Source organism: Streptococcus sp. 20925_1_77, assembly GCF_041432125.1.
Taxonomy (GTDB): domain Bacteria; phylum Bacillota; class Bacilli; order Lactobacillales; family Streptococcaceae; genus Streptococcus.
Map to the genome: position 1 here is coordinate 1 of NZ_JAPVZB010000004.1, position 55,954 is coordinate 55,954.

The following is a 55,954-nucleotide window of genomic DNA, read 5'->3' on the forward strand; positions in this document are numbered from 1 at the left end:
GAGAATAATAATGAGCCGGCTTAGCTCAGTTGGTAGAGCATCTGATTTGTAATCAGAGGGTCGCGTGTTCAAGTCATGTAGCCGGCATTTTTTTATATAAAGAAAGCAATGCGAACGTAGTTCAGTGGTAGAACACCACCTTGCCAAGGTGGGGGTCGCGGGTTCGAATCCCGTCGTTCGCTTGAGGAGGCCGGGGTGGCGGAACTGGCAGACGCACAGGACTTAAAATCCTGCGATTGGTAACGATCGTACCGGTTCGATTCCGGTCCTCGGCATAGACAAAGGTTGAAAGAAGCACCCTTAGCTCAACTGGATAGAGTACCTGACTACGAATCAGGCGGTTAGAGGTTCGACTCCTCTAGGGTGCATGGTCGCAAGGCTATGTAATAATTGAATAGGAACGAGCACCCTTAGCTCAACTGGATAGAGTACCTGACTACGAATCAGGCGGTTAGAGGTTCGACTCCTCTAGGGTGCATAAAGCGGTAGCTTTAGATCGGGAAGTAGCTCAGCTTGGTAGAGTACTTGGTTTGGGACCAAGGTGTCGCAGGTTCGAATCCTGTCTTCCCGATAGTGTTTCGAAAAAGTCTAATGATTGTCATTAGGCTTTTTTGTAGGTAATTTTTCATTAAGTTAAAAGAAAAAAGAGCTTGCGCTCTTTCCAACTTTATTTATTTCGCAGTTCAACATAACGGTTATACCAAATTTTGATATATTCCTCAGAAAAAGGACCTTTGTTTTGGTTTATCCAATCTACTAGAACCTTAACATTTTCCTTTAAAATAAAGTCGATGTCATCTGAATAGTGCATTTTTTCTTTATGCTGCTCGTATTCTTCAACATCTAACAATTTTTTTTCACCATTGGTAAAGACTTTGACATCGAGATCATAGTCGATATATTTTAAGGCTTCTTGGTCAATGTGAAAAGGACTTGCTAGGTTACAGTAGTAAGACACACCATTGTCACGGATCATGGCGATGATGTTAAACCAATATTTTTTATGGAAATATACGATCGCTGGTTCACGTGTAATCCAACGTCTACCATCACTTTCAGTAACAAGTGTATGATCATTTACTCCAATAATTGCATTTTCGGTTATCTTTAATACCATGGTGTCACGCCATGTACGGTGTAAACTGCCATCATGTTTATAACTTTGAATTGTAATAAAGTCGCCTTCTTTAGGTAGTTTCATAACTTACCAACTTTCTACAATCTAAGTATATCCTCTATATTGTATCATATTTTTTCAAATTTTTTCTTATTTTTCTATTTAATTTTCAATTTGGTTTATGAATCTAAGTATTCTCTAATGGTTGACGTTATATCACTATAATCGTAGCCTTTTCTGGCTAGTGCCTGAGTCAAGCGTTGTTTGAGGTCATAGCCTTCATATTTTTTACTGTATTTACGGTATTGTTTTTCTAACTCTTTTAGAATGAGCTCATTGGTTGTTTCTTCATCTGTTTCGAGATCGAGATTTTGGAATGCTATCTTTGCTTGGTTGTAAGCAAAGCCTTTTGAAATGAGTGCGTGGATGATTTTCGTTTCAATGGCTTTTAACGGGTATTTTCCTTGGTATTTTTTTAGGAGTTTTATTGCGGTACGGTCGATCACTTCTGAAAAATCATAGTCTGCAAGAATTTCTTGAAGGATAGATTTTGGGATCCCTTTTTGTTGAATTTTTTGTTGTAATAAGATAGGACCCTTATCGCCACTGAGAAGGTTGGCTTCTATCAGGTTTCTTGCATATTGACGATCATCTAACCACTTGTCTTCTTTTAGGTGTTGGACCACTTTATCAATAATGCCACTTTCAATCTCATACTTTGTCAGGTAGTCTCTGACTTCTTTTGTTGTCCGAGCTTTAAAAGAAAGATGGTAAAGGGCCAGGTTTTTACCATAGGAGTATTGAGCAAACTCTTGGATTTCTTTTAGTTCCTCTTCACTGATTTCTTTCTCTTTGGAAAGGAAATATTTGACGATGGTGTCTTCTGTAATATAAAGTTTTTGATCACTGTCTAATTCTAGGAGGTAGAGTCTTTTTTTCTTTTCTAGTTTTGTAATTTTCATGTTTTTATTATACCGAAAAATGTGTTAAGATAGGGATATGAACGTTAAAGTAAAACAAAAAATTCCTTTGAAAATTAAACGAATGGGAATTAATGGAGAAGGGATTGGCTTTTATAAAAAAACACTTGTCTTTGTACCAGGTGCTTTGAAGGGAGAAGATATCTTCTGCCAAATTACAAGTGTCAAGAAAAATTTTGCGGAAGCCAAACTCCTATCTGTGAATAAGGCGTCTAAGTTTCGTGTGACGCCCATGTGTGATATCTATGAGACCTGTGGGGGCTGTCAAATCATGCATTTGAAGTATGACAAGCAGCTGGAGTTTAAGACAGATTTATTGCAACAGGCCTTGAAGAAGTTCTCACCTGAAGGCTTTGAACAGTATGATATTCGGCCGACAATTGGAATGCAGGAGCCGCTTTACTATCGGGCAAAATTGCAATTTCAAACAAGGAAATTCAAAGGCCAGGTGAAGGCAGGACTCTATGCTCAAAATTCACATTATTTGGTGGAATTAAAAGATTGTTTGGTTCAAGATCCGGTTATTCAAGCTATCGCCAACGATCTAGCGGATTTATTGACCTATTATCAGATTCCAATTGCTGATGAGCGTAAAGAACTGGGTGTCAGAACCATGATGGTTCGACGGGCTCGGAAGTCTGGGCAGGTTCAGATCATTGTGGTCACCAGTCGTCAGATTAACGTAAATAATTTGGTGGAAGACTTGGTCACAAAACACCCTGAGATTGTCACAGTTGCTGTTAATAAAAATACGTCTCGTTCCAGTGAGATCTATGGGGAACAAACGCAGATTATTTGGGGAGAAGAGGCCATTTTGGAAGGTGTTTTGGATTATGAATTCTCCCTATCTCCTCGAGCCTTTTACCAGTTGAATCCGGAACAAACTGAAGTATTGTATAGTGAGGCTGTCAAGGCTCTAGATGTTTCTCCAGAGGATCACCTGATTGATGCCTATTGTGGGGTTGGAACGATTGGGTTTGCTTTTGCGAATAGAGTAAAAAGTGTGCGGGGGATGGATATCATTCCTGAAGCGATTGAAGATGCTAAATACAATGCCAAACGGATGGGATTTGAGAATACCCACTATGAGGCTGGGACAGCAGAAGAGATCATTCCTCGCTGGTACCAGGAAGGCTATCGGGCTAATGCTGTGATCGTGGATCCACCTCGTACGGGCTTGGGGACAAAATTAATCGAGACCTTGTTGCACTATGCACCTGAAAAGATGGTCTATGTCTCTTGTAATGTCTCTACTTTGGCACGGGATCTAGTAGCTTTGACGAAGGTTTATCAGGTTGAATATATTCAATCAGTGGACATGTTTCCCCATACTGCAAGGACGGAAGCAGTTGTGAAGTTAGTGAAGAAGTGAAAGTAGAAGAATGGATATTTGGGAAAAACTTTATCTTGAGGCGAAAGCTCTCTATGCGCCTCAAGAGGTTTCAGATTTTGTCTATGCTCGACATGTGGTTGCTGCTGTTGAGGCTGCAGATGGTCAGATTTTTACGGGCTTTTGTATGGAAGGAACCTGCGGTGTCTTTCATTTATGTGCCGAACGAGCGGCCCTTTTCAACATGTATCAACAATCAGGACAGACCAAGGTCAAGCGCATTATTGCTTTTCGAGACAAGCCTCCTTATGGAGAAGGTTCTGGGATGCCTTGTGGGGCCTGTCGTGAATTTCTCCTTGAGCTAAATGCAGAGAATCGTCATCTAGAATTTATGGTGGATTATGAGAGTCGCAAGACCATTACTTTAGGTGAATTGATGCCTCTTTGGTGGGGCGAAGAACGGGCTCGTCAGAGAGAGAATAAAGGGAAGAAGTAGAGGAAATAAATGGACAATGTTATTGATGTATCGATTCCAGTTGCTCAAGTTATTGATCAACATCCGGAGGTATTGGATTTGTTGGTGGAGTTGGGCTTTAAACCCTTAGCCAATCCGATCATGCGCAATACAGTTGGGCGCAAGGTTTCCTTAAAACAAGGATCAAAATTAGAAGGTACTCCTATGGAGAAGATTGTGAGAACACTAGAGGCTAATGGCTATGAAGTAGTGGGGCTAGACTAATGAGTGATGAACGAATTCACGTCTTAAGAGATATCTTATTAGAGCTTCATCATGGAGCTTCCCCTGAGTCGGTTCAGGAACGGTTTGATGCGACCTTTGCAGGGGTTTCTGCGATTGAGATCTCTCTTATGGAGCATGAACTGATGAACTCCGATGCAGGTGTTACTTTTGAAGATGTGATGGAGCTTTGTGATGTCCATGCCAATCTCTTTAAAAATGCGGTTCAAGGGGTCGAAGTTGCAGATACCGACCATCCAGGTCATCCGGTTCAAATCTTTAAACAGGAGAACTTAGCCCTTCGTGCGGCTATGATGCGGGTACGTCGCTTGCTAGACAATTATGAGACGACTGAGGATCCTGAGATGATTCAGGAGATTCAGAAGGGCTTGTTACGTCAGCTGGGCTTGGTGGGTCAATTTGATCGGCATTACCGTCGTAAGGAAGAGTTGATGTTTCCGATTATGGAAAAATATGGGCATGATTCCCCACCAAAAGTGATGTGGGGAGTGGATGACCAGATTCGAGAACTCTTTGCGAAAGCTTTGGATGCGGCCAAGATATTACCGGATTCTAGTATTTCTGAAGTCAAGGAACGCTTTGAAGCCTTTGCGCAAGAGTTTGAGGGCATGATCTTCAAGGAAGAATCGATCCTCTTGATGATTTTGTTGGAGGCCTTTACCCAGGATGACTGGCTCTCCATTGCAGAAGAAAGTGATGCTTATGGTTATGCCATTATTCTCCCAAGTGAGAAATGGGTGCCGAAACGCGTGGACTTCAAGGAGGAAGCGTCGAAAGAGTCAGAAGGTTCAACTGAACCACTTCCTTCTTCAAAAGGCGATGAGCAACGCCAGGTCATTGAGACTCCTGAGGGGCAATTGACCATTACCTTCACGCCTAAGAAAAAAGAAGAGAGCTTCGACCGTCAGCAACCACAAGCTTTTGGCCATGGCTTTCTATCGGTGGAGCAAGCGAATTTAATCTTGAATCATTTGCCGATGGAGATCACCTTTGTCAATAAGGATGATATTTTCCAATATTACAATGATGCTGCGCCTTTTGAGGAAATGATTTTTAAGAGGACGCCATCGCAGGTAGGACGCAATGTTGAGCTGTGTCACCCACCGAAATATTTGGAGAAGGTCAAAGCGATCATGCAAGGGCTTCGTGAAGGGAAAAAAGACAAGTATGAAATGTGGTTCAAATCAGAATCGCGTGGGAAATTTGTCCATGTCACCTATGCAGCCGTGCGTGATGAAGCTGGAGATTTTCAAGGTGTCTTGGAATATGTTCAGGACATTCAACCTTATCGGGAGATCGATACGGATTTTTATAGAGGAATGGAGTAAAGATGAGTTACGAAACAGAGTTTATGAAGGAGTTTGAGGAGTGGATCAAGACTCAAGTCATGATCAATGAAATGGCTCTAGAAGAGAGTAAGAAGGTTTTTGATGAAGACCAGGATGAGCGAGCTAAAATCGCGATGATTCGCTATGAAAGCCGTTTGGACGCTTATCAGTTCTTGCAAGGGAAGTTTGAAAATTTCCATGCTGGAAAAGGATTTCATGATTTACCAGATGGCCTCTTTGGTGAAAGAAAATATTAAAATGGCCTTATTGAAGGCGTTTTACTAGCTAGATTTACCTGAAAATTGAGCAATGACTTGATTTTTTAGGGGATTGTGATACAATAAAAAAGTTGAAATGACATCAACGGATTTTTGAATGGAATAATGGTGATGAAACCTTGTTGCCTTAGGAATTGATCACTGAATTTAGGAGGAAAAATGGCAAAGAAGAACGTAAACCGTGCGAAACAATACAAACATCAAAATAGACATCTTTTGAAAAAAGCTGTCGCAACTGTAACTGCAGCTGTAAAAGAAGCACCTAAAAAGGTTGAGAAAGCTACAAAAGCAGTGGCGAAAGAAGTGAAACAAGCAGCTTCTTCAGTGGAAGAATTTGCTGCAAGTTTGGAAGGTGTGGCACTTGATCGTGCGCAAACATTCTATGATGAAGGTATTCGCTCTGTTGCGGACTTCGCAAACTGGACAGAAAAAGAGTTGTTGGCCCTTAAAGGAATCGGCCCAGCTACAATCAAGAAATTGAAAGAACTAGGCGTTAAATTTAAATAATTGCTTTTATGATTTCTTGCTATTTCCAGGAAAACTTGCTAAAATGAACCTATTAGAGGTGTTTTGAATTCCACATTTTACAGAAAGTGGCGGTGCTGAGAAGTCCACAAATGTGTCAAAACTGGTTGCTAATGGATGAAAATGAAATAAATAAAGTTGCGGGCATTGCCCGAAATTGGGTGGTACCGCGGATCAACATATTCGTCCCTGTCAGATTGATGACAGGGGCGATTTTTCTTTTTGCAACCCTGGCTGAAGGAGCTTGTCATGAAACAATCTTTTAACACTAGTAAACTCTACTATGGCTTTCCTATCTTCATCTTGGGGTATCAGGACCAGAACTTTGGGAACAATATCACGACCTGCAGTTCCTCTTATAGCTTGGGAGATTGGCTGGTCATCGGAGTTGGTGCTGAGGAAAATGCGGCTGACCAGATTAAGCATTATCAACAGTTTTCTGTGAATATTCCTGCTGAACATCTCATGCTTGAGATGGAGCAGGCTGGGTTTATCAGCCATCGGGAGAAATTGAAACTCCTAGGGCTAGACTACGAAATTTCTGAACGGACTCAGGCTCCGATTTTGGAGGCCTGTCCAGTCGTATTGGAGTGTCAGGTAGATCGGATTATCGAGGAAGATGGCATCTGCCATATCTTTGCTAAGATTCTTGAGCGACTGACTGATCCAGATCTCTTAGATGACAAGGGGCATTTTATAAATGACCGCTTTGCGCCGACTTACTTTATGGGGGACGGCCATCAGCGCGTTTATCGTTATCTGGATGACCGAGTCGACTTCATGGGAAGCTTTATCAAGAAAGCGAGGAAGAAGGATGACAAGAACTGAATTGCCCGAACGAATCGAAACGAAGCGTCTCGTTTTACGAGTCCGTAAAGTGGCGGATGCTGAGGATATCTATGCCTACGCTAGTCTCCCAGAGGTCTCTTATCCAGCGGGCTTTCCGCCCGTCAAGACCTTGGAAGATGAGATTTATTACCTAGAACATATCCTTCCCGAGCGCAATCAAAAAGAAAATCTTCCAGCTGGTTACGGCATTGTGGTCAAAGGGACAGATAAAGTTATTGGCTCAGTTGATTTCAACCATCGCCACGAAGACGATGTGCTGGAGATTGGCTATACCTTGCACCCAGACTATTGGGGCCGAGCTTATGTTCCCGAAGCTGCGCGTGCTTTGATTGATCTGGCTTTTAAAGAATTGGGACTTCACAAGATAGAATTGTCTTGCTTTGGCTACAATATCCAAAGTCAACGAGTCGCTGAGAAACTTGGTTTTACCCTTGAAGCTCGCATAAGAGACCGCAAAGATGCTCAAGGCAACCGCTGTGATGATTTGAGATATGGCTTGCTGAAGAGTGAGTGGGATGAGAAATAACTAAGTATAGACACTAAAAAAAAATTGTAAAGTTTAAATAACTTATAAAGTATTGAGGTACAAAATGAAAAACGAAAGCTTGGATTTAATTATTAAGGAAGTAGAAAATCAACAGGAAAAAGAGTTAGTTCGTTTTGAATCTAACTTATCTGAAGGAATAAATAAGTACAAAGAAGTAATACCAGCTGATCTAATAACACCCCAACTACAGGAAAAAATTGACAACGAAGTAAAATTACAATTGGTTGAATTTCAAAAAAGTATTGATTTGAAACCGAAAGCATTATACCATGCTTTAAAAGTTGAGGCTGAACTTAATCCTGAAATTGAAAAAGATGATTTGAAACAAAGTGCTTATGATTTCTTGGAAAAAACAACAAAAAACAAATATTTAAAAAAGATTATTCGTGAGCTAAAAAAAGGAGTATAAAATGGCAAATGTTGGGGATTTAGCTGTTAAAGGAGGAAAAGCTGTTATTAAATTTATGCTAGAATTGATAACAGAATTTCTGAAAAGTGAAGAATTTAAAAAACAAATGAAATTCATGGTCGAAACTTTAGTTACTAAGGTAGTTGATAAAGTTATAGAAGAAAAGAAAAGAAATAACTAGAAAGGACACACACATGTCTAAAGAACTTTCACCTAAATACAATCCAGCCGAGGTTGAGGCTGGTCGTTACCAAAAATGGCTTGATGAGGATGTTTTCAAGCCTTCAGGCGATCAAAAGGCTAAGCCATACTCAATCGTGATTCCACCACCAAATGTAACTGGGAAACTTCACCTTGGTCACGCTTGGGATACTACTTTGCAAGATATCATCATCCGTCAAAAACGGATGCAAGGTTTCGATACACTTTGGCTTCCTGGTATGGACCATGCTGGGATTGCCACTCAGGCTAAAGTAGAAGCGCGTTTGGCTGAAGATGGCATCTCTCGTTATGATCTGGGTCGTGAAAAATTCCTTGAGAAAGTCTGGGAATGGAAAGACGAATATGCGACGACTATCAAGCAACAATGGGGTAAGATGGGGCTCTCTGTAGACTACTCTCGTGAGCGTTTCACCCTTGATGAAGGGTTGTCAAAAGCGGTTCGTAAGGTCTTTGTAGAGCTTTACAAGAAGGGCTGGATCTACCGCGGTGAATTTATCATCAACTGGGATCCAAAAGCCCGTACAGCCCTTTCTGATATCGAGGTGATTCACAAGGATGTCGAAGGTGCCTTCTACCACATGAACTACATGTTGGAAGACGGTTCACGTGCTCTTGAAGTAGCAACAACTCGTCCTGAGACTATGTTTGGGGATACTGCTGTAGCGGTTAACCCAAATGATGACCGTTATAAAGATTTGATTGGTCAAAATGTTATCTTGCCAATCTTGAACAAGCCAATCCCAATTGTTGGGGACGAACACGCAGACCCTGAGTTTGGTACCGGTGTGGTGAAGATCACACCTGCCCATGACCCTAATGACTTCTTGGTTGGTCAACGTCATAATTTGCCACAAGTGAACGTTATGAACGATGATGGTACCATGAATGAATTGGCTGGTGAATTCAACGGTATGGACCGCTTTGAAGCTCGTAAGGCTGTTATCAAGAAGTTAGAAGAAATCGGTGCGCTTGTTAAGATTGAGAAGATGACCCACTCAGTTGGTCACTCAGAGCGTACAGGGGTTATGGTTGAGCCACGCTTGTCTACCCAATGGTTCGTCAAGATGGACCAATTGGCTAAGAATGCCATTGCTAACCAAGACACAGACGATAAGGTAGAATTTTACCCACCTCGTTTCAACGATACCTTCCTTCAATGGATGGAAAATGTCCATGACTGGGTAATTTCTCGTCAGCTCTGGTGGGGTCACCAAATCCCTGCTTGGTATAATGCTGAGGGTGAAATGTATGTTGGCGAAGAAGCACCAGAAGGTGACGGATGGAAACAAGACGAAGATGTCTTGGATACTTGGTTTAGTTCAGCCCTATGGCCATTCTCAACTATGGGCTGGCCGGATGTCGACTCAGAAGACTTCAAACGTTACTTCCCAACTTCAACCCTAGTAACAGGTTACGACATCATCTTCTTCTGGGTGTCTCGTATGATCTTCCAATCATTGGAATTCACAGGACGCCAACCATTTAAGAACGTCTTGATCCACGGTTTGATCCGTGACGAGCAAGGACGCAAAATGTCTAAATCTCTCGGAAACGGGATCGACCCAATGGATGTCATCGAGAAATACGGTGCTGATGCCCTCCGTTGGTTCCTTTCAAACGGTTCTGCACCAGGGCAAGACGTGCGTTTCTCTTATGAGAAAATGGATGCGTCTTGGAACTTCATTAACAAGATTTGGAACATCTCTCGCTATATCCTCATGAACAATGAAGGATTGACCTTGGATGTAGCGCGTGAAAATGTGGCTAAAGTCGCTGCTGGTCAAGCAGGTAACGTGACAGACCGTTGGATTCTCCATAACCTCAACGAAACTATTGGAAAAGTCACTGAAAACTTTGATAAGTTTGAATTCGGTGTGGCTGGTCACATCCTCTACAACTTCATCTGGGATGAGTTTGCGGACTGGTATGTTGAGTTGACTAAGGAAGTGCTTTACAGCGATAATGAAGACGAAAAAGTCATCACACGCTCTGTTCTTCTTTACACCTTGGATCAAATCTTGCGTCTCCTTCACCCAATCATGCCATTCGTGACTGAGGAAATCTACGGTCAAATCTCTGAAGGAACAATCGTGACTGCGGAATACCCAGTGGTTCGTCCAGAGTTTGAAAACGAAGAAGCAGCCGCCGGCGTTGAAGCTCTTAAAGATGTGATTCGCTCCGTTCGTAACTCACGTGCAGAAGTGAATGTAGCGCCAAGTAAACCAATCACTATCTTGATCAAGACAAGCGACAGCAAGCTCGATGCTTTCTTCAATGACAATGTCAACTACATCAAACGCTTCACAAACCCAGAACACCTGGAAATTGCAGCAGATGTAGAGGTACCTGATTTGGTTATGTCAAGCATCATCACAGGTGCAGAAATCTACTTGCCACTCGCAGACCTTCTCAATGTCGAAGAAGAATTGGCTCGTCTTGAAAAAGAATTAGCCAAATGGCAAAAAGAACTGGATATGGTCGGTAAGAAGCTCTCTAACGAACGCTTCGTAGCCAATGCCAAACCAGAAGTCGTCCAAAAAGAACGCGACAAACAAGCCGACTACCAAGCGAAGTACGACGCGACCGTAGCACGTATTGATGAGATGAAGAAGTTGGTGAAATAAACATAGAAACACGGCGGTCTGCCGTGTTTTTTTGGTATAATGAAAGTGAATTTATTGGTTTTGGAGCGGGATATTGAGGGATAATCTTAAAAATTTAATAAATAGGGCAATAGTAAAATATACTTTTCCTATTATACTTACTGACGAACAAGAAAAAGTAACTTCAATTAATAAGAGTAATTTAACAACTGCTGGAAAGGATGAATATTGTTTTAAAGGCAATGATAATGACATTTCAAAGATAATTTATAATGGGATTGTTGAATTCGCTGAGAATGAATTTAAGATTGATTATGATAATTTGGATAGAGAACAAACAAAGGTGATTAAAACTAAATTAAAATATAATGAAAAGGATTCCTCTCAAACAAAACTTCAATACGGATTTTATGGGGAAGTACTTTTAGATTTATTTTTAAGAAATTATTTTCATACTGATGTTCTAATTGCTAGAGGTTATTTTTATTCACCTCTTGAAAATTCTGAACCAAAAGGGTTTGATGCTTTTCATATTATTGATAATAAAGGAAATTTAGAGCTCTGGTTTGGAGAAGCAAAATTTCATCAAAGTTTTACATCTGGAATTAACTCTGTACTTTCCAAGATAAATTATTCTATTTCAGATGACTATTTGAATAATCATATGTTTGCAATTATTAATGAGAAAGATAATATTTCTCATTTGCATCCAATTTTAGAAGGAATAATTAAAAAATGGGAGGATAATCCTGATATTATTCTTGCCGATGAATTACAAAATAATAATATTGAATTAGTGTATCCTGTTTTTATTGCATATCAAAAACAGCCAACCTACGGTTACGAAAAATCAATTGCATCCAGTGTGGATAAAATCAATAGGGAGTTAGGAAAATATTCGTTAAATTTAGCTGTTAAAATAAAGGTTAGTATATTTGTAATGCTCTTACCTGTTGATGATTCTAATAAATTAAAGGAAGAAGTGATTGAATGGATAGAAACGAAAGAACCGCTCATCTAATCAAAGAATTGAATTTATATAAACGATACCCTGAAAGAAGAGGCGTCTTTGTCAAGTCAACTTGTGACTATTACGACGCTGTTAAAATAGACGAACTTACAAGTAATGATTTAAATTTCTTGCGTTATATAGCAAATGAAGCTGGAGTTCCACAATATTATCAGTTACTTGAAAATAAATATCAAGCAGGTAAAACTATTAATAAAGAGAGCATGAATTTATTATCTATGAGTTCTTTTATTAATGAAGCGGCTTTAATTGTAAAAGATGAGATGTTACATAAATATCAAAAAGAAGTCACTGACTTGTTTGAAATTAATACTGAAAATAGATATATTCTTTCTGCGCCAACTTCTTTCGGCAAAACTTTTACAGTTTATACTATTATAAAAAAGATGGGTTACTCTAATATATTATTAGTATTTCCTACAATCAGTTTATTATCGGAAAATTTGTTGAAACTACAAAATGATGAGTTCTTTTCTACATATAAAATTCATAGCTTAAGTGAAATAAAAAAAGAAGAGTTTGGAGAAAAGAATATATTCATCTATACTCCTGAGCGATACCTATCATTTTTAGATAATAATAGTTTGAATTTTGATTTTACATTCGTAGATGAAATATATAAAATTGACAATGATTTTATTATCAATAATGAGACTCCAGAAGAAAATGAGCGAGATACTGCATATAGACTTGCTTTAGAATACGCTTGTCGAAATAGTCGGGATTTATTACTTGCCGGACCGTATATTCAATTTCAAAAACCAGAAACTAGAGTAAACTCATTTAATAATTTTACTTCAATAAATAGATTTAATAAATTAGAATACAATGATATTGAAATTGTTTCAAAAAATATAACCCATATTAAAAGAAATAAATTTGAAATTGGGAATACAGTGTATAGATTAAAAGCTGGTACATCAACTATGCAAGATAAAGTTGCACAATCTATTATAAATTTAGATGAAAATACCCTGATTTATTGCGGAAGAAAGTATGATGTAGAACGATTCGCAGGTTTTTTGTTGAGAAATCCTGAATATAATTCACTTTTATTAAAAAAAGATGACAATGAATTGTATTCAATATTTTTAGAACACGTAGAAAAAAATTTTGGTTCAGATTGGATTCTGTTTAAAGCACTTGAAAAAAGAATTGGAATCCATCATTCAGGAATACCAAAATATATACAAAATGAAATGATTAATTTATTTAATAAAGGTGAACTACTATGTCTTTTTTCTACAACAACAATTACTGAAGGTGTTAACACGACTGCAAAAAATTTAATTATTACTTCTGTCAAAAAGGGAATAAAGTCATTGAAACAGTTTGATGCTAAAAATATTGCTGGGAGAGCAGGCAGATTTAATGTACATTATAGTGGTAATGTCATTGATTTAACTGAAGAATTTGAAGCTGTTATTGAATCGCAACAGGACGAAATTGAACATAAGAATTATGATAATAGCCGAAACAAAACGGATGTAGATTTAGAAGTGACACTTGATGACTTTTTGACAGATGATGATAAAAATTTCAAGACTGAAATTAATAAAGCTAAGGTAAAATCAGGATTACCAGATTTTATTTTTCAATCTTACAGAACAATAGGCCCTTTGGAGAAAATCTCAATCTATAATCGTATAAAAGAGATGTCGTTAGTCGAATTTCATAAAATTGATCAGTTGAAGCAGGTATTAAATTTGAGCAACGGCACAGAAATTCATTGGGAAGGTTTTCAAACAGTAGTTGATATTTGTCATAATTTTGTCTCTAATTCAGATTTAAAACATATAATGGAAACTAGGGTAGGAAAGAAACATTTTTCTTTAATTGTGATACAGTTATCAGATTTTTTACAAAAAGGTTTTTTAGGGATAGTTGATTATTATGTCAAAAAACAGAATAAAAACAAAGATATGGCAATTAGAATAACTGCAAAATTAATCTACACAATATTTAAATATCATCTCGTAAAGTATTTAGGAGTGTTTGATTTGCTATATAGATTCCATTATTCAAAGGTCTACAAAAGAAACTTTGATGATGTTACTGGAATTAATATTCTTCTGCAAAGGCTAGAGTATAATGCTCTAACTGATATTGGACGCAAATTGAGTGATTATGGAGTTCCTTTTGAATTAGTAAAATATTATGATGGAAGTGTAACTACTAAAAATTTTGATTTATATGAAAGTTATGTAGATAGAAGAATACAAAAATTACTTGAATAAAAGATAAGACTGGGCAAAAACTCAATTTCAGGAGAAAATGAAGTAAATCTTTCCACAATAAAACGCATAGTATCAAGGTTTTTCAATACCTGATATTATGTGTTTTGGATTTTAAAGACTTTTTTGCCCAGCCCTTACCTTAGTAATTATATTTAGATAATCGTAAACAAAATATCAGTAGGACTAGTCCATTCTACTTTGATTCTTGTCCCAACGGTTACATTCATTTGATTGAACCAGTAGTTAAAGGCTCTCAAGTTACCTCTACCAGAAAGATTTTTAGCATAGTGATCTCCTGCTTGAGAATTCCCTGATGCTTTTACTACTCCATCGAAGAAGTCATCTGTCGATTTAGCATTAAATATATTCTGTCCTAAAATATCTCTTCCTTGAGTATGTATAGAATTATATATTCCATACCGATGTGCATCTAAACTTGGAATCGGGATATAGCATTCTCCTTCAATCTGAGGTCGAGAATTGGTGTATCTGTATGTCCCCCATCCAATATGAGTTTCTTTAAGTTCTACTATGAATTGATCTCCTTGTTTTGGCATTATGCACCTCCTTAAGTTTATATATTCATTATATCATTTATATTTGAAATGTGTTTATATTCCAGTATTTTTTTAAAAATGATATACTAGTTTAGTTAATCATATTTTTAGAAAGCAGGTTACTACATGACAAATTCTGTAAGTTCGAACCGACCTGAGAAGTACAACATTGCAGCCTTCTTCTCAGGTGTTGGGGGAATTGAGTTGGGATTTGAACAGACCAACGAGTTCAGAGTGGTGTATGCCAATGAATTTGATAAGTATGCGCGTCAGACTTATCGTTTAAATTATCCAAATACGCATTTGGATAGTCGTGATATTCATGCGGTGCAGCCGGAAGACATTCCAGCTGAGCGCGTGGATGTGATTATGGGAGGTTTCCCTTGCCAGGCCTTTAGTATTGCGGGTTACCGCAAGGGCTTCGATGATGATCGTGGAGATCTTTTCTTTGAATTACTTCGCATGATTGAAGGGCGTAAACCTCGAGCTATTTTCATCGAAAACGTTAAGAACATGGTCGGTCATGACCATGGCAATACCTTCAAGGTTATTCGTGAAGCTTTGACGGAGAATAACTACTTCATCAAGTGGAAGGTTCTCAACGGAAAAGACTATGGAAATATCCCACAAAACCGTGAGCGGATCTATATCGTTGGTTTTGATACCAAAGAAGCTTATGACTTGTTTGAATTCCCAGAGGAAATCAAGTTGACAACGACTTTGGCTGATGTCATTGATTTTGGTGCCAAGCCAGATGAGGCCTACTATTATCGAGAAGGTAAGCAGAATTTCTACGCTGACCTCAAGGCCAACGTGACCAGTCAAGATACTGTCTACCAGTGGCGTCGTCAATACGTTCGTGAGAATAAAAACGGAGTTGTTCCAACCTTAACGGCTAATATGGGAACAGGCGGGCACAATGTTCCGTTGATACTGACTGACAGTGGGGAGATTCGTAAGTTAACACCGAAGGAAACCTTCAATGTACAGGGTTATCCAAAGACCTTTAAGTTGCCTGAGGGGGTTTCCAATGGTCAACTCTACAAACAAGCTGGAAATAGTGTGGTCGTCCCTGTGATTAAACGCATTGCAGAGCGGATTGCTTTTGCCCTTAATGAGAGCAATGGGCCGTTTCAACTGGATCGTTCAGGAAAATTTGCCATTATCTACACAAAGATGAATGGTCAATTTGAAGGTCAGTCTTATGTGAAAGATTTTGTCTCCACTTATGAGGAAGCAGAGAAGAAGATTGCCTCCTATGAGGATGGGCTTGCAATTTTATCGGATGAAGATTATTTCAGATTGGTAAAAAAACGTGGAAATTTTGAGTTTTACAGCATTATTTAACGAATTATATAAGTAAGGAGACTAGTGAAAATCTAGTCTTCTTTTGATATACTTAAATAAGAAGTGAGGAATTGAATGATGTGGGAACACCTAAAACAAGAACAAAAGGAAAAATACAAGACTCTCATTACCAATTTTGCTAGTCTGAGTGAGGCCTTTTCTCAGAAAGCAGAAGGTGAAGATTCTGATGATCGAGAGAGCTATGTTGCTCCGATTGTCAATTCAAAATTCCAAGAGACTGTTTTCCAAAAGGCTTTTCATGCGGTTGGTGAGGATATTGCCAATACCTCTTATGATGCTTCAGTTGTCGTTGATGAGCAACATAAGTATTTGGTTGGGATTAAATCCTTTGGTTTGGACTCAGGGGATCAAAAAATTGCTCAGTTCAAGAAAGATTCACAGTCTTGGAATGAGTTGTTGAGTGAAATTCGATTTCAGGCTGATATTTCACCGGACAAGGAAACCGCTGATAAAGAAAATCGTGCTCGCTATGAAAAACTGGCTCGTGAGATTGCGTCTTTACGAAATCAGCGGATTGAATCCTCAAAAGCTCTCGTTAAGGGATTTCATTCTGATGCTAGTCACGTAGAAGCCGTCTATCATGTTTTGATGCCGACTTCGAAAGCACACAAGCCTCAGATCCATGTAGGAGAGACGACTTATCTGCCGGTTGACCTAGATAATCTCAAAATTCTAGGCTCAACGACTAAGAACAATCCGACAAATTTCCGTTTTACGGACGGCCAGCATGATTACAAATATACGGCTGCAGATAGTCAGCTCCATATGACCTTTAGGAATAAGGAGATTGTAGTTGACACCTGGGATGTGAATTATGTCGAAGATCCTTTTTATCTCTTTGAACACCTTCACTTATTGACCTCTGAGAAAAGTGATTCGGAGATTCTTGAAACGGTGTCATGGGTGATTACTGATAAGCACGGAAATGTAGAAGAAAATTCTGGCTTTAATGCTTTTAATGGTGGTTCAAAGTTGGCCAAGAAGGAGCGCTTGCCACGGATTTTAAAGATTCAGGACAAATTTAAAGATAGTCTGGCTCCAGAAGAATTAGCTTTTGTAACCTTCTCTTTAGAAGAAATCCTCTTGAAAAAATGGTCTACCAAGGAAGAAAAAGCCCAGATGAAATCTATTCGTGAGGACTTGATTCGCTTTGTACACGAGACGGGAAATGAAAAATTAGTCAAAGAAATTGAACAGCTGGTGTATCGTCCAGTCAGTGAAGTGTATATCCCTCTTCCAGACTCCAAACATTTCCATGATGAGCGTCCGGACTTTTTTGGTAAAGGGATTGGAAGGTTTGAGCCAGGTACTAGTAAACTTGCGCTCCCAAAAGATGAACGGACCTTTAAGCTACGATTTTTATCATCAGGTGATGTGATTACTGCCTATATCAACCAAGAAGCTGGGAAGGCTATTCAATCAACTGATAAGCAAGAAATCCTTGGGAATTGGATCCTTCGAGGGGTCTTTCAATTAAAAGACAGAGAAATCCTAACAGGTAAGAAATTGTCTCAGCTAGAAATCAATGGTATCCGTCTTTCTAAATTCAAAAACGGTGAAATCGGCATTGATTTCATCTGGATTGATATGGACAATCCTCCTGCAGATGCGATTGGTTGGGTTGCGAAATAGAGAGTAAGAAACTATTCATAGGACTACAAAAACACCACCTCCTAGTCTTTAGGAGGTGGTGTCATGCTTTAGACCATTTTCCAGAAATAATCGATGATATAGGTTAGGCCGTAGGTGTAGATGACCAGGGTGATGGGTTTGCAGAGGATGATGATAGTCATGTAGCGTTTGAAGGTCATATTGGTCAGACCTGCCAGCATACAGATGAAGTCGGCAGGACTAACTGGCCAGATCATCATGAAGATAAAGAAGCGATCGAACCGCTTGCCTTCATTGAGCCAGCCAATGTACTTGTCATAAGTCTTCTGGCTGACCATAGACTGGACAAATTTAGGTCCGTACATTCTTGCGAGGTGGAAGATGATGGCACAGCCAATGACGATGCCAATGTAATTGTAGATGGTCCCGATAATATGGCCGTAGATGAAAACACCTGCTACAGATGTCAGGGCGCCGGGAATAATAGGGACCACTGTCTGAAGGATCTGAAGAAAGATAAAGAGAGGGGGTCCAAAGATGCCCGCTTGGAGAATAAAAGCTGACAAAGTTTCCTTGGATTGAAGGATGCCAGCAAAGTAGGCCCAGATACAAAAGGCCAAGGTCCCAAGAGCTCCAATGATGGAGGACCAATTAATGATGCGCTGGAGAAGAGGAGAGACCTCTTTTAAGCTTGTTTGTTTCATAAAAAATTCCAAGTTCTTTTTCTTCTACTATACCATGTTTTTGGAACTTTGTAAGGATTTTGTCTATTTTTTGAGCAGTGAAATTGACCTGATAGGAGTCTGTCGTTGTTTTAGTCGTGAAGCGAGTGCAAAATGGGCCTTTTTATGCTACAATGAAAGGAGTATAAAAAATGGAGAAAAACGTGTCAATCGAAAATTACAAACCAGATTTTGCGGTGGAAGCAGTCTATGATCTCACCGTTGCAGACTTGAAAAAACAGGGTATCAAGGCAGTCCTCGTGGATTTGGATAACACCTTGATTGCATGGAATAATCCGGATGGAACTCCAGAAATGCGCCAGTGGTTGCATGACCTTCGTGATGGTGGGATTCGGGTCATCGTGGTGTCTAATAATAGTCCCAAACGGGTCAAGCGCGCTGTTGAGAAATTTGATATTGATTATGAAGCTTGGTCACTCAAGCCCTTTACCTTTGGGATTGATCGGGCTCTCAAACGTTTCCACTATGAAAAAAATGAAGTGGTCATGGTAGGGGATCAATTGATGACCGACATTCGGGCAGCTCATCGGGCGGGTATTCGTTCGATTCTGGTTAAACCTTTGGTCGAGCATGACTCCATTAAGACCCAGATCAACCGGGCGCGTGAACGCCGTGTCATGAAGCAAATGGCCGAAAAATATGGTCCGATTGTATATAAAAAAGGAATTTAAGAATGGAAGAATTATTCTGTATTGGCTGTGGAGCCCCCATTCAGACAGAAAACAAAGAGGGACTAGGCTATACTCCCCAATCAGCTCTTGAAAAGGGCTTGGAAACAGGCGAAGTCTATTGCCAACGCTGTTTCCGTCTCCGTCACTACAATGAAATCACAGATGTACATCTGACAGATGATGATTTCCTGAAATTGCTACACGAGGTAGGAGATAGTGACGCTCTCGTGGTTAATGTAGTCGATATTTTTGACTTTAATGGCTCCGTCATCCGCGGCTTACCCCGTTTTGTAGCAGGAAATGATGTGCTTTTGGTCGGAAATAAAAAGGATATCTTGCCCAAGTCTGTCAAGGATAGTAAGGTGACCCATTGGTTGATGGAGCGAGCCCACGAAGAAGGCATGCGACCTGTCGATGTGGTCCTCACCTCTGCCCAAAACAAGAGTGCCATCAAGGACTTGATGGAAAAAATTGAGCAGTACCGCAAGGGACGTGATGTCTACGTGGTGGGTGTGACCAACGTTGGGAAGTCGACCCTCATCAATGCGATTATCCAAGAAATCACAGGCGATAAGGATATTATTACAACTTCTCGCTTCCCAGGGACAACACTGGACAAGATTGAAATCCCACTGGACGATGGATCCTACATCTACGATACACCAGGGATTATCCATCGCCACCAGATGGCTCACTACTTGACGGCTAAAAACCTCAAGTATGTCAGTCCTAAAAAGGAAATCAAGCCCAAGACCTACCAGCTCAATCCAGAGCAAACCCTCTTCTTGGGTGGCTTGGGACGCTTTGACTTTATCAAGGGAGAAAAGCAAGGTTTCACCGCCTTCTTTGATAACGAACTCAAGCTTCATCGAACCAAACTCGAAGGAGCGACCGCCTTTTATGATAAGCATGTCGGTAGCTTATTAACTCCCCCTAATAGCAAGGAAAAAGAAGAATTTCCACCCTTGGTTCCTCATGAGTTTACCATCAAGGACAAGACAGACCTCGTCATCTCAGGACTCGGCTGGATCCGCGTTAATGGAGAAGCCAAAGTAGCCGTCTGGGCACCAGAAGGCGTCGCCGTCGTCACCCGCAAAGCTATTATTTAAAAATATGAAATAGAATGAAATTGAAGAGCGAACGAAGTGAGCTCAAATAGGGATCGTTATTGCCGTGGTGTAGTTGCCAATCGATCGATTGGCAAGGGCAAAATGGAGACCAAGGCTCCATTTTGAGGTAAGGAAATCCATTTTTCAAAGATGAGATCTTTGAAAAATTAGTTCCGGCCGTCCCCACCACTTAAAATAACGATCAAAAAATAAGGAAGTAAAAACATGACATTAACATCCAAACAACGGGCTTTCCTCAATAGCCAAGCCCACAGCCTCAAACCGATTATCCAAATTGGGAAAAATGGGCTCAATGACCAAATCAAAACCAGTGTTCGCCAAGCGCTAGATGCTCGCGAACTGATCAAGGTGACCCTTCTTCAAAATACGGATGAAAACATCCATGAAGTATCGGAAATCTTGGAAGAAGAAATCGGTGTGGATACGGTTCAAAAAATTGGACGCATCCTCATCTTGTATAAACAATCAAGCAAAAAAGAAAACCGGAAGATTTCAGTCAAAGTAAAAGAAATCTAAGACATTGAGGAGAGCAAACCTATGGCAATTGAACTATTGACTCCCTTTACCAAGGTAGAGTTAGAGCCAGAGATCAAAGACAAGAAACGCAAACAAGTTGGTATTTTGGGAGGGAATTTCAATCCGGTCCACAATGCCCATTTGGTCGTTGCGGATCAAGTGCGCCAACAATTAGGGTTAGATAAGGTGCTCTTGATGCCTGAGTATGAGCCACCGCATGTCGATGCTAAGGGAACGATTGCAGAGCACCATCGTCTCAAGATGCTGGAATTAGCCATTGAAGGCATTGAAGGTCTGGAAATCGAGACGATCGAGCTCGAACGAAAAGGGATTTCCTATACCTACGACACCATGCTCTTGCTTAATGAACGCGATCCAGATACAGATTATTACTTTATCATTGGTGCAGATATGGTAGATTATTTACCCAAATGGCACCGCATCGATGAATTGGTGGAAATTGTGCAATTTGTCGGGGTACAGCGACCACGCTATAAGGCAGGGACTTCTTATCCGGTGATCTGGGTGGATGTTCCTCTAATGGACATCTCCTCTAGTATGGTGCGTGATTTTGTAGCCAAAGGCCGGACGCCCAACTTTATGTTGCCAAAACCAGTTTTGGACTACATCAAGAAAGAAGGTTTGTATTAATGACCTATGAAAACTATCTCGGCTTTTCTCGAGAGGGCTTGCTCGAAAAAATGGGCCAAATCCTTCCGGAAAAACGCCTAACCCATTGTTTAGGGGTTGAGAAGGCCGCTCGTGACTTAGCTAAGCGCTATGGGGCAGATGAAGAGCAGGCTGGCCTAGCCGGTTTATTACATGACTATGCCAAGAAATTGTCGGATCAGGAATTTTTGGACTTGATTGATCGCTATGAGCTAGATCCATCATTAAAAAACTGGGGCAACAATGTCTGGCATGGGATGGTCGGGATTTATAAGATCCAAGAAGACCTCGGATTGACAGATCCAGCTATTCTTCGCAGTATTGAGATTCACACAGTGGGGAGTGGACAGATGTCAACCTTAGACAAGATTGTCTATGTGGCAGATTATATTGAACACAATCGGGATTTCCCAGGGGTAGATCAAGCGCGTGACATCGCTCAAGTCTCCTTGGATCGTGCCGTAGCCTATGAGACGGCTCGCACAGTCGAACACCTGGCTCACCAAGGATTGCCGATTTATCCCCAAACCCTTGAAACCTACAATGCCTTTGTGAAGTATTTGAAAGAGGAGCAGTGAGTGAAAACAGCTTTAATCATTATTGATGTTCAAAATATTCTCGTGGAAACAGGTTTTGAGACAGAAAAACTCTTAGAGAAGATTGCTTATTTGCAAGATCAGGCAAGAAAACAGCAGATTGAAATCATCTACATACAGCATATTGAAACGCCAGAGGCTTTAACTTCAGAAGATTGGCAGTTATCGCCCATGTTGTATAGACAGGAGAATGAAAAGGTGTTTCAGAAGCGATACAATAGCATGTTTAAAGAGACAGGATTAAAAGAATACTTGGATCAACAAGGGATTGAACAACTGGTCCTGTGTGGCATGCAGACAGAATATTGTGTCGATACATCCGTCAAAGTGGGGTTTGAATACGGCTATAAACTGGTCATTCCAGAAGGAGCTGTCACAACCTTTGATGGAGAGGATATCCCAGCAGAAATGCTCAATGAATTTTATGAAAATATTTGGGCAGAACGTTTTGCGGATGTCTTAGACTACAAAACAATTTTTTAAAGAAAGAGGACTAAATGAAAGAAAAAGAATTACTTGAACTTGTTGTTAAAGCGGCCGATGAAAAACGTGCAGAAGATATTGTAGCTTTGGATGTTCAAAGCTTGACCAGTGTGACGGATTACTTTGTTATCGCAAGCTCTATGAACAGCCGTCAGTTGGAAGCGATCGCAGAAAATATTCGCGAGAAAGTCGTTGAAGCTGGTGGCAATGCCAGCCACGTCGAAGGTGACTCAGCAGGAGGTTGGGTCCTTCTTGACTTAGGTGGTGTGGTGGTCCATGTCTTCTCAGAAGAAATGCGTGCTCACTATAACCTAGAAAAACTATGGCACGAAGCAAATGCTGTCGATCTTTCAGCAACCCTAGCATAAGCAGCTAAACTCAGTTGGTAGCAACTGAGTTTTGTTGGTTAAATTGAAATTCTATGGAAAGAAAGGATAGGGCCTCGTGTTAAGTTAGTTTGGTAACGGAACACGAGCTAAAAGCTGTGAGAAAAAGAGTAACTTCCTTTGTATCTGACGATAGGGCAGAAAGTTTTCTATTTTCTCTTTGCTTTTAAGGCTCTTTGTATCTTAGAAAGGATTTGAACCCGTCCTGTAATCCTCGGAAAATAGATAGGGCTATGTCAAATTGTTAACTATAAAATTTATTGTTTGACGCAGTAGCTGATTGGACTCTTCATTCGCTTTTTAAGCTCGGAAGAGTACCTAATCAGCCTTGCGGGGGTGAGACAACGAACGAATTTTCTAAGAAAACTCGTTCTGTCTCACTCCCCTAATTTTCTATCGGATTACGGGCGGACTTGGTATCATGAATATGGCGACTTATGAAACGTTTGCAGCGGTCTATGATGCGGTCATGGATGACAGTCTGTATGATTTGTGGACGGATTTTTCCCTCCGGCATCTCCCAAAGACAAAAGATAAGAAAAAATTACTGGAATTGGCATGTGGGACAGGGATTCAGTCTGTCCGCTTTTCCCAAGCTGGCTTTGACGTAACAGGATTAGACTTGAGTGCTGATATGCTGAAAATTGCTGAAAAAAGAGCGGCTTCAGCCAAGCAAAAGATTGATTTTATAGAGGGCAATATGCTGGACCTGTCGCAAGCGGGTACCTACGATTTTGTGACCTGCTACTCTGATTCCATCTGCTATATGCAGGACGAGGTGGAAGTGGGAGATGTCTTCAAAGAAGTCTACAATGCCCTTAAGGAAGATGGGGTCTTTATCTTTGATGTCCATTCGACCTACCAGACGGATGAGGTTTTCCCGGGCTATTCTTACCACGAAAATGCGGAAGATTTTGCCATGCTCTGGGATACCTATGAGGATGTGGCCCCTTACTCGATCGTCCATGAGCTGACTTTCTTTGTCCAAGAAGAGGATGGCAGCTTTAGTCGGCACGATGAAGTCCATGAGGAGCGGACCTATGAAGTTTTAACCTATGACATTTTGCTGGAGCAGGCTGGCTTTAAATCTTTCAAATTGTACGCGGACTTTGAAGATAAGGAGCCAACAAAGACCAGCAAACGATGGTTTTTTGTAGCACAGAAGTAGGACAGCATGACAGTTACAGGTATTATTGCAGAATTTAATCCTTTTCACAATGGGCACAAGTACCTGCTGAAACAGGCAGAGGGGCTGAAGATTGTGGCTATGTCTGGGAATTTTGTTCAACGTGGCGAGCCTGCCATTGTAGACAAGTGGACACGGGCGCAGATGGCTTTGGATAATGGAGCAGACCTGGTGGTCGAGCTACCCTTTCTCGTAGCTGTTCAGTCGGCGGATCATTTTGCCAAGGGAGCGGTGGAGATCTTGTCCCATCTGGGAATCGACCAATTGACCTTTGGGACAGAAGAGGTCTTAGACTACCAAGCGATTGCAACGATTTACTCTGAGAAAGAAGTGGAAATGGAAGTTTTCTTGCGAAGCCTTCCTGACGATTTATCCTATCCACAGAAGACCCAAAAAATGTGGGAAACCTTTGCTGGAGTGGAGTTCACAGGGGATACTCCCAATCATATCCTGGGCTTGGCTTATGCCAAGGCTTGTGCTGGGAAGGAGATTGCGCTCAAGCCTATCCAACGTCAAGGTGCGGGCTACCATTCAGAAGAAAAAGAGGTGGCTTATGCTTCTGCGACTAGTCTACGCCTACACAAGGATGATCAAGACTTTGTCGACAAATTTATGCCTAATAGCCAACTCTTTCATTCGGCTCCACAGGTATCTTGGGAGGATTATGACCAACTGCTTCGTTATCAAATCTTAACCCATCCGGATCTGACACAGATATTTCAGGTCAATGAAGAGCTGGCCAATCGGATAAGGGATGCCATTCGAAGTGCTAGCTCTGTGGAAGACCTGGTGGAGAAAGTCGCAACCAAGCGCTATACCAAGGCGCGTGTCCGCCGTATCTTGACCTACATCTTGGTAGGGGCGATGGATCAAGCTCTTCCTAATGCCATTCATGTCTTAGGGTTTTCTGCAAAGGGACAAGCTCACCTCAAAGGCTTGAAAAAATCAGTAGAGGTCGTGACCCGAATCGGTAAAGAACCTTGGGATGCCTTGACCCAGCAAGCAGATCAGGTGTATCAACTAGGCCATCCCCAATTGCCAGAGCAGATCTGGGGGCGGGTGCCAGTGAGACTAAGAGATGAATAATAGATGATTGGAGAGTAGTTCCATCCGGGATGATGCGCAAAAAACTCTTCCAAGTATTATGATTTGTGATATAATATAAAAGATTGAAAATAATTTGAAAAAAATGAAGGAGAATCCTCATGGGACGTAAATGGGCCAATATTGTTGCCAAGAAAACTGCCAAAGATGGTGCCAACTCAAAAGTGTATGCTAAATTTGGTGTGGAGATCTATGTAGCTGCTAAAAAGGGTGAACCAGATCCAGAACTAAATACTGCTTTGAAATTCGTTATTGACCGTGCTAAACAAGCGCAAGTGCCAAAACACGTGATTGATAAAGCGATCGATAAGGCAAAAGGAAACACTGACGAAACCTTTACAGAAGGACGTTACGAAGGATTTGGACCAAATGGTTCGATGTTGATCGTTGATACCTTGACGTCAAACGTCAACCGTACAGCTGCCAATGTCCGTGCTGCTTTTGGTAAAAACGGTGGTAACATGGGAGCTTCCGGTTCTGTATCTTACCTCTTTGACAACAAGGGTGTTATCGTCTTTGCTGGTGATGATGCCGATGCGATTTTTGAGCTTTTGCTTGAAGCAGATGTTGATGTAGATGATGTCGAAGCAGAAGAAGGAACGATCACAGTCTACACTGCTCCAACTGATCTTCACAAAGCGATCGTTGCTTTGCGTGAATCAGGTGTTGAAGAATTCCAAGTAACAGAATTGGAAATGATTCCTCAATCAGAAGTTGAGTTGTCAGGTGAAGATTTGGAAACATTTGAAAAACTTTACAGCGTTCTTGAAGACGATGAGGACGTACAAAAAATCTACACAAATGTAGATGGATTCTAATCACTCGTAAGGACTGTAGTGAATCCCATAAATTCAGAAAAAGGATAGCTTCTCAGATCAAGCTATCCTTTTTCTCTGTCTGATGAGGATCTATCTTTTGTAAGTGATGGCCTGTATAAGTGTAAATACGGGTCAGGGGTGATTGGGAGAGTGTGGAAACCTTAAAATAGAAATAATGGTCTCGATGATCTCGACTTTTGGTGTGGTGAAGACGAAAGTAGTTTCGCTGGCCTGCTGCCATAGAGTGGAGAATATCGTCTTCTAAAAAGACGAGCGGTGTAGAAGTGGCGGCCCACTTGTAAAAGTCTGTCTCAAATTGGTGGTAATTCTCTGAAAAATAATCAAATTGTAATTCGTGTTTAGTCTGAATCGGTTTCATACGGTGTTTCCTCAGCTTCAATAAAAATGATAGAGGTCAGAAGTAGCCGGTGGTAGTGGCCATCGCTTTTGAGAAGAAGCTCAGAAGCAGATAAGGTGTGAATCGAACCTGTGTAGGTTGCAAATTGATTCCCCTCTAGAGTCGTGATCGAGATCGTCGTTTGTTGTTGGAAGGCCTGCTCCAGGAGCTGAATCTGCTCAGAAAGAGGAAGAACGTTGAGTTGATTGCGGTTGATTTCTTTGGTGTGAAGGGCAGTTGTGTGCTCAGATAAAAAGAAGCCGGCCCATTTGGCCATGCCACGGTCTTGAAATTCTCGGGCAGATTGATAAGGGAGATAAGAACGGTCGATCATGTTAATCCATCTAAGCCTCCTGCGGAATGTCCGCCAGTTAGTTTACTGCGTGCAATGGCGCGTGAGTTTTCTAGTAATGAGGAGCCTTTTTGAAGAGAGGTAAAGCCAAATTGGTCCCGAATGCGGTCAATCGTCTGCTGGAGTTTTTCCTCTTTTTCTAGGGCTATTGGATCATCAAAGAGAGAAAAAAGTTGGAGAGATTCCTCGACAAGTTCTCCATAAAAAACACCAATCTGCCGAATGGCGCCTCCTTCGTACTTGGAGAGAAAGAGCCGCAGAACCGTATCGGATAAAACCTTGGTGGATTGGGTGGGCTCAATCTTTTGCTGACAATGAATGGACGGAAGCCCCTCAATTTTGGAGTAGGAGGCATGAATGGAGACTAGCTGGGTCTTCTTTTTTTTCCGTCGCAAGCGGATAGCCACCTGTTCAGCCATCTCACGAAACACCAGTTCAATGTCTGTTTGTAGGTGGTAGTCATAGGGCAAGATTTGAGAATTGCCAATGCCTCGTGACTTCGGACGATAAGGCTTGTGGACATTGCTTTCATCAATGCCATGAGCATGGAACCAAAGTTGAAGCCCCATGACTCCGAATTCTTTCTTTAAGAGATCGGGATGAGCCTGAGCCAGTTCTTTAATCGACGTGATCCCGATCCCTTGCAATCGTTTTTCAGTGCGACGTCCAATGCCCCAAAAATCAGTGAGCTGGGGCAGCTTCCAGACCTTGCTTTCTACGTCTTCGTAAGACCAGTTGGAGCGCATATTTCGGCAATGCTTGGCTTCATTGTCCAAGGCTAGCTTGGCAAGAAGAGGATTGGCGTTGCTGAGGCCAATGGTAGAATAGATTCCAGTTTCCTGCCAGATTCTTTTTTGGATCCTGGCAGAAAGAAGGTCCAGTTTTTCCTTTCGCGAAAGGGAGGAATCTGGAATAAAATAATTTAAGGAAGAAGTCAGATCGATAAAGCCTTCGTCAATCGAGTAAGGGAAAATATCATCCGGTGCCGCAAACTCCTGAAAAACCTTCTGAATTTCCATATTGACCTGAATGTAGGCATTCATGCGTGGTGGCACAATCAGGGTCCTCTTGGCCCAGGATTCAATGGATGCAATAAAGCCTGGATCCGTTGGCAATCCTTGTTTTTTTGCGACGTAGCTATTGAATTTTCTGGTCTTGAGATCAAAAGGCAGGTCGTAGCTCCGGCTCACATTCTTCTTGCCAAAGACTTGTTTGAAAACGGGAGAGCTGGCCAAAATCAGACCAGCAGAATTGTCGCTCCGGCTCATGACGCAAAGAGAAGTGGTCAGGGGATTTAGGCCCAGACGGACACACTCACAGCTGGCATAAAAACTTTTCATATCCACAAAAGCAATATCAGAATGAGGCTCACGTGAATAATCAAATAGCATACTTACACCTCAAGTGGAAGAAAATGCCCGACCACAATGCCGACAATTTTGGGCTCGTCCTCATAAGGAGCGAATAAATCATCGTAGTCAGGGTTGATGGATTCTAGACGCAAGCCCTCAGCCTCCCGATAGACTTTCTTAATGTAGGTTTTTCCATTCCAGATGAGGGCATAGACCGCTCCATCGTAGTCAAATCCAGTCTGCTTCATGAGGGCAACAGAACCATTTGGATAGAGAGGTTCCATCGAATTTCCGGATACCCAAGAGGCAAAGTCGTGTTGGATCTCTTGGTCAAAATAAACGGTCTCGTAGTCGGTCTCGTTGTCATAAAAGGTATGTCCCAAACCAGCTGCCAACTCAATCGAAAGAACCTTATAAGCTGTTAAGGAAACAACTTTTTGCTGCTGTTCGAATAACTGGCTGGCCAACTGGTCGACTTTCTTTTGATGAGGTGGGGTTAATAAAGGGTAGGTGTAGAGTGCGGAGTCTTTGTTAATAAAGTAGTCCTCTTTAACGGAGAGGCGCTTGGCCAACCTCCTGAGATTTTTTTCGTGTGGCTCCGCCAAGCCATTCTCCCAACTGGAGTAAGTCTTGCGAGAAATCTTGAGATCCTCATAGACATCAGCTTGGGTCAAGCCTTTTTCTAGGCGTCTTTCTTTTAGTTTTTTTGCATCAAACATGTCGCTCCTCCTATGTAACGTTTAAAAAGTTACATATAGTTTATCAAAAATGAATCCTTTTTGCAAGAGAAAAATTCAGTTGAAAACGAATGAAAAGACTTGATTTTGATTGAAAAAAGAGTATAATCAATTCTAAAATGTCTATAAATGAGGAACTATATGAAAAAAAGTTTTATCCATCAACAAAAGGAAATTTCGTTTGTTAAAACGACCTTTACGCAGTATTTAAAAGATAAATTGGACATCATTGAAGTCCAAGGGCCAATTTTGAGCAAGGTCGGAGATGGGATGCAGGATAATCTTTCTGGGATTGAACATCCGGTATCTGTAAAGGTCCTTCAAATTCCTGATGAGACTTATGAAGTCGTGCATTCACTCGCAAAATGGAAACGCCATACCTTGGCCCGTTTTGGTTTTGGCGAAGGAGAAGGTCTCTTTGTCCATATGAAGGCTCTTCGTCCAGATGAAGATTCGCTCGATGCTATCCACTCCGTTTATGTAGACCAATGGGACTGGGAAAAAGTCATCCCAAATGGTCAACGCAACATCGCCTACCTCAAAGAAACGGTTGAAAAAATCTACAAGGCGATTCGTTTAACAGAACTAGCAGTAGAAGCGCGTTATGATATTGAGTCAGTTCTTCCAAAACAAATTACCTTCGTTCACACAGAAGAGTTGGTGGAACGCTATCCAGATTTAACTCCAAAAGAGCGTGAAAATGCCATTGCCAAAGAATTCGGAGCCGTTTTCTTGATCGGGATTGGTGGAGAGCTTGCAGATGGCAAACCACATGATGGACGCGCACCTGACTACGATGACTGGACAACAGAATCTGAAAATGGCTACAAGGGATTGAATGGTGATATCCTCGTCTGGAATGATGTCCTAGGTTCAGCCTTTGAGTTGTCTTCAATGGGGATCCGTGTCGATGAGGAAACGCTTCGCCGTCAAATTGCGATTACAGGAGATCAAGATCGTCTCCAATTAGAGTGGCACAAGGCCTTGTTAAATGGTCTCTTCCCACTCACAATTGGTGGAGGGATCGGGCAATCTCGTTTGGCCATGTTCTTACTTCGTAAGAAACATATCGGTGAAGTCCAAACCAGTGTCTGGCCTCAATCTGTCCGCGATGAATATGAAAATATCCTATAATGGATGAAAGAGTCGAGCAGAGAGCTCGGCTCTTTTAATTGTCGCTTGACCATATCAAATCGCAATTTTCTGATTTTTTTTGGTATAATGGTCCCTATGAAAATAGTATCTGGAACCTATGGGGGACGTCCCCTCAAAACACTTGAAGGAAAAACAACCAGGCCGACTTCTGATAAGGTTAGAGGAGCCATGTTCAATATGATTGGTCCTTACTTTGATGGCGGAAGAGTGCTGGATCTCTATGCAGGAAGCGGTGGCCTCTCTATTGAGGCAGTCTCTCGAGGCATGTCAGAGGCGGTTCTAGTGGAAAGAGACCGCAGAGCGCAGGAAATCGTGGCAGCCAATATTGCCATGACCAAGGAAAAGGAACGGTTTCAACTACTAAAAATGGAGGCCAAGCAAGCCTTGGGGCTTCTAACGGGCACCTTTGATCTGGTTTTCTTAGACCCACCTTATGCCAAGGAAGAGATTGTCCGCGATATCGAAACCTTGTGCGAGCGTCAACTCTTGTCAGAAAACATCATGATTGTGTGCGAAACCGATAAACATGTAGAACTTCCTGAGGAAATCGGACAAGTGGGAATCTGGAAAGAAAAAATCTATGGAATTAGTAAGGTAACAGTATATGTCAGATAGAACTGGATTGTTTACAGGATCGTTTGATCCGATTACCATTGGGCATGTGCAATTGATCGAGCGGGCGAGCCGCTTGTTTGACCGTGTCTATGTCGGAATTTTTTATAATCCGGAAAAAGTCGGACTCTTTTCCATTGAGCAGCGCGTGCGCATGGTAGAAGGGGCCTTGGCTCATTTGGAAAATGTTGAAATTGTGCCGTCAACTCAAGAATTGGCTGTGACAGTGGCACGTAATCTTGGTGTAGTGACCTTGATCCGGGGATTGCGCAATGCACAGGATTTGGTTTACGAAGCCAATATGGATTATTTTAATCACCAGTTGGCACCTGAATTGGAGACGATTTATCTCTATGCCCAGCCTCCTTACCAGGCCATTAGTTCGACGCGTATTCGAGAGTTGCTGGCTTTTCAGCAGGATATCTCACCTTATGTCCCAGAGAGTGTAATGGAGGAAATTAACGATGACCCAAGCGAATAAACCAAGCTTGACTACTAAAAAGAAAAAAGGACGGTTGAAAGAATACCGATGGCCGATTGCAGGAGTTCTTTTCTTGCTTCTCTTGCTAGCTGCTTTTGTGATTCGCCTTCCCTATTATATTGAGATGCCGGGAACGGCAGAAGATATTCGATCCGTCATGACAGTGGATGGAAAAATAGATACCAAGTCAGGATCCTATGATTTTGTAACCGTAGCAGTGAAAGAGGCAACTCCGGCTGATTTGATCTATGCTTGGGCAACGCCTTTTACAGACATCTATTCTGCCAAGGATATGACCGGTGGTAGTTCGAGTCAAGAATTCACGCGAATCAACCAATTCTATATGGAAACCTCGCAAAATATGGCCATCTACCAAGGATTGAAGACAGCTGGCAAAGAAACCCAGATGGACTTTCTAGGAGTCTATGTCATGCAGGTAGCAGATGACTCGACCTTTAAAGGAGTCTTGAACATTGCGGATACCGTCACTGGTGTGAATGGCAAGACCTTTAAGAGTTCCAAAGAATTGATTGACTATGTTGGTTCTCAAAAAATTGGCGCCCCTGTTTCGGTGACCTATATAGAGGATGGACAAACCAAGACCGCAGACGGAAAAATCATCAAATTGACCAACGGGAAAAACGGAATCGGGATTAGTCTGATCGACCGAACTGAAGCTAAAGGCGATGTTCCTGTCCAGTTTGCGACAGCTGGCATCGGTGGCCCAAGTGCCGGGATGATGTTTAGCCTAGCCATCTACACTCAAGTGGCGGATCCAGATCTTCGTCAGGGACGTCATATTGCAGGGACAGGAACCATTAACCAAGATGGAACGGTTGGCGATATCGGTGGGATTGACAAGAAAGTCGTTGCAGCCGATAAAGAAGGAGCAGAAATCTTCTTTGCCCCTAATAACCCTGTTTCCAAAGAAGAAAAGAAAGCCAATCCCAAGGCTAAATCAAACTACGAAACCGCTAAAGATGCAGCAAAACAAATCCATTCGAAGATGAAAATTGTGCCCGTCAAAACCCTTCAAGACGCTATTGATTATTTGAAAAAGAAGTAGAAGTATCTTGCTAGATTAGTCTCATACTTGAAAGTACGAGGTAGAGTTGGCAGATAGAAAGATTCACCTTCTAATCAAATTCAAGTTTTTGCTTATCAATCTCTCTATTTTTAGAGGGATTTTTTCTTTATACTAGTGTCAGAAAGAAAGGGAGGTAGTGAAATGATTCAAACCAGTTTGTTTTCCATTTCAGTATTCTTAGCGGGAGTTCTATCCTTTTTCTCCCCGTGTATTTTGCCACTGATGCCAGTCTATGTAGGGATCTTATTAGATTCTGAGCATGAAAAAACGGTGCGTATTTTTGGAAGAGATATTTCTTGGTATGGTTTGGTCAAGACGCTCTGTTTTATTGCTGGTCTATCAACCGTATTTCTCATCCTAGGTTACGGTGCAGGTGCTCTTGGTCAGGTACTCTATGCTCCCTGGTTCCGTTACCTACTAGGAGGGATTGTCATCTTATTGGGAATCCATCAGATGGGCCTCATCAATCTTCAGCAACTCCAAAAACAAAAGAGTATCCAACTGAAGAAGGACGAAAAACGCAATGAATTCTTCAATGCTTTTCTGATAGGGGTCACCTTCAGTTTTGGTTGGACCCCTTGTGTCGGACCAGTTTTAAGTTCTGTTCTAGCCATTGCCGCTTCTGGAGGAGATGGTGCTTTACAAGGTGCTCTCCTGATGCTGGTCTATACATTAGGCTTGGCTCTGCCTTTCTTGCTTTTGGCCTTGGCTTCTAGCTGGGTTCTACAACATTTTGCTAAACTCAAGCCCCATATGGGAACCTTGAAAAAAATTGGTGGTGCCCTCATCATCTTGATGGGCATCTTGCTGATGCTAGGAAATCTTAATAGCCTCGCATCCCTGTTTCACTAATCTTGAATGATTAAAGGAGAAAAAACATGAAAAAAATTCTTGCACTTTCTATTGCTACACTTAGCATCTTCACTTTAGCAGCTTGTTCTGGACAAAAATCAGATTCAGACATGAAAAAAACGGACGATAGTAGTATGATGAAGAAGGATGACATGAAGAAGGATGACATGAAGGATTCATCCATGTCCGATGATAAAATGAAAAAAGAAGACATGAAAGATTCATCTATGATGTCTGACAGCAGTTCTGAAATGAAGGACGATATGAAAAAAGATGAGATGAAATCCAGCGATTCAGAAATGAAAGATGAAAAGAGTGGATCATCGGAAATGAAATCAGACAACTAATGAAAGAAGGGAGAAGTCATCTGAGGATGACTTTCCCTTTGTTTAAAGAGGTGATAATGATGAAAAAATTAGCTTTAGTAGCTACTGGGTTCGTATGCGCTGGACTCCTGGGCGCTTGTTCAAGCCAAGGAATGGCCACTTCCACCAAAGACATGAGTCAACAAACAGCTAAGGCTGGAGATAGGCAACCATCTGGCAAGAAAGTGAAGGATGTTAGCCTGCAAGGAGTGGATGGCAAGACCTACCGATTATCCGATTACAAAGGGAAGAAAGTTTACCTCAAATTTTGGGCTTCCTGGTGCTCTATTTGCCTGTCGACATTAGGCGACACAAATGATTTAGCAAAGGCAGAGGAGGGTAAGGATTATGTGGTCTTATCCGTTGTAGCTCCAACCTTTAATGGTGAAAAATCGGAAGCAGATTTCAAAAACTGGTACCAGTCTTTGGATTACAAGGATTTCCCAGTCTTGATGGACAGTAAGGGCGACTTGCTCAAAGAGTATGGGATTCGCTCTTATCCATCTGCTCTCTTTATTGCGAGCGATGGAACTCTCGCTAAGACCCATATCGGTTATATGAGCAAGGAAGACATCGTCCAGACTCTAAAAGAAATGAAGTAAGGAGGACATAAAATGGAAACAAAATGGAAACTCATTTCCATTCTTTTAGTGGGGCTATTTTGTTTTGGAATCTTTTTCCTTATCAAAGGATCCATGGCTTTGGATACATCAGGTGCGACGACTGAGCAGATCAAAAAAGCGTCCATGAGTCAGACACCAGTAGTAAACAAAAAGAAGGAAGAAAAAGTCAATCCAGAAGACCAACGAGAAATCTATCTAGCTGGTGGTTGCTTCTGGGGCGTAGAGGAATATTTCTCCCGTGTTCCGGGTGTCATTGATGCTGTATCAGGCTACGCCAATGGGAAGGGAGAAACGACCAAGTATGAATTGGTTCCTCAAACAGGCCATGCTGAAACAGTTCACATCACCTACAATGTCAAGCAGGTATCTCTGAAAGAATTGCTCCTGCACTATTTCCGGATTATCGACCCAACGTCGAAGAATCGTCAAGGAAACGATCAAGGGACTCAATACCGAACAGGTGTCTATTATGTCTCTCAAGAAGACCTTCCAACCATTAACCAAGTCTTTGATGAAGTAGCAAAAAAATACGACAAACCGTTAGCAGTGGAAAAAGAGCCACTGACCAATTTCATCCAGGCAGAAGATTACCACCAGGATTATCTAAAGAAACATCCGAATGGGTACTGCCATATTGATGTCAATCAAGCTTCTTATCCAGTGATTGATGCTAGTCGCTACTCTAAACCGAGTGATGAGGAGATCAAAAAGAAATTGAGCCCAGAAGAGTATGCGGTGACACAAAAAAATGATACCGAACGGGCCTTCTCCAATCGTTACTGGGATCAGTTTGATGCCGGTATTTATGTAGATGTCGTGACCGGTGAGCCACTCTTTTCCTCTAAGGATAAATTTGATTCTGGATGTGGTTGGCCAAGTTTCAGTCGGCCTATTAGTCCTGATGTGGCGATCTATAAGGAGGATAAGAGTTTCAATATGACTCGGACAGAAGTTCGGAGCCGTGTGGGAAATTCCCATCTGGGCCATGTTTTTACAGATGGACCCAAGGAAAAGGGAGGCCTTCGCTATTGCATCAATAGTTTGTCTATTACCTTCATACCCAAAGCAGAAATGAAAGAAAAGGGCTACGGTTATTTATTAGACTATGTCTGAGACAATTCGATCTATAATTTGCTATAATAAGTATAGAAAAAACAAGTAGGTGAAAGACATGTACGCGATTATGATTGTGGAAGATGAAGAGTTGATTCGGCAGGGTCTGACTTCCTTAGTAGACTATGAACAGTTTGGAATGACTGTCATCAATCAGGCAGAAAATGGGCGTGAGGCTTGGGAGAAGTTTCAAGAGCAACCAGCTGATATTCTCCTAACCGATATCAATATGCCACAAATGAATGGCTTGGATCTGGCCCATCTCGTTAAAGAGCAATCTCCATCTTGCCATATCATTTTTTTGACAGGTTATGATGACTTTGAGTTTGCGAGGAAAGCCATCAAGTTAGGTGCAGATGATTATTTGCTGAAGCCTTTCTCAAAAGATGATATTGAAGAGATGTTAGCCAAGGTGAAAGGAAAGCTAGACAAAGAGCGAAAAAAGGCGCAAGTCGAAGATTTGGTCAGCCATAGTTATTCGACAGACTTAGAAGAAGCTATTCATGCGCGTTTAGCAGACTCTCAGTTAACCCTGAAGGATTTGGCCTATCAACTTGGTTTCAGTTCCTCTTATCTAAGTGTATTGATCAAGAAAAAATTGGGACTTCCTTTCCAAGAATACCTCATCCAAGAGCGAATGAAAAAGGCTCAACTCTTGCTTCTCACGACAGATCTAAAGATTTATGAGATTGCCGATCAGGTTGGTTTTGAAGATATGAACTATTTTTCTCAACGCTTTAAGCAGGTTGTTGGAGTGACGCCAAGGCAGTACAAAAAAGGAGAGCATGAATGAAACGATATCCCTTGCTGATTCAGTTGGTTCTCTACTTTTTTCTCTTCATTCTCTTACTTTTTGGTTTCATCGGTAGCCTTTACTATCAAACGAGTTCAGGGACGATCCGCCAGCTAACGGAGCGGACGACAAGAAATAGTATCGACCAAAGTAGTCAGTTTATTACGTCTTATCTAAAAAAATTAAAGCAGACCACAACGGTGCTTAGCAAGGAACAGGCTGTTCAACAATTTGCCCAAGATAAGAGTGCGGATCAAGAAACGGTTCAGCACTTGATGCGAACGATGATTGAAACGGATCCGGACTTGGTCTCTGCGGTCTTGGTGACCAAGGATGGACGTCTGGTAGCGACAGATTCCAAAATCAGCATGCAGACTTCATCAGACATGATGAATGAAAGCTGGTATCAAGAGGCGATTAAGGAAAGAGCCATGCCAGTTTTGACGCCAGCTCGAAAGGAATCCTTGACCTCGGAAAAAGAAAAATGGGTGGTTTCTATTACCCAAGAAGTAGTCGACCAGACTGGTCAAAATCTCGGAGTAGTACGTTTGGATATTGGCTACGATAGCTTACAGGCTTATTTGGATCACCTTCAGCTAGGGAAACAAGGCTTTAGTTTTATCATTAATCAAAAGCATGAGTTTGTCTACCATCCTAAAAAAGCGGTCTATTCCTCCAGCCAAGAGATGCAGGCCATGCAGCCCTATATTGCTGTGACAGATGGCTATGCTAAAGGAGGACAGAATTTTATCTATCAGGTTCCGATTCCAGATAGTGATTGGACCTTGATTGGAGTAGCTTCACTTGAAGGACTTCAGATGCTTCAGTCGCAACTCCTATACTCTTTCATTGGTCTAGGATTACTGGCCTTGATCATGTGTTTAATAGGGCTTGGCTTTGTTCTGCGTTTGTGGATCAAACCCTTACGAGACCTTCAGACCATCATTTTGAGGATTGGATCAGGAGATGCTCACGTGAGGGCTGTAGCCAAAGGATCTCCAGAATTGGTCGACCTCGCTCAAGCTTTTAATGCCATGTTGGATCAAATCGATCATCTCATGCAACAGGTAAAGGAGGAGGAGCAGAACGCACGGCGTTACGAGCTGCGGGCACTTTCGGCTCAGATCAATCCGCATTTTCTCTACAATACCTTGGATACGATTGTCTGGATGGCGGAGTTTAATGATAGTCGGCGCGTGGTTGACATCACCAAATCTTTGGCTCAATATTTTCGACTGGCTCTCAACCAAGGCCAGGAACAAATCCTACTGAGAGACGAAATTGACCATGTCCGCCAGTATCTTTTTATTCAAAAACAACGTTATGGTGAAAAGCTCAATTATGAAATTCTAGAAGATGAACGGTTGGGCGATTATCAGCTCCCCAAGTTAGTGCTTCAACCCTTAGTGGAAAATGCGATTTACCATGGCATTAAAGAGATCGATCGGCCAGGTCTCATTCGAGTGACAACTGAAGTCAGTGGAGACTCCGCCTGCGTATCGATTTTTGACAATGGACAAGGGTTTGATTTATCAGGATCAACAGACCAAACCCTTCTTCGTTTAGGAGGTGTTGGCTTGAAAAATGTGGACCAACGATTGCATCTTCAATTTGGCGAAGCCTATCATATGGAGATTGATTCTAAAGCTAATAGCTATACGAAAATCACACTTTATTTGCCCCTTTCATCTGGCGATGAATCTTCATAGAGGCTGGGACAAAAGTCCTAGCCTCTCAATTATTTTTGGATTGTCGAGCAAGACGCAGTGGTTGAGTGGGCTCTACTACGCTGATTTCATCAGCTTTTACAGCCCTACTCAACTGTGCGGAGGTGGGACGACGAAATCGAATTCTAACGAATGACCGATTTCTGTCCCACTCTCTTTTTGCTCTCAAAGGAATTTCAACTCTTTTCTAGTCAAATCTGACGCAAGTCATCAAATTTATGATAGAATAAAGTGTTACAGTAAATAGATTTTGATGAAGGAACACTATGCGAAAAGAGATTGACCCTGAATTATATAATTACAATAAATTTCCTGGACCTGTGTTTCGTCAGGTAGGAGACCAGATCCTTTCAGAAAACCTCTCCTTTGAGTTGTTGAAAAATGAGAAGGAAGCATTTGATGCGACCGTTTTTGGTCAACGATTTTCTGAGATTTTAACCAAATTTGATTACATTGTTGGTGATTGGAGCAATGAGCAGTTGCGCTTGCGTGGCTTCTATAAGGAAGAACGCGATGTTGCAACGATGGATAAACTAAGTCGCTTAGACGATTATTTGTTAGAATATTGTAGCTATGGTTGTGCTTATTTTGTCCTTGAAAATAAGGAGCCTCATCGTGCTTCCTTTGATAAGAAATCACCGGTCAAAAAAGCTCAATCAGAAGAAAGAGAGCCTAAGAAGCGTTCGCGCAATCGCAAACAAAAAGATCGTTTCCAAAAACGAGAACGCGACAAGGGACAGTCAACGAATAACTCGAAAAAAACAAGACCGTCTGCTGAAACTAAAAAAACAACGAAGACGAACAACAAACGTCATTTTGTGATTCGTCAAAAAGAGGAGTAAGAAAGAATGAAACCATCCATTTATAGTTTAACACGCCAAGAGATGATTGATTGGGCGGAAGAAAACGGCGAAAAGAAATTCCGTGCAGCACAAATCTGGGAATGGCTCTATCGTAAACGTGTCCAATCTTTCGAAGAAATGACCAACCTTTCTAAGGACTTAATTGCGAAGTTAAATGATCAATTCGTTGTCAACCCACTCAAGCAACGGATCGTGCAAGAGTCAGCAGATGGAACGGTCAAGTATCTTTTTGAATTGCCAGATGGCATGTTGATTGAGACGGTTTTGATGCGTCAGCACTATGGTTTATCTGTCTGTGTAACGACTCAGGTCGGATGCAATATCGGTTGTACCTTCTGTGCTTCTGGTTTGATCAAGAAACAACGCGATTTGAATAATGGTGAAATTGTGTCTCAAATCATGTTGGTTCAAAAATACTTTGATGAACGAGGCCAAGATGAGCGGGTTAGCCATATCGTTGTCATGGGGATCGGAGAGCCATTTGACAACTATAACAATGTCTTGAAATTTATCCGGACGGTTAACGATGATAAGGGGCTAGCGATTGGTGCTCGTCATATTACCGTATCAACTTCTGGTTTGGCCCATAAAATTCGCGACTTTGCAAATGAAGGGGTGCAGGTCAATTTGGCAGTGTCTCTACATGCTCCAAACAACGACTTGCGCTCTAGCATCATGAAGATCAACCGGGCTTTCCCAATTGAAAAATTGTTTGCAGCGATTGAATACTATATCGAGACCACGAACCGTCGGGTGACCTTTGAGTACATCATGTTGAATGAAGTCAATGATGGGGTTGAGCAAGCCTTAGAGTTGGCAGAATTGCTCAAGAATATCAAGAAATTGTCTTATGTTAACTTGATTCCTTACAATCCTGTCAGTGAGCATGACCAATATAGCCGGAGTCCAAAAGAACGGGTCATGGCCTTCTATGATACCCTGAAAAAACATGGTGTCAACTGTGTGGTGCGTCAAGAGCACGGTACAGATATTGATGCTGCCTGTGGCCAATTGCGTTCAAATACGATGAAACGGGATCGGGAGAAAGCGATTGTTCAACAAGCACAACCTTAAACGAGGGCTGATCGATCATACGGAACTAACAAAGAGAGGAAGAAGGCTGTTACAGAGTGGCAGCTTCTTCTATTTTATCCTCTTGTGCCTGATGTGTTTTTTGCCCCAACAGCCAGAACCAGGTATGGAAACTCCGGGAATTCAACATTTCGGCCGTATCGTTGTCCTACTGGTTCCACTTAATTCGTTGATGAATTTTGGCCAGATCACCAGTGTCATCCAACTGATCAAGGTGATTCTCCAAAACGTAGCCAATGTCTTTTTGTTAAGCCCGCTTGTCTTTCAACTTCTCTGGCTATGGCCCTGGTTGAGGAGTCGCAAACGGGTCTTGTTCTTCGGCTTTGCCATGAGCTTGTGGATTGAATCTAGCCAAGTTCTCTTAGATCTTTTGTTTGATGCCAATCGTGTCTTTGAGTTAGATGATTTGTGGACCAATACCTTAGGGGCTTACTTGGCTTATCTAGTATTTCAGTATCTCCGAGCACGATTGCTAGCAGAAGATGGAAAAATATAAAATCCGAACATTTTAGCGCCTTTTTAAAATTTTTGTTGACAAAATCAGAAGTGGGAGCTATAATAGCTTCAAGACATCAGATAAGTAGAGATTTTTCTCACTTCCAGGGAGCTTGTGGTGATTGTGAACAAGCAGTGGTGAATCTTGAAATGGGCTGATGCGTTTATGATGATGAATTTGAAACAATAAAAATTCGGTGAGCACACCTTATCGTGCACCCTGTTGTTAGACAGGTCAGAGATGTAGGAGAAAGAATATCTTCCTACAATAGAGGTGGCACCGCGGTATCGAATCGTCCTCACACAGATTTTTCTGTGTGAGGTTTTTTGTATCTCAAAGGAATCCAGTGAGACTGCAGCTCAAAGGACCAGCGAGAGAGAAAAAGATCATAAACAGAATTGAAGAGATAGAAAAGAGGACACAATCATGACAGAAACTAAAGGATATTTCGGACAATTTGGTGGATCTTTTGTACCAGAACCCATTCAAAACTTGCTTGATCAATTAGAGGCAACTTTTGAACAGTACAAAAATGACCCAGAATTTATCGCAGAATACAAACATTATTTGAAAGATTACTCAGGTCGGGAAACACCGCTCTACTTTGCGGAAAGCTTGACAGAGCATTTAGGTGGGGCAAAAATTTATTTGAAGCGCGAAGACTTGAATCACCTAGGTTCGCACAAATTGAATAACGTCTTGGGGCAAATCCTCTTGGCCAAACGTATGGGTAAAACGCGCGTGATTGCTGAAACAGGAGCCGGTCAACACGGTGTGGCTACAGCAGCTGCCGCAGCTAAATTTGGTATGGCCTGTGATGTTTACATGGGAGCAGAAGATGTGGAACGCCAACGTCTCAATGTCTTCCGTATGGAAATGATGGGGGCAACCGTCCATGCGGTTGAAACAGGTACTAGGACCTTGAAAGACGCTGTTGATGCTGCTTTTGGAGCATGGATGGCAGACCTCGATGCCTTTTACGTTTTGGGTTCTGCTGTTGGGCCTCACCCTTACCCAACCATTGTGCATGAATTCCAAAAAGTGATCAGTGAAGAATCTAAACGTCAAATTTTGGAAAAAGAAGGTCGTTTGCCAGACTATGTGATTGCCTGTGTCGGTGGTGGCTCCAATGCTATCGGTGCCTTTTCTGAATATGTTGCAGAAGAGGAAGTCAGTTTGATTGGGGTAGAAGCAGCTGGTCATGGCTTGGATACCGATCAGCACGCCGCTACCATGACCAAAGGGACTGTAGGAGTTGTCGATGGCATGAAGACTTATGCTGTCTTTGGCGAAGATGGAAAAGTAGCTCCAGTTTACTCGATTTCTGCTGGTTTGGACTACCCAGGGGTTGGTCCAGAGCATGCTTTCTTTAAAGATTCTGGTCGTGTAGAATATGTAGCAGCGACAGATGATGAAGCAGTAGAAGCTCTTCTTCTTCTCAGTAAGACAGAAGGGATCCTTCCAGCCATTGAAAGTTCACACGCGATTGCAGAAGCGGTCAAACGTGCTCCACAATTGAATAAAGACAAGATTATCATCATCAACGTTTCTGGACGTGGGGATAAGGATGTGGCTGCTATTGCCGATTATTTGGAAGCGAAAGCTACAAAATAAAAAGAATTTATCTGCAAAATATCGTATAAAGCAGTAAAGCGTGATAACTGAGAAAGAGACAGGGAACAAAAGGAATCCGGTCTCTTTCTTTTTTGAGGGCAAAGAAGAGAATGCCTAAGATGGATGCGATCTGGATGAGAATGAGGATCTTGGTAGAAGAAAAGCTGAGTGAGAAGGTGGCGAGTAAGAGAAAATCTCCCGCCCCCATCCCAAAAAAGAAAAAGTGGGCACCGATCGCAAGGAGTAAAAAGACCAGCATGAGGAGATTACTACCGGATAAAAAGAGGACTAAGGTATGGAGACAACACCAGATGACCAAGGGGTATTCCATAAAGCGTAGGTCATAGATGGCTAAAACAGCAGATCCGAGTAACGTCAGAAGTTGAGGCAGAGAAAGAAAACCATTGGCACAGGCTAAGAAGATCAGGCCACTCCAGATCTCAAAAAGGCAGTACCAAAATGGGTAGGTCTGATGACAATAGCGACAGCGAAAACGATGCAGTAGTTGCGAGAGAATGGGGATGAGATCCCAAACTCCAAGGACGTGCTGGCAGTGATCGCAATGACTGCGAGGAGTGAGAATGGATTGGTTTGGGAAGCGATCGACCACTAGTCCTAAAAAAGAGGCGAAACAAGTACCGATGGTAAAAAAATAAAAGTTGATCATACTTATTTATTCGTAAAGCAATCGAAAAATGTCATCATTTACTTGAAAATCTTGTAAAGCCTTTCTAAATTTGATACAATAATGAACATGAAAAACCTGTATGATGTTCAACAATTTTTAAAACGTTTTGGAATCATCATTTATGTGGGGAAGCGCCTCTATGACATCGAATTGATGAAAATTGAGCTTCAACGTCTTTATGATGCAGGCTTGATGGAGCGGCTCGATTATTTAGAAGCCGATACCGTTTTAAGAAGAGAGCACAAGCAAGAATTAGAATTTTTGAAAAAGAGTGAGGTAGAGTGATGGGAAATATCATTTTTTGGTTGGTTGTTTTAGGAGTAGTTGGATGGATGGCCTTTAATTATTTCCGCATCCGTAAAGCTGCTAAATTTGTGGACAATGCTACGTTTGAAGAGTTGATTCGTAAAGGGCAGTTGATTGACTTGCGAGAGCCAGTTGAGTTTCATGCAAAGCATATTTTAGGAGCGCGCAACATTCCTTCTACTCAGTTGAAGTTGAGCCTTGCGGCCTTGCGCAAAGACAAACCGATTTTGCTCTATGAAAATAGCCGTAGTTCGCGTGTAACCAATGCGGCTCTCTATCTCAAGAAACAGGGCTATACAAACATTTATGTCTTGTCTTATGGTCTTGATTCTTGGAATGGGAAAGTGAAAAAAGACGCCTAATAAAAGAGAGTGGGACAGAAATCGGTCATTCGTTAGAATTCGATTTCGTCGTCCCACCTCCGCACAGTTGAGTAGGGCTATAAAAGCTGATGAAATCAGCGTAGTAGAGCCCACTCAACCACTGCGTCTTACTCGACAATCCAAAAACAATTAAGAGGCTAGGACTTTTGTCCTAGCCTCTTTTATATCGTTTTTTCAAGGGAATCTTTGACCCAAGTGAGCTCCACTTCATTCAAAGGCCGGCTTTCGCCAGGGGCTAATTGAGGATCCAAGGTGAAGGGACCAAAAGACAAGCGTTTTAAGGTCATGACTTTGACGCCAATGGCTAAGAACATCTTTTTCACTTGGTGGTATTTTCCTTCTGAGATTCGGACCTGGGCCTTGCTGTAGCTAGGGCTACTTTCTAGGATGGTTAAGGAAGCAGGCTTACAGATGGGGCCGTCTGTGAATGAAATCCCATTCTGAAATTGTTCGATGTGGGGGCCATAGAGCGGACCGTTGACTTCTACCTCATAGACTTTCTCCACATGGTATTGAGGATGGAGCAGTTGAAAACCTAGGGGACCATTATCTGTGATGAGGAGTAAGCCGCTGGTATCGCGATCGAGGCGACCAAGCGGATAAAGATCTGGGTACTCTTGCTGGGGATCTACTAGCTCGATCACCGTTGAATGGTGGGCATCTCTTTTGGCAGTCACTACCCCGATTGGTTTATGGAGCATGTAGTAGTGGTGACGCGGTTCCTGAATGAGCCGTTCCCCTATTTGAATCTCTTGGAGTCCAGGGTCGATGTTTTGTGACAGTTTTTTAGCTGGTAGGTGATCGACCAAGATTTGCCTTCGGGCCAGAAGTTGTTTGATGTCTTTGCGAGCGTACTGATGGTCTGCCATCAATTGATCTAATCTCATGGGAGCCTCTTTTTCTGAAATTCTTATCATCAGTGTATCATGAAAAGAAAAGGAAATCGAGTCGGAGAAAAGAAATGAGGATGAAAACATTTACAACTAGCTGAACTGTGTTTTTTAAACGGGACTGTGGTATAATTGTTCAGTTAGAAATATTATTTAAAATTATATAGAGGAAATCATGACAAAATTAAGAGAAGATATTCGTAACGTTGCGATCATTGCCCACGTTGACCACGGAAAAACAACCTTGGTAGACGAATTGTTGAAACAATCGCATACCTTGGATGAACGCAAAGAATTGCAAGAACGTGCAATGGACTCAAACGATCTTGAAAAAGAACGTGGGATTACCATTCTTGCTAAAAATACAGCCGTTGCTTATAACGGAACTCGGATCAATATCATGGACACACCAGGACACGCGGACTTCGGTGGAGAAGTGGAACGGATCATGAAAATGGTTGACGGGGTTGTATTGGTCGTAGATGCCTACGAAGGAACTATGCCTCAGACTCGTTTCGTATTGAAAAAAGCCTTGGAACAAGACCTTGTGCCGATCGTTGTAGTTAATAAAATCGATAAGCCATCTGCTCGTCCAGCAGAAGTAGTAGACGAAGTCTTGGAACTCTTCATCGAGCTAGGTGCGGATGATGACCAGCTTGACTTCCCAGTTGTTTATGCATCAGCGATCAACGGAACATCATCCTTGTCAGATGATCCAGCAGATCAAGAAAAGACTATGGCGCCAATCTTTGACACCATTATCGACCACATCCCAGCTCCAGTTGATAACTCAGATGAGCCCCTTCAATTCCAAGTATCCCTGCTTGATTACAACGACTTCGTTGGACGGATCGGTATCGGACGTGTCTTCCGTGGTACTGTAAAAGTTGGGGACCAAGTTACCCTCTCTAAATTGGATGGAACGACTAAGAACTTCCGTGTAACGAAACTCTTTGGTTTCTTTGGTTTGGAACGTCGTGAGATTCAAGAAGCTAAAGCTGGTGACTTGATCGCTATCTCTGGTATGGAAGATATCTTCGTTGGAGAAACCATCACACCGACAGATGCAGTTGAAGCTCTTCCAATCCTTCACATCGATGAACCAACACTTCAAATGACCTTCTTGGTGAATAACTCACCATTTGCTGGTCGTGAAGGGAAATGGGTAACCTCTCGTAAAGTCGAAGAACGCTTGCAAGCGGAATTGCAAACAGACGTCTCTCTTCGTGTTGACCCGACTGACTCACCAGATAAATGGACAGTTTCAGGACGTGGGGAATTGCACTTGTCTATCTTGATCGAAACCATGCGTCGTGAAGGATACGAATTGCAAGTATCTCGTCCAGAAGTGATCATCAAGGAAATTGATGGTGTCAAATGTGAACCATTTGAGCGCGTACAAATCGACACACCAGAAGAATACCAAGGATCTGTTATCCAAAGCCTTTCTGAACGTAAAGGTGAAATGTTGGATATGATCGCAACTGGTAACGGTCAAACTCGTTTGGTCTTCCTTGTTCCAGCGCGTGGGTTGATTGGATACTCAACAGAGTTCTTGTCAATGACACGTGGTTACGGAATCATGAACCACACCTTTGACCAATACTTGCCAGTGATTCCAGGAGAAATTGGTGGACGTCACCGTGGTGCTCTTGTTTCCATCGATAACGGAAAAGCAACGACATACTCGATCATGTCTATTGAAGAACGTGGTACGATCTTTGTCAATCCAGGTACAGAAGTTTACGAAGGAATGATCATTGGGGAAAACTCTCGTGAGAACGACTTGACTGTCAACATTACGAAAGCAAAACAAATGACCAACGTTCGTTCAGCTACCAAGGACCAAACAGCGGTTATCAAGACTCCTCGTATCTTGACTTTGGAAGAATCTCTTGAGTTCTTGAACGACGATGAGTACATGGAAGTAACACCCGAATCTATCCGTTTGCGTAAACAGATCTTGAACAAAGCAGAACGCGAAAAAGCAAATAAAAAGAAAAAATCAGCAGCAGCTGAATAATACGGAAAGAAAGGAGAAACAAAATGGTCTATTTTATCTTAGGGATTTTGATTCTCCTTTTTTACCTTTTTATGACCCCCAAAAGCATTCGTGGTACCTTAAACAGTGTCACAATGGTGGTCTTGATCGTCTCTTTTATCGTCCTTGCTTGTCTCGCCATTTTTCAGATATTCCAACTACCGTCCGAGTTTTTTGTCGGTGCCTTTCTCGCCTTTGTTGGCTACCTGGCTTTGGTGGATATTTCCAAAATGACGATCAAACAGAAAAAATAAACGCTGACGTGATTTTTAAAGCCCTTTGGGCTTTTTAATTTTGTTAAAAAAAGGTAAAATAGAGAGTGATAAAAATGGAGCGAATAAATCATGAAATTTGTGAAACAATTTGAAAATAAAAAGGTTCTTGTATTAGGTTTGGCTAAGTCAGGTGAGTCAGCTGCCCGTTTGTTGGATCGCTTAGGAGCGATTGTGACCGTCAATGATGGCAAACCTTTTGAAGAAAATCCAGCAGCACAAAGTTTACTGGAAGAAGGGATTAAAGTTGTGACAGGAGGTCACCCTCTGGAGTTGTTGGATGAAGACTTTGCAGTCATGGTCAAAAATCCAGGAATCCCTTATACGAATCCGATGGTCGAAAAAGCGCTTGAAAAGGGCATTCCAGTCCTCACTGAAGTGGAATTGGCCTATCTGATTTCGGATGCGCCAATTATTGGGATTACAGGATCAAACGGAAAAACGACGACGACAACCATGATCGGGGAAGTCTTGACGGCTGCTGGTCAAGGTGGTCTATTGTCTGGGAATATTGGTTTTCCAGCCAGCCAAGTTGCACAAACAGCAACAGAAAAAGAAGTTCTGGTCATGGAATTGTCTTCTTTCCAATTGATGGGCATTGAAGCCTTCCATCCAGAGATTGCAGTGATTACCAATCTCATGCCAACCCATATCGACTATCATGGTTCTTTTGAAAATTATGTAGCTGCTAAATGGAATCTTCAAAAGAATATGACAGAAAAAGATGTCATTGTATTAAACTTCAACCAAGACCTGGCTAAGGAACTGGCTACAAAAACCAAGGCAAGGGTCCTTCCATTTTCAACGGTCGAAAAAGTGGATGGGGCTTATTTGGAAGATGGACTTCTCAAGTTTAAGGGAGAAGCTGTCATGCGTGCGGATGAACTGGGTGTTCCAGGAAGCCACAATGTAGAAAATGCCTTGGCAACGATTGCTGTTGCAAAAGTTCGGGGAGTAGAGAATGAGGTCATTAGAGAAACCTTGTCAGCCTTTGGGGGCGTTAAACACCGTCTACAATATGTGGATGAGATTCAAGGTGTCAAATTCTACAATGACAGTAAATCGACCAATATTTTAGCGACACAAAAAGCTCTTTCTGGTTTTGATAACAGCAAGGTTATCTTGATTGCAGGTGGTCTCGATCGTGGCAATGAATTTGATGAATTGGTACCCCACATTGCTGGTCTAAAGGAAATGGTGATTCTCGGGGAATCAGCTCCACGAGTGAAACGCGCAGCCGATAAAGCGGGTGTTTCATATGTCGATGCGGCAGATGTAGCAGATGCTACAAAGAAAGCCTTCGACTTGGCTAGCCCTGGAGATGTTGTGCTCTTAAGTCCTGCCAATGCCAGCTGGGATATGTATCCGAATTTTGAAGTGCGTGGGGATGAATTTCTTGCTACAGTAAAAGGGTTGAAATAAGATGAAAAAAATAATGTTTACTGGTGGAGGAACCGTGGGACATGTGACCCTTAATCTTCTCTTGATTCCAAAATTTATCGAAGATGGATGGGAAGTTCATTATATTGGGGACAAAAAAGGAATCGAATACCAAGAGATCAAAAAGTCTGGATTAGAGGTACGATTCCATTCGATTGCAACAGGGAAATTGCGTCGCTATTTCTCTTTCCAAAATATGATGGATGTTTTCAAGGTGGCTTGGGGAACGCTCCAATCCATAGCGATCCTGCTCCGTGTGCGTCCACAAGTTCTCTTCTCAAAAGGGGGATTTGTCTCGGTGCCACCAGTGATCGCGGCTCGTCTCACTCGTGTTCCTGTCTATATCCATGAGTCGGATCTCTCGATGGGGTTGGCCAATAAAATTGCTTATAAATTTGCTACCAAGATGTACACGACATTTGAGCAGGCCAATGGTTTGACAAAGAGTGAGCATATCGGTGCGGTAACCAAGGTCACAGATCACATTCCGCCGACTTCAGAAGTTTTAGAAGAAAAAACAAAAGGTTTCCGAAAAGAGTTGCCAACCCTTCTCTTTGTCGGAGGATCAGCCGGTGCACGTGTCTTTAATGAATTTGTGACAGAGCATCAAGCAGAGCTCTTGCAGCACTACAATATCATCAATTTGACGGGCGATTCAACATTGAATCAGGCTGAGGGTGGCTTGTATCGAGTGGATTATGTAACCGATCAGTATTTGCCCATGCTCCAGAAGGCTGATTTAGTGGTGACTAGGGGTGGAGCCAATACCTTATTTGAACTCTTGGCTATGAACAAACTCCATTTGATTGTACCACTTGGAAAAGAAGCCAGCCGTGGCGATCAGATTGAAAATGCCCAATATTTTGTGGATAAAGGTTATGCAGAGCAATTGCAGGAAGATCAATTGACCCTCGAAACCTTTAATGAAACCATTCAAGAAATGTTGAAGCAAAGCCAAGTTTACCACCAAGCAATGGAAAAATCGACAGAACTCCTTTCACTAGACGATTTTTATGGCCTGCTTCAAAAAGATATCAGTAAGGGAAAAGATGACGGACGACAATAAAAAAACACCAACGGATGACAAAATTACAGAATTGTCAGCCTGGCAAAAAAGAAACAAAGAATATTTAGAAAAAAAGGCGCTTGAAAAAGCGGAAGAAGCTGAAACAGAGGAAACTGAAAGCAAAGAAGCACAAGAAGACGAAGATCTTTCAGAAAATGAATCGGCTTCTATCTCAGAGGAAGAATCTGAAGAAGAAATAGAAGAATCTGAAGAGGAAAATGAATCTGAGGTCGAAGAGGATCCAGATACGGATGGAGAAAGTTCAGAAAGAGAAGAGAACGGTCCGGCTGTAGAGGAGCTAGATCCTTCAGAGAAGCAAGAGAAAAAGCCTTCGTTTTTTGAACGCTTAAAGACGAAAAAAACAAAGAAGGAACCGACAGTGGCAAAACGCCATATTTATCGTGCCCTTCCGGTTATCGGAATCAGCTCGATTGTCGCCCTTTTCTCGATCTATTTTTTAAGTCCCTTGTCTACACAGAAAGTGATTGAATTTTCAGGGAATAAAGCGGTTGACCAGCAAAAATTGTATGAAAAAAGCCGTATTAAAGAAGAAGATTATACTCTGACGACCTTCCTTCATAAGTCGGTCTATGAACAAAACATAAAAACAGCTAGTCCATGGATCAAAGAAGTGCACATGCATTATCAATTTCCAGTGACCTTTAAAGTTAATGTAGTGGAACACAAAGTGGTTGCTTATTATGTGACGGGAGAAGACCACTATCCAGTTTTGGAAAACGGAGAAGTAGTTGAGACAGTAACGCCTGCTTCGGACTTACCATCCTCCTATATTAGCTTGAAATTTTCAGATAGGGAATTAGTTAGACAATTTGTCCAAGAAATGAAATCTATTTCGTCTTCCATTACGGATAAAATTGTTTCGGTTGATCTGACACCAAGCAAGGTTACGAAGGATCTAGTGACCATTACCATGAAAAATGATAATAAAATCTTGGTCCCTGTTTCCCAAATTACCCGTAAGCTTCCTTATTATAAGGCCATTAGTAAGCAATTAGACGATGATTCCACCATTGATATGGAAGCTGGAGTCTTCAGCTATAGTGAACAATCCATCGCAGATGCCAAAGAGCAAGCTGAAAAAGAAAAGGCTGAAAGTACAGAAAAGCAAGAAGAACATTCTGAGGAAGCAAGCCAAGAACAGAATCCAGAAGGAGAAAATTCTTCTGGGAATGAGCAAAGCCCATAAATTATCTCAAATAATTGAAGAAAAAATGTCCATTTTAGGCTTCTTTGTGATATAATGAAGTTTGGATAGTTCCAACTAAAAGGGCTATAAATAGATGTAAAGTGAAAACAAATAAAGAGAGAGGACTGGTGTAATGGCTAGAGACGGCTTTTTTACAGGTTTAGATATCGGTACTAGTTCAATAAAAGTATTGGTGGCAGAACATGTCAATGGAGAAATGAATGTAATTGGAGTCAGCAATGCAAAAAGTGCTGGCGTCAAAGATGGAATTATAGTAGATATCGAAGCTGCTTCAAATGCAATTAAAACTGCAATCAGCCAAGCTGAAGAAAAAGCAGGGATTTCAATCAATCTAGTCAATGTTGGGTTGCCTGCAAACTTACTACAAATCGAAGCAACTCAAGGAATGATTCCAGTCACAAGTGATTCAAAAGAAATCACAGATGCAGATGTTGAAAATGTTGTCAAATCTGCACTCACAAAAAGCATGACACCGGATCGTGAAGTGATCACCTTCATTCCTGAAGAATTCACAGTAGATGGTTTTCAAGGAATCCGTGATCCACGCGGAATGATGGGGATCCGACTTGAAATGCGTGGTCTTCTTTATACAGGACCTCGTACAATCTTGCACAATTTGCGTAAAACAGTTGAACGTGCAGGCTTACAAGTAGAAAACATCATCATTTCCCCACTTGCGATGATCAAAACAGTCTTGAACGAAGGCGAACGTGAATTCGGAGCAACAGTGATTGATATGGGTGGTGGCCAAACCACAGTGGCTTCTGTTCGTAGCCAAGAACTTCAATTTACAAATATCTACCAAGAAGGTGGCGATTACGTTACCAAAGATATTTCTAAAGTTTTGAAGACTTCTCAAAAATTGGCAGAAGGTTTGAAGTTCAACTACGGTGAAGCCTATGTGCCATCTGCTGGAAACGAAGTCTTCCATGTAGAAGTTATTGGTGAAGTTGAGCCAGTTGAAGTGACTGAGAAGTACTTGGCTGAAATCATTTCGGCACGTATCAAACACATCTTTGAGCAAATCAAGCAAGACCTTGAGAGAAGACATTTGTTGGATCTTCCTGGTGGTATTGTGATTATCGGTGGAGGCGCAATCCTTCCTGGTGTTGAAGAATTGGCTCAAGAAGTCTTTGGTGTAAATGTGAAATTGTTTGTTCCAAATCAAATTGGAATTCGCAATCCAGCTTTTGCCCATGTGATTAGCTTGTCTGAATATGCAGGCAATTTGACAGATGTGGATATTATTGCTCAAGCTGCGGTTCATGGAGACGAAGTCTTGCGTCAACAACCGATTCAATTTGATCGACCTGTGCAACCACAAGTACAACCACAACCTGCTGCTCCAGCACAACCGGTAGTACCTGCGTACAATGCTGAGAAGATTGAATCTCCAGTAGATGCTCAAGAAATTCCAGTAGCAAGCAATGATAGCAAACAAGAACCAAAAACTACATTCACAGACCGAATGAAAAATTTGATCGGTAATATGTTTGATTAAGGAGTGTAAGTATTTATGACATTTTCATTTGACACAGCAGCGGCACAAGGTGCAGTAATTAAAGTAATCGGTGTCGGTGGCGGTGGCGGTAACGCCATCAATCGTATGATTGACGAAGGCGTTGCCGGTGTAGAATTCATCGCAGCTAATACAGATGTTCAAGCACTTTCAAGTGCAAAAGCTGAAACAGTTATCCAATTGGGTCCAAAATTGACTCGTGGATTGGGTGCTGGAGGTCAACCTGAAGTTGGTCGTAAGGCAGCTGAAGAAAGCGAAGAAGTGTTAACAGAAGCTTTGCAAGGTGCAGACATGGTCTTCATCACTGCAGGGATGGGTGGAGGATCTGGTACAGGTGCTGCACCAGTCATCGCTCGTATTGCTAAAGCAGTTGGTGCTTTGACAGTAGCAGTTGTTACTCGTCCATTCGGGTTTGAAGGTTCAAAACGTGGGAACTTCGCTATTGAAGGGATCAATGAACTTCGCGAACATGTAGATACATTGTTGATTATTTCTAATAACAACTTGCTTGAAATTGTAGACAAGAAGACACCGCTTCTTGAAGCTTTGAGTGAAGCAGATAACGTTCTTCGTCAAGGTGTTCAAGGGATCACTGACTTGATCACAAGTCCTGGATTGATCAACCTTGACTTTGCAGACGTGAAGACTGTTATGGAAAACAAAGGGAATGCCCTCATGGGTATTGGTGTTGGTAGCGGTGAAGAACGCGTTATCGAAGCAGCTCGTAAAGCAATTTACTCTCCACTTCTTGAAACTACAATTGATGGTGCAGAAGACGTGATCGTCAACGTAACAGGTGGTTTGGATATGACTTTGATCGAAGCTGAAGAAGCTTCAGAAATTGTGAACCAAGCTGCAGGTCACGGAGTGAACATCTGGTTGGGTACATCTATTGATGAATCTCTTAAAGATGAAATCCGCGTGACGGTCGTTGCAACCGGTGTCCGTCAAGACAAGGTAGAACGCGTTAGCGGAATTGCTTCCTCGCAACGTCCTTATAAAACAGGACCACGTGAACAACGCCCACAAGCTGCACCATTTGACCGTGAATTTGATTTGAAACAAGATGTTGAATTGCCAACAACTCCAAGTCGTCCAGCGGTAGAACCAAACCGTGGCTCAGCCTTTGGTGATTGGGATATTCGTCGTGAGAATATCGTTCGCCAAACTGAACCAACATCAACACATCAAGTTGATCGTTACGTAGATTCATCTTCAGATGATGATGAATTGGAAACACCACCATTCTTCCGGAATCGTTAATCATGAATCTGGTAGAGAATGCTGATCTTGTACGGCAACAAGTAGAAACAGCAAGAAACAAAGCTAACCGCCAAGATCAAGTTAATGTGATAGCTGTCACCAAGTATGTAGATGTTGCAACAACAGAAGCACTGGTAAAAACAGGTATCCAACATATCGGTGAAAATCGTGTCGATAAATTTCTAGAAAAGTATCAAGCTCTAAACGGGTATGACCTCACTTGGCACTTGATTGGGAGCCTCCAACGGCGGAAAGTAAAAGACGTGATCAATCTCGTCGATTACTTTCATGCCTTGGATTCGGTGAAGCTGGCTCAAGAAATTCAAAAGCGAGCAGAACACCCAATCAAGTGTTTCCTCCAAGTGAACATTTCTGGTGAAGAAAGTAAGCATGGATTTGCACCCGATGAACTGGATGATGTTTTAGCGGAAATCGCACAGCTGGACAAAATTGAAATTGTTGGTTTAATGACGATGGCTCCTTTTGAGGCTAGTCAAGAAGAGTTGCAGGATATTTTTTCAAAAACTCACCAACTTCAGAAACAACTAGAAAAGAAACAATTAAAAAATATGCCTTTTTCAGAACTAAGTATGGGTATGAGTCGTGACTTTGAAGTAGCCATTGCGAACGGAGCGACTTATGTAAGAATTGGGACATCATTTTTTAAATAGGAAAGAACTATGTCATTAAAAGATAAATTTAACAACTTTATTGACTACTTCACAGAAGACGGTGAAGAAGTAGAAGTTCGCGAGGCAAAAGCAGCTGGGGCGGAAACACAACCAGTTCCACAGCCACAGCCGACTCCTCAAGTGACTTCTCCACGTCCACAGATTAGTCAAAGAGAACCAGTAAAACCAAAACCGACTCCTGTCGCACCTGTTACGACTCCAGTGTCTACAGCGGCAGTGAAGGAACCTGTTTCAACAACGAAAAATACATCTGAAAATATTACTCGCTTGCATGAACGTCAACGTGAATTGGCTGCTAATCGTGCGAATACAGATGAAAAGATTACCATTGATGTACGCTATCCCCGCAAATACGAGGAAGCGACTGAAATTGTTGATCTATTACTATCTAATGAGAGTATCTTGATTGACTTCCAATATATGACTGAAGTACAAGCACGTCGTTGTTTAGATTATTTGGATGGGGCTCGTTATGTTTTAGCAGGAAATCTTCGTCGTGTTGCAAGTACCATGTACTTGTTGACTCCGATTAATGTAGTTGTTAACGTTGAAGATATTCGCCTTCCAAATGATGTGGAAGTAACAGAATTTGACTACGATATGAAACGTAATCGTTAAGATGGTTATTTTTCAATATCTATCAAATATCATTCAAATCTATTCCATCATTCTAGTCATCTATGCCTTGCTTGCTTGGTTCCCTGGGGCGCCTCAGAGTACTCTCGGACAAATGGTTCACCGCCTAGTTGAACCATTTTTGAGCCTTTTTAGAAAGTTACCCTTGCAGTTTGGGGGCTTGGATTTTACAGTTCTAGTAGCACTTTTGGTCTTGAACTTGATGAATCAGTTATTAGCCCGCTTGTTCCTATTTTTGATTGGATAGAATACGATGGGACAGACAGAGATTTACCAACATTTCAATCGCGAAGATCACGAATTCATTGATCGTTGTATTGAATTGTCTGAAAGAGTGGTGGAACGCTATTCTGTTGAGGTGACAGGTTTTTTAAACCCTCATCAGGTCGCTATTTTACGAAATGTTGCGGCAAGCTATCAATTACAGGTCTTTGCTTCCAGTGATGAGCAGAAAATGGAGTATGCCAAGGTCATTGTGGCTCCGGATTATTATCAATTAGACCCAAGTGACTTTGATCTGTCCTTAATAGAGATGGTCTATGCTTCCAAATTTCATCACTTGACCCATTCCCAGGTTCTGGGGACCATTGTTCACCAATTAGGAGTGGAGCGCAAGTCTTTTGGAGATATTCTAACGAGTGAAGGAAAGATCCAAGTATTTGTTGAACAGCGTTTTGTTCCCTATTTCATGGATCACATCCAGAAAATTTCTCGTGTGCCTGTTAAGCTTAGGGAAGTTCCTCTTTCTGAACAGATTGTTGTAGAGGAAGAAAGCCAGCAACGAGATATTCTCGTGTCAAGTTTTCGGTTAGACAAGGTGATTGCTGGGACCTTTAGGCTTTCGCGCTCACAAGCCAGTCAGTTGATTAGTTCTGGCTTGGTGAAAGTTAATTATGCGACAACTTCCAATGTTAGCTATACTGTAGGTTTGAATGATTTAGTCAGTGTCCGACGCTTTGGGCGTCTTAAAATTGTTTCTGAAAATGGTATTTCAAAGAGTGGAAAATATAAAGTAACTGTTGAAGTACTCTTAAGTAAAAAATGAGGAGGAGTTATGGCTCTTACTGCTTTAGAAATTAAAGATAAAACTTTTGGCGTTAAATTTAGAGGATATGATGCGAACGAAGTAGAAGAATTTCTAGATATCGTTGTTCGCGATTATGAAGATCTTGTTCGTTTAAATCATGATCAAGAAGCAAAAATTCAAGCTCTTGAAGAACGCTTAAACTATTTTGATGAAATGAAAGACTCATTGAGTCAATCTGTTTTGATTGCACAAGATACTGCTGAACGTGTCAAACAAGCAGCTAACGAACGTTCTGAAAATATTGTTCGTCAAGCTGAACAAGATGCACAGCATTTAGTAGATGAAGCAAAACAAAAAGCAAATGAAATCCTTCGTCATGCAACGGATAACGCCAAGAAGGTTGCCGTTGAAACAGAGGAGTTGAAGAACAAGACACGCGTCTTCCATCAACGTTTGAAATCAACAATCGAAAGCCAATTGAGCATTATCGATACGCCTGAATGGGATGAAATTCTTCGCCCAACAGCTATGTATATTCAAACAAGTGATGAAGCTTTCCGTGAAATTGTTGAGAAAGCTTTGGGTGAATCTGTTCACCATCATCATGCAGAAGATGAGAACATTGATTTGACTCGTCAATTTTCTCCAGCTGAAATCGAAGAATTGCAAAAACGTATTGAAGCAGCTAACTTAGAATTGGGTGCGACACAAGCGTTTGAAGGTTTGAATGAAAAAGTTCAAT

The 55,954-nt window shown here is 41.7% G+C and carries 64 protein-coding genes, 6 tRNA genes and 1 other annotated feature (1 of these 71 cut by a window edge); of the genes, 60 read left to right on the forward strand and 10 right to left on the reverse strand.

What is annotated here, in order from left to right:
• The first annotated feature begins 14 nt into the window (after positions 1-14).
• The 6 genes from O3626_RS03440 to O3626_RS03465 all read left to right on the forward strand — a co-directional run bounded on the left by O3626_RS03440 (position 15) and on the right by O3626_RS03465 (position 571).
• Positions 15-87 (forward strand) — tRNA-Thr (locus O3626_RS03440).
• Between the two features lie 23 nt (positions 88-110).
• Positions 111-182: transfer RNA gene (locus O3626_RS03445), tRNA-Gly, on the forward strand.
• Between the two features lie 7 nt (positions 183-189).
• Positions 190-275, forward strand: a tRNA-Leu gene (locus tag O3626_RS03450).
• A gap of 19 nt (positions 276-294) precedes the next feature.
• Positions 295-368 (forward strand) — tRNA-Arg (locus tag O3626_RS03455).
• A gap of 36 nt (positions 369-404) precedes the next feature.
• Positions 405-478: transfer RNA gene (locus O3626_RS03460), tRNA-Arg, on the forward strand.
• 19 nt (positions 479-497) lie between these two features.
• A tRNA-Pro gene (locus O3626_RS03465) sits at positions 498-571 on the forward strand.
• Positions 572-667: 96 nt separating this feature from the next.
• Here O3626_RS03465 and O3626_RS03470 read toward each other — a convergent pair.
• Positions 668-1,201 carry a DUF402 domain-containing protein gene (locus tag O3626_RS03470; RefSeq protein ID WP_003005798.1) on the reverse strand — a complete coding sequence of 178 codons (534 nt, stop codon included), beginning with the start codon at positions 1,199-1,201 and terminating at the stop codon, positions 668-670.
• 95 nt (positions 1,202-1,296) lie between these two features.
• Positions 1,297-2,079: a recombination regulator RecX gene (gene recX, locus O3626_RS03475; RefSeq protein ID WP_371495288.1), complete on the reverse strand. Its 783-nt coding sequence runs from the start codon at positions 2,077-2,079 to the stop codon at positions 1,297-1,299.
• Positions 2,080-2,116: 37 nt separating this feature from the next.
• On the opposite strand from recX, the gene rlmD reads away from it, so the two are divergent.
• The 14 genes from rlmD (at position 2,117) to O3626_RS03545 (ending at position 14,212) form a co-directional block, all read left to right on the forward strand.
• The gene (rlmD, locus tag O3626_RS03480) at positions 2,117-3,469 is read left to right on the forward strand and encodes a 23S rRNA (uracil(1939)-C(5))-methyltransferase RlmD (protein WP_070589689.1); all 1,353 of its coding nucleotides are present in this window, start codon (positions 2,117-2,119) and stop codon (positions 3,467-3,469) included.
• A 10-nt stretch (positions 3,470-3,479) separates the two neighbouring features.
• The gene (locus O3626_RS03485) at positions 3,480-3,923 is read left to right on the forward strand and encodes a cytidine deaminase (RefSeq protein ID WP_070673735.1); all 444 of its coding nucleotides are present in this window, start codon (positions 3,480-3,482) and stop codon (positions 3,921-3,923) included.
• 9 nt (positions 3,924-3,932) lie between these two features.
• The gene (locus O3626_RS03490) at positions 3,933-4,166 is read left to right on the forward strand and encodes a DUF1858 domain-containing protein (protein WP_003005810.1); all 234 of its coding nucleotides are present in this window, start codon (positions 3,933-3,935) and stop codon (positions 4,164-4,166) included.
• Positions 4,166-5,512 carry a DUF438 domain-containing protein gene (locus O3626_RS03495; RefSeq protein WP_371495290.1) on the forward strand — a complete coding sequence of 449 codons (1,347 nt, stop codon included), beginning with the start codon at positions 4,166-4,168 and terminating at the stop codon, positions 5,510-5,512. Before O3626_RS03490 ends, O3626_RS03495 begins: the two co-directional genes overlap by 1 nt.
• Positions 5,513-5,514: 2 nt before the next feature.
• Positions 5,515-5,769 (forward strand): DUF1912 family protein, encoded by a 255-nt coding sequence (locus tag O3626_RS03500; protein ID WP_013903179.1) that lies wholly within the window; start codon positions 5,515-5,517, stop codon positions 5,767-5,769.
• 180 nt (positions 5,770-5,949) lie between these two features.
• Positions 5,950-6,297: a helix-hairpin-helix domain-containing protein gene (locus O3626_RS03505; RefSeq protein ID WP_003011968.1), complete on the forward strand. Its 348-nt coding sequence runs from the start codon at positions 5,950-5,952 to the stop codon at positions 6,295-6,297.
• A 110-nt stretch (positions 6,298-6,407) separates the two neighbouring features.
• Positions 6,408-6,581, forward strand: a complete 174-nt coding sequence (locus tag O3626_RS03510; protein ID WP_371495293.1) for a hypothetical protein — start codon at positions 6,408-6,410, stop codon at positions 6,579-6,581.
• Positions 6,565-7,143 (forward strand): flavin reductase family protein, encoded by a 579-nt coding sequence (locus tag O3626_RS03515; protein ID WP_371495295.1) that lies wholly within the window; start codon positions 6,565-6,567, stop codon positions 7,141-7,143. Before O3626_RS03510 ends, O3626_RS03515 begins: the two co-directional genes overlap by 17 nt.
• Positions 7,130-7,690, forward strand: a complete 561-nt coding sequence (locus tag O3626_RS03520) for a GNAT family N-acetyltransferase (RefSeq protein ID WP_371495297.1) — start codon at positions 7,130-7,132, stop codon at positions 7,688-7,690. The genes O3626_RS03515 and O3626_RS03520 overlap by 14 nt, the downstream gene beginning before the upstream one ends.
• A 64-nt stretch (positions 7,691-7,754) precedes the next feature.
• Positions 7,755-8,120, forward strand: a complete 366-nt coding sequence (locus O3626_RS03525) for a hypothetical protein (RefSeq protein ID WP_371495299.1) — start codon at positions 7,755-7,757, stop codon at positions 8,118-8,120.
• 1 nt (position 8,121) lies between these two features.
• The gene (locus O3626_RS03530; RefSeq protein ID WP_061563651.1) at positions 8,122-8,301 is read left to right on the forward strand and encodes a hypothetical protein; all 180 of its coding nucleotides are present in this window, start codon (positions 8,122-8,124) and stop codon (positions 8,299-8,301) included.
• 13 nt (positions 8,302-8,314) lie between these two features.
• Positions 8,315-10,966, forward strand: coding sequence for a valine--tRNA ligase (locus tag O3626_RS03535; RefSeq protein WP_371495301.1), 2,652 nt, complete (start codon positions 8,315-8,317; stop codon positions 10,964-10,966).
• Positions 10,967-11,039: 73 nt separating this feature from the next.
• Positions 11,040-11,966 (forward strand): DUF1837 domain-containing protein, encoded by a 927-nt coding sequence (locus tag O3626_RS03540; protein ID WP_371495303.1) that lies wholly within the window; start codon positions 11,040-11,042, stop codon positions 11,964-11,966.
• Positions 11,936-14,212: a helicase-related protein gene (locus O3626_RS03545; protein WP_371495305.1), complete on the forward strand. Its 2,277-nt coding sequence runs from the start codon at positions 11,936-11,938 to the stop codon at positions 14,210-14,212. The genes O3626_RS03540 and O3626_RS03545 overlap by 31 nt, the downstream gene beginning before the upstream one ends.
• Positions 14,213-14,364: 152 nt before the next feature.
• Here O3626_RS03545 and O3626_RS03550 read toward each other — a convergent pair whose 3' ends face one another.
• A complete protein-coding gene (locus tag O3626_RS03550; RefSeq protein ID WP_371495307.1) occupies positions 14,365-14,769 on the reverse strand; it encodes a hypothetical protein in 405 nt (134 codons plus the stop codon).
• Positions 14,770-14,895: 126 nt separating this feature from the next.
• On the opposite strand from O3626_RS03550, the gene O3626_RS03555 reads away from it, so the two are divergent.
• Positions 14,896-16,116: a DNA cytosine methyltransferase gene (locus tag O3626_RS03555; RefSeq protein WP_371495309.1), complete on the forward strand. Its 1,221-nt coding sequence runs from the start codon at positions 14,896-14,898 to the stop codon at positions 16,114-16,116.
• A gap of 78 nt (positions 16,117-16,194) precedes the next feature.
• Entirely contained in the window at positions 16,195-17,769 is a 1,575-nt protein-coding gene (locus O3626_RS03560) for a hypothetical protein (RefSeq protein ID WP_315377408.1), read from the forward strand.
• Between the two features lie 68 nt (positions 17,770-17,837).
• Here the strand turns inward: O3626_RS03560 and O3626_RS03565 are convergent, their stop codons facing one another.
• Positions 17,838-18,452, reverse strand: coding sequence for a TVP38/TMEM64 family protein (locus O3626_RS03565; RefSeq protein ID WP_009732361.1), 615 nt, complete (start codon positions 18,450-18,452; stop codon positions 17,838-17,840).
• Positions 18,453-18,634: 182 nt separating this feature from the next.
• On the opposite strand from O3626_RS03565, the gene O3626_RS03570 reads away from it, so the two are divergent.
• From O3626_RS03570 to O3626_RS03615, 10 genes are all read left to right on the forward strand, one after another.
• Positions 18,635-19,162 (forward strand): YqeG family HAD IIIA-type phosphatase, encoded by a 528-nt coding sequence (locus O3626_RS03570; RefSeq protein ID WP_371495444.1) that lies wholly within the window; start codon positions 18,635-18,637, stop codon positions 19,160-19,162.
• 2 nt (positions 19,163-19,164) lie between these two features.
• Complete coding sequence (gene yqeH, locus O3626_RS03575; protein ID WP_371495312.1) at positions 19,165-20,271, forward strand: ribosome biogenesis GTPase YqeH; 1,107 nt, start codon at positions 19,165-19,167, stop codon at positions 20,269-20,271.
• A gap of 225 nt (positions 20,272-20,496) precedes the next feature.
• Positions 20,497-20,808: a ribosome assembly RNA-binding protein YhbY gene (gene yhbY, locus O3626_RS03580; RefSeq protein ID WP_315377410.1), complete on the forward strand. Its 312-nt coding sequence runs from the start codon at positions 20,497-20,499 to the stop codon at positions 20,806-20,808.
• Between the two features lie 21 nt (positions 20,809-20,829).
• Positions 20,830-21,459, forward strand: a complete 630-nt coding sequence (locus tag O3626_RS03585) for a nicotinate-nucleotide adenylyltransferase (protein ID WP_247926547.1) — start codon at positions 20,830-20,832, stop codon at positions 21,457-21,459.
• Complete coding sequence (yqeK, locus tag O3626_RS03590) at positions 21,459-22,055, forward strand: bis(5'-nucleosyl)-tetraphosphatase (symmetrical) YqeK (RefSeq protein WP_347111711.1); 597 nt, start codon at positions 21,459-21,461, stop codon at positions 22,053-22,055. The genes O3626_RS03585 and yqeK overlap by 1 nt, the downstream gene beginning before the upstream one ends.
• Entirely contained in the window at positions 22,056-22,556 is a 501-nt protein-coding gene (locus O3626_RS03595) for a cysteine hydrolase family protein (protein ID WP_371495316.1), read from the forward strand.
• A gap of 14 nt (positions 22,557-22,570) precedes the next feature.
• A complete protein-coding gene (rsfS, locus tag O3626_RS03600; RefSeq protein ID WP_049514170.1) occupies positions 22,571-22,924 on the forward strand; it encodes a ribosome silencing factor in 354 nt (117 codons plus the stop codon).
• 445 nt (positions 22,925-23,369) lie between these two features.
• A complete protein-coding gene (locus O3626_RS03605) occupies positions 23,370-24,110 on the forward strand; it encodes a class I SAM-dependent methyltransferase (protein ID WP_371495318.1) in 741 nt (246 codons plus the stop codon).
• A 6-nt stretch (positions 24,111-24,116) separates the two neighbouring features.
• Positions 24,117-25,214, forward strand: coding sequence for a nucleotidyltransferase (locus O3626_RS03610; protein ID WP_371495320.1), 1,098 nt, complete (start codon positions 24,117-24,119; stop codon positions 25,212-25,214).
• A 119-nt stretch (positions 25,215-25,333) separates the two neighbouring features.
• Positions 25,334-26,050, forward strand: a complete 717-nt coding sequence (locus O3626_RS03615; protein WP_368403408.1) for a YebC/PmpR family DNA-binding transcriptional regulator — start codon at positions 25,334-25,336, stop codon at positions 26,048-26,050.
• A gap of 52 nt (positions 26,051-26,102) precedes the next feature.
• On the opposite strand, the gene O3626_RS03620 is transcribed toward O3626_RS03615, so the two are convergent.
• From O3626_RS03620 to O3626_RS03635, 4 genes are read right to left on the reverse strand one after another with little or no spacing between them, the layout of a single operon-like run.
• On the reverse strand, positions 26,103-26,429 hold the full coding sequence (locus O3626_RS03620; protein WP_371495322.1) for a DUF5960 family protein: 327 nt from the start codon (positions 26,427-26,429) through the stop codon (positions 26,103-26,105).
• Positions 26,410-26,781 carry a hypothetical protein gene (locus tag O3626_RS03625; RefSeq protein WP_371495324.1) on the reverse strand — a complete coding sequence of 124 codons (372 nt, stop codon included), beginning with the start codon at positions 26,779-26,781 and terminating at the stop codon, positions 26,410-26,412. The genes O3626_RS03620 and O3626_RS03625 overlap by 20 nt, the downstream gene beginning before the upstream one ends.
• Positions 26,778-28,190: a Y-family DNA polymerase gene (locus O3626_RS03630; RefSeq protein WP_371495326.1), complete on the reverse strand. Its 1,413-nt coding sequence runs from the start codon at positions 28,188-28,190 to the stop codon at positions 26,778-26,780. The genes O3626_RS03625 and O3626_RS03630 overlap by 4 nt, the downstream gene beginning before the upstream one ends.
• Positions 28,191-28,192: 2 nt before the next feature.
• Positions 28,193-28,870, reverse strand: a complete 678-nt coding sequence (locus O3626_RS03635) for a helix-turn-helix domain-containing protein (RefSeq protein WP_371495328.1) — start codon at positions 28,868-28,870, stop codon at positions 28,193-28,195.
• 159 nt (positions 28,871-29,029) lie between these two features.
• On the opposite strand from O3626_RS03635, the gene asnA reads away from it, so the two are divergent.
• The 14 genes from asnA to trpB all read left to right on the forward strand — a co-directional run bounded on the left by asnA (position 29,030) and on the right by trpB (position 41,761).
• The gene (gene asnA, locus O3626_RS03640; protein ID WP_049514189.1) at positions 29,030-30,022 is read left to right on the forward strand and encodes an aspartate--ammonia ligase; all 993 of its coding nucleotides are present in this window, start codon (positions 29,030-29,032) and stop codon (positions 30,020-30,022) included.
• Between the two features lie 96 nt (positions 30,023-30,118).
• Complete coding sequence (gene rsmD, locus O3626_RS03645) at positions 30,119-30,658, forward strand: 16S rRNA (guanine(966)-N(2))-methyltransferase RsmD (RefSeq protein WP_302692889.1); 540 nt, start codon at positions 30,119-30,121, stop codon at positions 30,656-30,658.
• A complete protein-coding gene (gene coaD, locus O3626_RS03650) occupies positions 30,648-31,136 on the forward strand; it encodes a pantetheine-phosphate adenylyltransferase (RefSeq protein ID WP_371495331.1) in 489 nt (162 codons plus the stop codon). Before rsmD ends, coaD begins: the two co-directional genes overlap by 11 nt.
• On the forward strand, positions 31,120-32,202 hold the full coding sequence (locus O3626_RS03655) for a SepM family pheromone-processing serine protease (protein ID WP_371495333.1): 1,083 nt from the start codon (positions 31,120-31,122) through the stop codon (positions 32,200-32,202). Before coaD ends, O3626_RS03655 begins: the two co-directional genes overlap by 17 nt.
• A 162-nt stretch (positions 32,203-32,364) precedes the next feature.
• Complete coding sequence (gene ccdA2 / locus O3626_RS03660; RefSeq protein ID WP_070589647.1) at positions 32,365-33,075, forward strand: thiol-disulfide oxidoreductase-associated membrane protein CcdA2; 711 nt, start codon at positions 32,365-32,367, stop codon at positions 33,073-33,075.
• A gap of 26 nt (positions 33,076-33,101) precedes the next feature.
• Entirely contained in the window at positions 33,102-33,422 is a 321-nt protein-coding gene (locus tag O3626_RS03665) for a hypothetical protein (protein WP_371495336.1), read from the forward strand.
• A gap of 59 nt (positions 33,423-33,481) precedes the next feature.
• A complete protein-coding gene (locus O3626_RS03670; protein WP_031575891.1) occupies positions 33,482-34,042 on the forward strand; it encodes a redoxin family protein in 561 nt (186 codons plus the stop codon).
• A gap of 12 nt (positions 34,043-34,054) precedes the next feature.
• Positions 34,055-35,176, forward strand: a complete 1,122-nt coding sequence (msrB, locus tag O3626_RS03675) for a peptide-methionine (R)-S-oxide reductase MsrB (RefSeq protein ID WP_371495338.1) — start codon at positions 34,055-34,057, stop codon at positions 35,174-35,176.
• 58 nt (positions 35,177-35,234) lie between these two features.
• On the forward strand, positions 35,235-35,969 hold the full coding sequence (locus tag O3626_RS03680; RefSeq protein ID WP_371495340.1) for a response regulator: 735 nt from the start codon (positions 35,235-35,237) through the stop codon (positions 35,967-35,969).
• The gene (locus tag O3626_RS03685) at positions 35,966-37,678 is read left to right on the forward strand and encodes a sensor histidine kinase (protein WP_371495342.1); all 1,713 of its coding nucleotides are present in this window, start codon (positions 35,966-35,968) and stop codon (positions 37,676-37,678) included. Before O3626_RS03680 ends, O3626_RS03685 begins: the two co-directional genes overlap by 4 nt.
• Positions 37,679-37,962: 284 nt before the next feature.
• Positions 37,963-38,538 carry a YutD-like domain-containing protein gene (locus O3626_RS03690; RefSeq protein WP_003005915.1) on the forward strand — a complete coding sequence of 192 codons (576 nt, stop codon included), beginning with the start codon at positions 37,963-37,965 and terminating at the stop codon, positions 38,536-38,538.
• A 6-nt stretch (positions 38,539-38,544) separates the two neighbouring features.
• Complete coding sequence (gene rlmN, locus O3626_RS03695; RefSeq protein ID WP_371495344.1) at positions 38,545-39,633, forward strand: 23S rRNA (adenine(2503)-C(2))-methyltransferase RlmN; 1,089 nt, start codon at positions 38,545-38,547, stop codon at positions 39,631-39,633.
• The gene (locus tag O3626_RS03700; RefSeq protein ID WP_371495346.1) at positions 39,611-40,147 is read left to right on the forward strand and encodes a VanZ family protein; all 537 of its coding nucleotides are present in this window, start codon (positions 39,611-39,613) and stop codon (positions 40,145-40,147) included. Before rlmN ends, O3626_RS03700 begins: the two co-directional genes overlap by 23 nt.
• A gap of 67 nt (positions 40,148-40,214) precedes the next feature.
• Positions 40,215-40,450, forward strand: a binding site (T-box leader).
• 123 nt (positions 40,451-40,573) lie between these two features.
• The gene (gene trpB, locus O3626_RS03705; RefSeq protein ID WP_371495348.1) at positions 40,574-41,761 is read left to right on the forward strand and encodes a tryptophan synthase subunit beta; all 1,188 of its coding nucleotides are present in this window, start codon (positions 40,574-40,576) and stop codon (positions 41,759-41,761) included.
• Positions 41,762-41,768: 7 nt separating this feature from the next.
• Here the strand turns inward: trpB and O3626_RS03710 are convergent, their stop codons facing one another.
• Positions 41,769-42,428 (reverse strand): A24 family peptidase, encoded by a 660-nt coding sequence (locus tag O3626_RS03710; RefSeq protein WP_371495350.1) that lies wholly within the window; start codon positions 42,426-42,428, stop codon positions 41,769-41,771.
• 87 nt (positions 42,429-42,515) lie between these two features.
• Here O3626_RS03710 and O3626_RS03715 point away from each other — a divergent pair, with 87 nt between their 5' ends.
• The gene (locus tag O3626_RS03715; protein ID WP_003017930.1) at positions 42,516-42,734 is read left to right on the forward strand and encodes a YqgQ family protein; all 219 of its coding nucleotides are present in this window, start codon (positions 42,516-42,518) and stop codon (positions 42,732-42,734) included.
• Positions 42,734-43,117, forward strand: coding sequence for a rhodanese-like domain-containing protein (locus O3626_RS03720; protein WP_371495352.1), 384 nt, complete (start codon positions 42,734-42,736; stop codon positions 43,115-43,117). The genes O3626_RS03715 and O3626_RS03720 overlap by 1 nt, the downstream gene beginning before the upstream one ends.
• 182 nt (positions 43,118-43,299) lie before the next feature.
• Here the strand turns inward: O3626_RS03720 and O3626_RS03725 are convergent, their stop codons facing one another.
• Positions 43,300-44,025 carry a 16S rRNA pseudouridine(516) synthase gene (locus O3626_RS03725; protein WP_371495354.1) on the reverse strand — a complete coding sequence of 242 codons (726 nt, stop codon included), beginning with the start codon at positions 44,023-44,025 and terminating at the stop codon, positions 43,300-43,302.
• Positions 44,026-44,203: 178 nt separating this feature from the next.
• On the opposite strand from O3626_RS03725, the gene typA reads away from it, so the two are divergent.
• The 12 genes from typA to O3626_RS03785 form a co-directional block, all read left to right on the forward strand.
• Complete coding sequence (gene typA, locus O3626_RS03730) at positions 44,204-46,051, forward strand: translational GTPase TypA (RefSeq protein WP_070465406.1); 1,848 nt, start codon at positions 44,204-44,206, stop codon at positions 46,049-46,051.
• 23 nt (positions 46,052-46,074) lie between these two features.
• Positions 46,075-46,323 (forward strand): DUF3165 family protein, encoded by a 249-nt coding sequence (locus O3626_RS03735; protein ID WP_371495356.1) that lies wholly within the window; start codon positions 46,075-46,077, stop codon positions 46,321-46,323.
• 90 nt (positions 46,324-46,413) lie between these two features.
• Complete coding sequence (gene murD, locus O3626_RS03740; protein ID WP_371495358.1) at positions 46,414-47,763, forward strand: UDP-N-acetylmuramoyl-L-alanine--D-glutamate ligase; 1,350 nt, start codon at positions 46,414-46,416, stop codon at positions 47,761-47,763.
• Between the two features lies 1 nt (position 47,764).
• On the forward strand, positions 47,765-48,847 hold the full coding sequence (locus O3626_RS03745; RefSeq protein WP_371495360.1) for a UDP-N-acetylglucosamine--N-acetylmuramyl-(pentapeptide) pyrophosphoryl-undecaprenol N-acetylglucosamine transferase: 1,083 nt from the start codon (positions 47,765-47,767) through the stop codon (positions 48,845-48,847).
• Positions 48,831-50,054 carry a cell division protein FtsQ/DivIB gene (locus tag O3626_RS03750; protein ID WP_371495362.1) on the forward strand — a complete coding sequence of 408 codons (1,224 nt, stop codon included), beginning with the start codon at positions 48,831-48,833 and terminating at the stop codon, positions 50,052-50,054. The genes O3626_RS03745 and O3626_RS03750 overlap by 17 nt, the downstream gene beginning before the upstream one ends.
• 133 nt (positions 50,055-50,187) lie before the next feature.
• Positions 50,188-51,576 carry a cell division protein FtsA gene (gene ftsA / locus O3626_RS03755; RefSeq protein WP_368403426.1) on the forward strand — a complete coding sequence of 463 codons (1,389 nt, stop codon included), beginning with the start codon at positions 50,188-50,190 and terminating at the stop codon, positions 51,574-51,576.
• A 15-nt stretch (positions 51,577-51,591) separates the two neighbouring features.
• A complete protein-coding gene (gene ftsZ, locus O3626_RS03760; RefSeq protein ID WP_003005955.1) occupies positions 51,592-52,857 on the forward strand; it encodes a cell division protein FtsZ in 1,266 nt (421 codons plus the stop codon).
• 2 nt (positions 52,858-52,859) lie between these two features.
• Complete coding sequence (locus O3626_RS03765) at positions 52,860-53,528, forward strand: YggS family pyridoxal phosphate-dependent enzyme (protein WP_003005959.1); 669 nt, start codon at positions 52,860-52,862, stop codon at positions 53,526-53,528.
• 9 nt (positions 53,529-53,537) lie between these two features.
• Positions 53,538-54,167, forward strand: a complete 630-nt coding sequence (locus tag O3626_RS03770) for a cell division protein SepF (RefSeq protein WP_195487003.1) — start codon at positions 53,538-53,540, stop codon at positions 54,165-54,167.
• A gap of 1 nt (position 54,168) precedes the next feature.
• Positions 54,169-54,432 (forward strand): YggT family protein, encoded by a 264-nt coding sequence (locus tag O3626_RS03775; RefSeq protein WP_371495365.1) that lies wholly within the window; start codon positions 54,169-54,171, stop codon positions 54,430-54,432.
• Positions 54,433-54,438: 6 nt separating this feature from the next.
• On the forward strand, positions 54,439-55,230 hold the full coding sequence (locus tag O3626_RS03780) for an RNA-binding protein (RefSeq protein WP_371495367.1): 792 nt from the start codon (positions 54,439-54,441) through the stop codon (positions 55,228-55,230).
• Between the two features lie 9 nt (positions 55,231-55,239).
• On the forward strand, positions 55,240-55,954 hold the 5' portion of the coding sequence (locus O3626_RS03785; protein WP_371495369.1) for a DivIVA domain-containing protein. 113 nt of this gene lie beyond the right edge of the window; 715 of the gene's 828 nt are visible here — the first part of the coding sequence; its start codon is at positions 55,240-55,242; its stop codon lies beyond the right edge, outside the window.

Coding starts and splice junctions, on each gene's coding strand:
- O3626_RS03690 (WP_003005915.1), top strand. CDS start 37,963: ATGCGAAAAGAGATTGACCCTGAATTATATAATTACAATAAATTTCCT.
- O3626_RS03635 (WP_371495328.1), bottom strand. CDS start 28,870: ATGTTTGATGCAAAAAAACTAAAAGAAAGACGCCTAGAAAAAGGCTTG.
- O3626_RS03530 (WP_061563651.1), top strand. CDS start 8,122: ATGGCAAATGTTGGGGATTTAGCTGTTAAAGGAGGAAAAGCTGTTATT.
- O3626_RS03625 (WP_371495324.1), bottom strand. CDS start 26,781: ATGATCGACCGTTCTTATCTCCCTTATCAATCTGCCCGAGAATTTCAA.
- O3626_RS03545 (WP_371495305.1), top strand. CDS start 11,936: ATGGATAGAAACGAAAGAACCGCTCATCTAATCAAAGAATTGAATTTA.
- ftsA (WP_368403426.1), top strand. CDS start 50,188: ATGGCTAGAGACGGCTTTTTTACAGGTTTAGATATCGGTACTAGTTCA.
- O3626_RS03495 (WP_371495290.1), top strand. CDS start 4,166: ATGAGTGATGAACGAATTCACGTCTTAAGAGATATCTTATTAGAGCTT.
- O3626_RS03585 (WP_247926547.1), top strand. CDS start 20,830: ATGGCAATTGAACTATTGACTCCCTTTACCAAGGTAGAGTTAGAGCCA.
- O3626_RS03565 (WP_009732361.1), bottom strand. CDS start 18,452: ATGAAACAAACAAGCTTAAAAGAGGTCTCTCCTCTTCTCCAGCGCATC.
- O3626_RS03610 (WP_371495320.1), top strand. CDS start 24,117: ATGACAGTTACAGGTATTATTGCAGAATTTAATCCTTTTCACAATGGG.
- O3626_RS03525 (WP_371495299.1), top strand. CDS start 7,755: ATGAAAAACGAAAGCTTGGATTTAATTATTAAGGAAGTAGAAAATCAA.
- O3626_RS03490 (WP_003005810.1), top strand. CDS start 3,933: ATGGACAATGTTATTGATGTATCGATTCCAGTTGCTCAAGTTATTGAT.
- O3626_RS03535 (WP_371495301.1), top strand. CDS start 8,315: ATGTCTAAAGAACTTTCACCTAAATACAATCCAGCCGAGGTTGAGGCT.
- O3626_RS03515 (WP_371495295.1), top strand. CDS start 6,565: ATGAAACAATCTTTTAACACTAGTAAACTCTACTATGGCTTTCCTATC.
- O3626_RS03620 (WP_371495322.1), bottom strand. CDS start 26,429: ATGAAACCGATTCAGACTAAACACGAATTACAATTTGATTATTTTTCA.
- yhbY (WP_315377410.1), top strand. CDS start 20,497: ATGACATTAACATCCAAACAACGGGCTTTCCTCAATAGCCAAGCCCAC.
- O3626_RS03560 (WP_315377408.1), top strand. CDS start 16,195: ATGTGGGAACACCTAAAACAAGAACAAAAGGAAAAATACAAGACTCTC.
- O3626_RS03500 (WP_013903179.1), top strand. CDS start 5,515: ATGAGTTACGAAACAGAGTTTATGAAGGAGTTTGAGGAGTGGATCAAG.
- O3626_RS03720 (WP_371495352.1), top strand. CDS start 42,734: ATGGGAAATATCATTTTTTGGTTGGTTGTTTTAGGAGTAGTTGGATGG.
- O3626_RS03685 (WP_371495342.1), top strand. CDS start 35,966: ATGAAACGATATCCCTTGCTGATTCAGTTGGTTCTCTACTTTTTTCTC.
- O3626_RS03780 (WP_371495367.1), top strand. CDS start 54,439: ATGGGACAGACAGAGATTTACCAACATTTCAATCGCGAAGATCACGAA.
- rsfS (WP_049514170.1), top strand. CDS start 22,571: ATGAAAGAAAAAGAATTACTTGAACTTGTTGTTAAAGCGGCCGATGAA.
- O3626_RS03605 (WP_371495318.1), top strand. CDS start 23,370: ATGGCGACTTATGAAACGTTTGCAGCGGTCTATGATGCGGTCATGGAT.
- O3626_RS03765 (WP_003005959.1), top strand. CDS start 52,860: ATGAATCTGGTAGAGAATGCTGATCTTGTACGGCAACAAGTAGAAACA.
- yqeK (WP_347111711.1), top strand. CDS start 21,459: ATGACCTATGAAAACTATCTCGGCTTTTCTCGAGAGGGCTTGCTCGAA.
- trpB (WP_371495348.1), top strand. CDS start 40,574: ATGACAGAAACTAAAGGATATTTCGGACAATTTGGTGGATCTTTTGTA.
- O3626_RS03470 (WP_003005798.1), bottom strand. CDS start 1,201: ATGAAACTACCTAAAGAAGGCGACTTTATTACAATTCAAAGTTATAAA.
- recX (WP_371495288.1), bottom strand. CDS start 2,079: ATGAAAATTACAAAACTAGAAAAGAAAAAAAGACTCTACCTCCTAGAA.
- O3626_RS03715 (WP_003017930.1), top strand. CDS start 42,516: ATGAAAAACCTGTATGATGTTCAACAATTTTTAAAACGTTTTGGAATC.
- ccdA2 (WP_070589647.1), top strand. CDS start 32,365: ATGATTCAAACCAGTTTGTTTTCCATTTCAGTATTCTTAGCGGGAGTT.
- O3626_RS03520 (WP_371495297.1), top strand. CDS start 7,130: ATGACAAGAACTGAATTGCCCGAACGAATCGAAACGAAGCGTCTCGTT.
- O3626_RS03735 (WP_371495356.1), top strand. CDS start 46,075: ATGGTCTATTTTATCTTAGGGATTTTGATTCTCCTTTTTTACCTTTTT.
- coaD (WP_371495331.1), top strand. CDS start 30,648: ATGTCAGATAGAACTGGATTGTTTACAGGATCGTTTGATCCGATTACC.
- O3626_RS03665 (WP_371495336.1), top strand. CDS start 33,102: ATGAAAAAAATTCTTGCACTTTCTATTGCTACACTTAGCATCTTCACT.
- O3626_RS03655 (WP_371495333.1), top strand. CDS start 31,120: ATGACCCAAGCGAATAAACCAAGCTTGACTACTAAAAAGAAAAAAGGA.
- rlmD (WP_070589689.1), top strand. CDS start 2,117: ATGAACGTTAAAGTAAAACAAAAAATTCCTTTGAAAATTAAACGAATG.
- O3626_RS03770 (WP_195487003.1), top strand. CDS start 53,538: ATGTCATTAAAAGATAAATTTAACAACTTTATTGACTACTTCACAGAA.
- O3626_RS03510 (WP_371495293.1), top strand. CDS start 6,408: ATGTGTCAAAACTGGTTGCTAATGGATGAAAATGAAATAAATAAAGTT.
- asnA (WP_049514189.1), top strand. CDS start 29,030: ATGAAAAAAAGTTTTATCCATCAACAAAAGGAAATTTCGTTTGTTAAA.
- O3626_RS03710 (WP_371495350.1), bottom strand. CDS start 42,428: ATGATCAACTTTTATTTTTTTACCATCGGTACTTGTTTCGCCTCTTTT.
- O3626_RS03550 (WP_371495307.1), bottom strand. CDS start 14,769: ATGCCAAAACAAGGAGATCAATTCATAGTAGAACTTAAAGAAACTCAT.
- O3626_RS03680 (WP_371495340.1), top strand. CDS start 35,235: ATGTACGCGATTATGATTGTGGAAGATGAAGAGTTGATTCGGCAGGGT.
- O3626_RS03750 (WP_371495362.1), top strand. CDS start 48,831: ATGACGGACGACAATAAAAAAACACCAACGGATGACAAAATTACAGAA.
- O3626_RS03745 (WP_371495360.1), top strand. CDS start 47,765: ATGAAAAAAATAATGTTTACTGGTGGAGGAACCGTGGGACATGTGACC.
- rsmD (WP_302692889.1), top strand. CDS start 30,119: ATGAAAATAGTATCTGGAACCTATGGGGGACGTCCCCTCAAAACACTT.
- O3626_RS03555 (WP_371495309.1), top strand. CDS start 14,896: ATGACAAATTCTGTAAGTTCGAACCGACCTGAGAAGTACAACATTGCA.
- O3626_RS03485 (WP_070673735.1), top strand. CDS start 3,480: ATGGATATTTGGGAAAAACTTTATCTTGAGGCGAAAGCTCTCTATGCG.
- O3626_RS03670 (WP_031575891.1), top strand. CDS start 33,482: ATGAAAAAATTAGCTTTAGTAGCTACTGGGTTCGTATGCGCTGGACTC.
- O3626_RS03775 (WP_371495365.1), top strand. CDS start 54,169: ATGGTTATTTTTCAATATCTATCAAATATCATTCAAATCTATTCCATC.
- O3626_RS03725 (WP_371495354.1), bottom strand. CDS start 44,025: ATGAGATTAGATCAATTGATGGCAGACCATCAGTACGCTCGCAAAGAC.
- rlmN (WP_371495344.1), top strand. CDS start 38,545: ATGAAACCATCCATTTATAGTTTAACACGCCAAGAGATGATTGATTGG.
- typA (WP_070465406.1), top strand. CDS start 44,204: ATGACAAAATTAAGAGAAGATATTCGTAACGTTGCGATCATTGCCCAC.
- O3626_RS03630 (WP_371495326.1), bottom strand. CDS start 28,190: ATGCTATTTGATTATTCACGTGAGCCTCATTCTGATATTGCTTTTGTG.
- msrB (WP_371495338.1), top strand. CDS start 34,055: ATGGAAACAAAATGGAAACTCATTTCCATTCTTTTAGTGGGGCTATTT.
- O3626_RS03615 (WP_368403408.1), top strand. CDS start 25,334: ATGGGACGTAAATGGGCCAATATTGTTGCCAAGAAAACTGCCAAAGAT.
- O3626_RS03505 (WP_003011968.1), top strand. CDS start 5,950: ATGGCAAAGAAGAACGTAAACCGTGCGAAACAATACAAACATCAAAAT.
- murD (WP_371495358.1), top strand. CDS start 46,414: ATGAAATTTGTGAAACAATTTGAAAATAAAAAGGTTCTTGTATTAGGT.
- ftsZ (WP_003005955.1), top strand. CDS start 51,592: ATGACATTTTCATTTGACACAGCAGCGGCACAAGGTGCAGTAATTAAA.
- yqeH (WP_371495312.1), top strand. CDS start 19,165: ATGGAAGAATTATTCTGTATTGGCTGTGGAGCCCCCATTCAGACAGAA.